The organism is Nocardia vinacea NBRC 16497 (assembly GCF_000308835.1).
GTDB classification, from domain to species: Bacteria; Actinomycetota; Actinomycetes; order Mycobacteriales; family Mycobacteriaceae; genus Nocardia; species Nocardia vinacea.
This window is the reverse complement of the sequence record NZ_BAGN01000421.1, coordinates 1-57,671: the sequence shown is the minus strand read 5'-3', so window position 1 is coordinate 57,671 and position 57,671 is coordinate 1. Positions and strand designations below refer to the sequence as shown.

At 65.2% G+C, this 57,671-nt stretch carries 49 protein-coding genes (1 of these 49 running past the window's edge); 22 read left to right on the top strand and 27 right to left on the bottom strand.

Features of this window, described 5'->3' with window-relative positions; all coding sequences use genetic code 11:
- Nucleotides 1-2,669, bottom strand: the 5' portion of a protein-coding gene (locus tag ON44_RS42965) for a serine/threonine-protein kinase (protein ID WP_040700892.1). 802 nt of this gene lie to the left of the window's left edge; the window shows 2,669 of its 3,471 coding nt (coding positions 1-2,669); its start codon is at nucleotides 2,667-2,669; the stop codon falls past the left edge of the window.
- A 342-nt stretch (nucleotides 2,670-3,011) separates the two neighbouring features.
- A complete protein-coding gene (locus tag ON44_RS42960) occupies nucleotides 3,012-3,467 on the bottom strand; it encodes an SRPBCC family protein (RefSeq protein WP_040700891.1) in 456 nt (151 codons plus the stop codon).
- Nucleotides 3,468-3,574: 107 nt separating this feature from the next.
- Between ON44_RS42960 and ON44_RS42955 the strand changes: the two genes are divergently transcribed.
- The gene (locus tag ON44_RS42955) at nucleotides 3,575-4,639 is read left to right on the top strand and encodes a cobalamin-independent methionine synthase II family protein (RefSeq protein WP_040700890.1); all 1,065 of its coding nucleotides are present in this window, start codon (nucleotides 3,575-3,577) and stop codon (nucleotides 4,637-4,639) included.
- A 6-nt stretch (nucleotides 4,640-4,645) separates the two neighbouring features.
- Here the strand turns inward: ON44_RS42955 and ON44_RS42950 are convergent, their stop codons facing one another.
- Entirely contained in the window at nucleotides 4,646-6,064 is a 1,419-nt protein-coding gene (locus ON44_RS42950; RefSeq protein WP_040700889.1) for an amidase, read from the bottom strand.
- A 306-nt stretch (nucleotides 6,065-6,370) separates the two neighbouring features.
- The gene (locus tag ON44_RS42945; RefSeq protein WP_040700926.1) at nucleotides 6,371-7,633 is read right to left on the bottom strand and encodes a cytochrome P450; all 1,263 of its coding nucleotides are present in this window, start codon (nucleotides 7,631-7,633) and stop codon (nucleotides 6,371-6,373) included.
- Between the two features lie 192 nt (nucleotides 7,634-7,825).
- Between ON44_RS42945 and ON44_RS42940 the strand changes: the two genes are divergently transcribed.
- From ON44_RS42940 to ON44_RS42930, 3 genes are all read left to right on the top strand, one after another.
- Nucleotides 7,826-9,118 carry a sigma-54-dependent transcriptional regulator family protein gene (locus tag ON44_RS42940; RefSeq protein WP_040700888.1) on the top strand — a complete coding sequence of 431 codons (1,293 nt, stop codon included), beginning with the start codon at nucleotides 7,826-7,828 and terminating at the stop codon, nucleotides 9,116-9,118.
- A gap of 89 nt (nucleotides 9,119-9,207) precedes the next feature.
- Nucleotides 9,208-10,731, top strand: a complete 1,524-nt coding sequence (adh, locus tag ON44_RS42935; protein WP_040700887.1) for an aldehyde dehydrogenase — start codon at nucleotides 9,208-9,210, stop codon at nucleotides 10,729-10,731.
- Nucleotides 10,731-11,279, top strand: a complete 549-nt coding sequence (locus tag ON44_RS42930; RefSeq protein ID WP_040700886.1) for a DUF779 domain-containing protein — start codon at nucleotides 10,731-10,733, stop codon at nucleotides 11,277-11,279. The genes adh and ON44_RS42930 overlap by 1 nt, the downstream gene beginning before the upstream one ends.
- 3 nt (nucleotides 11,280-11,282) lie before the next feature.
- On the opposite strand, the gene ON44_RS42925 is transcribed toward ON44_RS42930, so the two are convergent.
- On the bottom strand, nucleotides 11,283-11,510 hold the full coding sequence (locus ON44_RS42925; RefSeq protein WP_157187615.1) for a hypothetical protein: 228 nt from the start codon (nucleotides 11,508-11,510) through the stop codon (nucleotides 11,283-11,285).
- Nucleotides 11,511-11,602: 92 nt separating this feature from the next.
- Entirely contained in the window at nucleotides 11,603-13,315 is a 1,713-nt protein-coding gene (locus ON44_RS42920) for a phosphoenolpyruvate--protein phosphotransferase (protein WP_040700884.1), read from the bottom strand.
- Between the two features lie 146 nt (nucleotides 13,316-13,461).
- Here ON44_RS42920 and ON44_RS42915 point away from each other — a divergent pair, with 146 nt between their 5' ends.
- From ON44_RS42915 to ON44_RS42895, 5 genes are all read left to right on the top strand, one after another.
- Nucleotides 13,462-14,229 carry a DeoR/GlpR family DNA-binding transcription regulator gene (locus ON44_RS42915; RefSeq protein WP_040700883.1) on the top strand — a complete coding sequence of 256 codons (768 nt, stop codon included), beginning with the start codon at nucleotides 13,462-13,464 and terminating at the stop codon, nucleotides 14,227-14,229.
- Nucleotides 14,226-15,176 carry a 1-phosphofructokinase family hexose kinase gene (locus ON44_RS42910; protein ID WP_040700882.1) on the top strand — a complete coding sequence of 317 codons (951 nt, stop codon included), beginning with the start codon at nucleotides 14,226-14,228 and terminating at the stop codon, nucleotides 15,174-15,176. The genes ON44_RS42915 and ON44_RS42910 overlap by 4 nt, the downstream gene beginning before the upstream one ends.
- Nucleotides 15,177-15,187: 11 nt before the next feature.
- Nucleotides 15,188-17,476 (top strand): fructose-specific PTS transporter subunit EIIC, encoded by a 2,289-nt coding sequence (locus ON44_RS42905; RefSeq protein WP_040700881.1) that lies wholly within the window; start codon nucleotides 15,188-15,190, stop codon nucleotides 17,474-17,476.
- A gap of 27 nt (nucleotides 17,477-17,503) precedes the next feature.
- The gene (locus tag ON44_RS42900) at nucleotides 17,504-17,761 is read left to right on the top strand and encodes an HPr family phosphocarrier protein (RefSeq protein ID WP_040700880.1); all 258 of its coding nucleotides are present in this window, start codon (nucleotides 17,504-17,506) and stop codon (nucleotides 17,759-17,761) included.
- Nucleotides 17,762-18,170: 409 nt separating this feature from the next.
- Nucleotides 18,171-18,662 carry a hypothetical protein gene (locus tag ON44_RS42895; protein ID WP_085998730.1) on the top strand — a complete coding sequence of 164 codons (492 nt, stop codon included), beginning with the start codon at nucleotides 18,171-18,173 and terminating at the stop codon, nucleotides 18,660-18,662.
- Nucleotides 18,663-19,356: 694 nt separating this feature from the next.
- On the opposite strand, the gene ON44_RS42890 is transcribed toward ON44_RS42895, so the two are convergent.
- Complete coding sequence (locus tag ON44_RS42890; RefSeq protein ID WP_040700878.1) at nucleotides 19,357-19,809, bottom strand: VOC family protein; 453 nt, start codon at nucleotides 19,807-19,809, stop codon at nucleotides 19,357-19,359.
- 219 nt (nucleotides 19,810-20,028) lie between these two features.
- Here ON44_RS42890 and ON44_RS42885 point away from each other — a divergent pair, with 219 nt between their 5' ends.
- The 4 genes from ON44_RS42885 (at nucleotide 20,029) to ON44_RS42870 (ending at nucleotide 24,289) form a co-directional block, all read left to right on the top strand.
- Nucleotides 20,029-20,589 (top strand): ricin-type beta-trefoil lectin domain protein, encoded by a 561-nt coding sequence (locus ON44_RS42885; RefSeq protein WP_040700877.1) that lies wholly within the window; start codon nucleotides 20,029-20,031, stop codon nucleotides 20,587-20,589.
- Nucleotides 20,590-20,652: 63 nt separating this feature from the next.
- Nucleotides 20,653-21,540, top strand: a complete 888-nt coding sequence (locus ON44_RS42880; protein WP_040700876.1) for an aromatic prenyltransferase — start codon at nucleotides 20,653-20,655, stop codon at nucleotides 21,538-21,540.
- A gap of 234 nt (nucleotides 21,541-21,774) precedes the next feature.
- Nucleotides 21,775-21,987 carry a hypothetical protein gene (locus ON44_RS51160; protein WP_051183305.1) on the top strand — a complete coding sequence of 71 codons (213 nt, stop codon included), beginning with the start codon at nucleotides 21,775-21,777 and terminating at the stop codon, nucleotides 21,985-21,987.
- Between the two features lie 115 nt (nucleotides 21,988-22,102).
- The gene (locus ON44_RS42870; protein WP_083898526.1) at nucleotides 22,103-24,289 is read left to right on the top strand and encodes a hypothetical protein; all 2,187 of its coding nucleotides are present in this window, start codon (nucleotides 22,103-22,105) and stop codon (nucleotides 24,287-24,289) included.
- A 62-nt stretch (nucleotides 24,290-24,351) separates the two neighbouring features.
- Here ON44_RS42870 and ON44_RS42865 read toward each other — a convergent pair whose 3' ends face one another.
- The 5 genes from ON44_RS42865 to ON44_RS42845 form a co-directional block, all read right to left on the bottom strand.
- Nucleotides 24,352-24,873: a flavin reductase family protein gene (locus ON44_RS42865; protein ID WP_040700875.1), complete on the bottom strand. Its 522-nt coding sequence runs from the start codon at nucleotides 24,871-24,873 to the stop codon at nucleotides 24,352-24,354.
- Nucleotides 24,866-25,375, bottom strand: coding sequence for an NADPH-dependent FMN reductase (locus ON44_RS42860; RefSeq protein WP_040700874.1), 510 nt, complete (start codon nucleotides 25,373-25,375; stop codon nucleotides 24,866-24,868). Before ON44_RS42860 ends, ON44_RS42865 begins: the two co-directional genes overlap by 8 nt.
- A 23-nt stretch (nucleotides 25,376-25,398) precedes the next feature.
- Nucleotides 25,399-26,607 carry an SfnB family sulfur acquisition oxidoreductase gene (locus ON44_RS42855; RefSeq protein WP_040700873.1) on the bottom strand — a complete coding sequence of 403 codons (1,209 nt, stop codon included), beginning with the start codon at nucleotides 26,605-26,607 and terminating at the stop codon, nucleotides 25,399-25,401.
- Nucleotides 26,607-27,722 (bottom strand): dimethylsulfone monooxygenase SfnG, encoded by a 1,116-nt coding sequence (gene sfnG / locus ON44_RS42850; RefSeq protein WP_040700872.1) that lies wholly within the window; start codon nucleotides 27,720-27,722, stop codon nucleotides 26,607-26,609. Before sfnG ends, ON44_RS42855 begins: the two co-directional genes overlap by 1 nt.
- 128 nt (nucleotides 27,723-27,850) lie before the next feature.
- Nucleotides 27,851-29,224 carry a styrene monooxygenase/indole monooxygenase family protein gene (locus tag ON44_RS42845; RefSeq protein WP_040700924.1) on the bottom strand — a complete coding sequence of 458 codons (1,374 nt, stop codon included), beginning with the start codon at nucleotides 29,222-29,224 and terminating at the stop codon, nucleotides 27,851-27,853.
- A gap of 124 nt (nucleotides 29,225-29,348) precedes the next feature.
- Between ON44_RS42845 and msrC the strand changes: the two genes are divergently transcribed.
- On the top strand, nucleotides 29,349-29,834 hold the full coding sequence (gene msrC, locus ON44_RS42840) for a free L-methionine (R)-S-oxide reductase MsrC (RefSeq protein WP_040700871.1): 486 nt from the start codon (nucleotides 29,349-29,351) through the stop codon (nucleotides 29,832-29,834).
- On the opposite strand, the gene ON44_RS42835 is transcribed toward msrC, so the two are convergent.
- Nucleotides 29,831-31,261 (bottom strand): LLM class flavin-dependent oxidoreductase, encoded by a 1,431-nt coding sequence (locus tag ON44_RS42835; RefSeq protein WP_040700870.1) that lies wholly within the window; start codon nucleotides 31,259-31,261, stop codon nucleotides 29,831-29,833. The two genes, msrC and ON44_RS42835, sit on opposite strands and share 4 nt — an antisense overlap.
- Nucleotides 31,258-32,481, bottom strand: a complete 1,224-nt coding sequence (locus ON44_RS42830; RefSeq protein ID WP_040700923.1) for an acyl-CoA dehydrogenase family protein — start codon at nucleotides 32,479-32,481, stop codon at nucleotides 31,258-31,260. Before ON44_RS42830 ends, ON44_RS42835 begins: the two co-directional genes overlap by 4 nt.
- 179 nt (nucleotides 32,482-32,660) lie before the next feature.
- Here ON44_RS42830 and ON44_RS42825 point away from each other — a divergent pair, with 179 nt between their 5' ends.
- The gene (locus tag ON44_RS42825) at nucleotides 32,661-33,803 is read left to right on the top strand and encodes an LLM class flavin-dependent oxidoreductase (RefSeq protein WP_040700922.1); all 1,143 of its coding nucleotides are present in this window, start codon (nucleotides 32,661-32,663) and stop codon (nucleotides 33,801-33,803) included.
- 401 nt (nucleotides 33,804-34,204) lie between these two features.
- Here the strand turns inward: ON44_RS42825 and ON44_RS42815 are convergent, their stop codons facing one another.
- Nucleotides 34,205-35,587 (bottom strand): lipase family protein, encoded by a 1,383-nt coding sequence (locus tag ON44_RS42815; protein WP_040700868.1) that lies wholly within the window; start codon nucleotides 35,585-35,587, stop codon nucleotides 34,205-34,207.
- A 275-nt stretch (nucleotides 35,588-35,862) separates the two neighbouring features.
- Between ON44_RS42815 and ON44_RS47560 the strand changes: the two genes are divergently transcribed.
- Both ON44_RS47560 and ON44_RS42805 read left to right on the top strand, forming a co-directional pair.
- Nucleotides 35,863-36,339 (top strand): GNAT family N-acetyltransferase, encoded by a 477-nt coding sequence (locus ON44_RS47560; protein WP_051183303.1) that lies wholly within the window; start codon nucleotides 35,863-35,865, stop codon nucleotides 36,337-36,339.
- Between the two features lie 244 nt (nucleotides 36,340-36,583).
- On the top strand, nucleotides 36,584-38,224 hold the full coding sequence (locus ON44_RS42805; protein ID WP_083898525.1) for a GMC oxidoreductase: 1,641 nt from the start codon (nucleotides 36,584-36,586) through the stop codon (nucleotides 38,222-38,224).
- Nucleotides 38,225-38,250: 26 nt separating this feature from the next.
- Here ON44_RS42805 and ON44_RS42800 read toward each other — a convergent pair whose 3' ends face one another.
- The 7 genes from ON44_RS42800 to ON44_RS42770 form a co-directional block, all read right to left on the bottom strand.
- Nucleotides 38,251-38,571: a DUF3349 domain-containing protein gene (locus ON44_RS42800; RefSeq protein WP_040700867.1), complete on the bottom strand. Its 321-nt coding sequence runs from the start codon at nucleotides 38,569-38,571 to the stop codon at nucleotides 38,251-38,253.
- Nucleotides 38,572-38,579: 8 nt separating this feature from the next.
- A complete protein-coding gene (locus ON44_RS42795) occupies nucleotides 38,580-38,888 on the bottom strand; it encodes a DUF3349 domain-containing protein (protein WP_040700866.1) in 309 nt (102 codons plus the stop codon).
- 4 nt (nucleotides 38,889-38,892) lie between these two features.
- Nucleotides 38,893-39,183, bottom strand: coding sequence for a hypothetical protein (locus ON44_RS42790; protein WP_040700865.1), 291 nt, complete (start codon nucleotides 39,181-39,183; stop codon nucleotides 38,893-38,895).
- 13 nt (nucleotides 39,184-39,196) lie between these two features.
- Nucleotides 39,197-40,387, bottom strand: a complete 1,191-nt coding sequence (locus tag ON44_RS42785) for an inorganic phosphate transporter (RefSeq protein WP_040700917.1) — start codon at nucleotides 40,385-40,387, stop codon at nucleotides 39,197-39,199.
- A 250-nt stretch (nucleotides 40,388-40,637) separates the two neighbouring features.
- Entirely contained in the window at nucleotides 40,638-41,348 is a 711-nt protein-coding gene (locus tag ON44_RS42780) for a hypothetical protein (protein WP_040700864.1), read from the bottom strand.
- 14 nt (nucleotides 41,349-41,362) lie between these two features.
- Complete coding sequence (locus ON44_RS42775) at nucleotides 41,363-42,319, bottom strand: hypothetical protein (RefSeq protein ID WP_040700862.1); 957 nt, start codon at nucleotides 42,317-42,319, stop codon at nucleotides 41,363-41,365.
- Between the two features lie 31 nt (nucleotides 42,320-42,350).
- On the bottom strand, nucleotides 42,351-43,886 hold the full coding sequence (locus tag ON44_RS42770; protein WP_040700859.1) for an MFS transporter: 1,536 nt from the start codon (nucleotides 43,884-43,886) through the stop codon (nucleotides 42,351-42,353).
- A 175-nt stretch (nucleotides 43,887-44,061) separates the two neighbouring features.
- Here ON44_RS42770 and ON44_RS42765 point away from each other — a divergent pair, with 175 nt between their 5' ends.
- The gene (locus ON44_RS42765; RefSeq protein WP_157187614.1) at nucleotides 44,062-44,820 is read left to right on the top strand and encodes an LmeA family phospholipid-binding protein; all 759 of its coding nucleotides are present in this window, start codon (nucleotides 44,062-44,064) and stop codon (nucleotides 44,818-44,820) included.
- Nucleotides 44,821-44,850: 30 nt separating this feature from the next.
- Here ON44_RS42765 and ON44_RS42760 read toward each other — a convergent pair whose 3' ends face one another.
- The 3 genes from ON44_RS42760 to ON44_RS42750 all read right to left on the bottom strand — a co-directional run bounded on the left by ON44_RS42760 (nucleotide 44,851) and on the right by ON44_RS42750 (nucleotide 50,545).
- A complete protein-coding gene (locus ON44_RS42760) occupies nucleotides 44,851-47,451 on the bottom strand; it encodes a helix-turn-helix transcriptional regulator (RefSeq protein ID WP_040700857.1) in 2,601 nt (866 codons plus the stop codon).
- A gap of 104 nt (nucleotides 47,452-47,555) precedes the next feature.
- On the bottom strand, nucleotides 47,556-48,680 hold the full coding sequence (locus tag ON44_RS42755) for a catalase family protein (protein WP_040700854.1): 1,125 nt from the start codon (nucleotides 48,678-48,680) through the stop codon (nucleotides 47,556-47,558).
- The gene (locus ON44_RS42750) at nucleotides 48,677-50,545 is read right to left on the bottom strand and encodes a peroxidase family protein (protein ID WP_083898524.1); all 1,869 of its coding nucleotides are present in this window, start codon (nucleotides 50,543-50,545) and stop codon (nucleotides 48,677-48,679) included. The genes ON44_RS42755 and ON44_RS42750 overlap by 4 nt, the downstream gene beginning before the upstream one ends.
- Before the next feature lie 375 nt (nucleotides 50,546-50,920).
- Between ON44_RS42750 and ON44_RS42745 the strand changes: the two genes are divergently transcribed.
- Nucleotides 50,921-51,670, top strand: a complete 750-nt coding sequence (locus tag ON44_RS42745) for a hypothetical protein (RefSeq protein WP_040700851.1) — start codon at nucleotides 50,921-50,923, stop codon at nucleotides 51,668-51,670.
- Nucleotides 51,671-51,783: 113 nt separating this feature from the next.
- Here ON44_RS42745 and ON44_RS42740 read toward each other — a convergent pair whose 3' ends face one another.
- Nucleotides 51,784-53,025: a lipase family protein gene (locus tag ON44_RS42740; RefSeq protein ID WP_051183313.1), complete on the bottom strand. Its 1,242-nt coding sequence runs from the start codon at nucleotides 53,023-53,025 to the stop codon at nucleotides 51,784-51,786.
- 988 nt (nucleotides 53,026-54,013) lie between these two features.
- On the opposite strand from ON44_RS42740, the gene ON44_RS42730 reads away from it, so the two are divergent.
- Together ON44_RS42730 and ON44_RS42725 are read left to right on the top strand one after the other, a co-directional pair.
- Nucleotides 54,014-54,193 (top strand): hypothetical protein, encoded by a 180-nt coding sequence (locus ON44_RS42730; RefSeq protein ID WP_157187613.1) that lies wholly within the window; start codon nucleotides 54,014-54,016, stop codon nucleotides 54,191-54,193.
- Between the two features lie 92 nt (nucleotides 54,194-54,285).
- Nucleotides 54,286-54,894: a hypothetical protein gene (locus ON44_RS42725; protein WP_040700846.1), complete on the top strand. Its 609-nt coding sequence runs from the start codon at nucleotides 54,286-54,288 to the stop codon at nucleotides 54,892-54,894.
- A gap of 282 nt (nucleotides 54,895-55,176) precedes the next feature.
- On the opposite strand, the gene ON44_RS42720 is transcribed toward ON44_RS42725, so the two are convergent.
- Nucleotides 55,177-55,374: a hypothetical protein gene (locus ON44_RS42720; protein ID WP_245567551.1), complete on the bottom strand. Its 198-nt coding sequence runs from the start codon at nucleotides 55,372-55,374 to the stop codon at nucleotides 55,177-55,179.
- Between the two features lie 737 nt (nucleotides 55,375-56,111).
- Between ON44_RS42720 and ON44_RS42715 the strand changes: the two genes are divergently transcribed.
- Entirely contained in the window at nucleotides 56,112-57,602 is a 1,491-nt protein-coding gene (locus ON44_RS42715; protein ID WP_051183301.1) for a WS/DGAT/MGAT family O-acyltransferase, read from the top strand.
- Nucleotides 57,603-57,671 lie beyond the last annotated feature (69 nt).

Genomic DNA, 57,671 nt, shown 5'->3' with positions numbered 1-57,671 from the left:
GCCTTGCGGAAGTACTGTTCGGCACTGGCGATGTCGAGTTGCAGGCTCGCGGCCAGCCCGAGAAAACACAGGCCGTGAATATTGTTGTAGAAGCCCTTGTTCTGGCGCATATACGGTGCGGACCACTCCTGGATGCGCAGCGCCTCGTCGAAGTCGTAGCGATAGCCTGCGGTGAAGGTAGCGACATTTGCGCCGATCGCAACCACATACGGTGACAGTTCCTCGGCCCGGAAAAAGCAGGGTGCCAGCATGTCCTCGACTCCGGCCAGCTCATCCGCGCGCACCGCGACCACCGCATGAACCACACCGGCTTCGGCCCGCAGTCGCGCGGTGCCGCCGTAGTCGAGTTCACCGAGATCCAGCGTCGATTCCGCAAGGCGCAGTGCACGTTCGGCCGGTGCGGCTCGGTGCAGCAGGATATTCGCCCAGGCCAGATCCAGTTGCAGCCGTGGATGGGTTTCGATGATGGTGGCGGGCAGCTTGTTGACCAGACCGATGAGACTGGCGAACTGCCCGTATTCGAGCAACGACATACCGTCCCGCTCGACGATCTCGATGGCCCGCTGCTCGTCCCCGGCCAGCAGAGCGTGATCGACCGCCTCGCTGACATGCCGATGCTCGGCCAACCACCGCGAGGCCACCCGGTGCAGTTCGGTGATCCGTTCGGGCCGATCGCGTTCCAGCCGCTGCTGCAGGAAGTCCTGGAACAGATGGTGATAGCGGAACCAATTGCCGTCATCGAGCTTGCGCAGGAACAGATCCTGCTGTTCGATCTGCTCCAGCATCGCCTGCCCGTCCGGTACGCCGGTGAGCGCCGAGGCGAGTTCACCGCAGATTCGCGGCGTGATCGAGGTCGCCACCATGAAGTCGAGGATTCCGGGCTCGAGGGTGTCCAGGACGTTCTCGACCAGGAACTCGCTGATGGCGTGGTGTCGACCGGTCAGATGGCTGATCAGCTCGCCGGGATCGTCGCTGCCGCGCAATGACAGTGCCGCCAGTTGCAGTGCCGCTACCCAGCCTTCGGTGGATTCGGTGAGATCTTCGATATCGGCGCGATCCAGATCCAGTCCGCCCAGCTCGACCAGGAACGTATACGCCTCCGCGATGTCGAAACGCAATGCGGTGGGGCCGATTTCGACCAGTTCGTCGCGGGCTCGCATCGAACTCATCGGCAGCCCCGTCTGATTGCGGCTGGTGATCACCAGATGCAGTGTGGGACTGCAACCTTCGAGCAGAAAGCGCAATGCGCGGGTGGTGCCGGGATCGGTGGCGCAGTGCCAGTCGTCGATGACGACCACGAGTTCCTCACCGCGCCGGTCGATATCGTTGATCAGCGAGGTCAGCACATAGCGTTCGGATTCGTCGCCGTGCTCCTCGAGCAGTTCACCGAGCTCGCGCGCGAGCGAAGGTCGTGCGGCGCGAATGGCTTCGATCAGGTGCGAAAGGAACCAGACGACGTTGTTGTCGTCGTGATCGACGGTCAGCCAGGCCACCGCGACACCCTCAGCGGTCAGCGCCTCGCACCATTGGGCGGCGAGGGTGGTTTTGCCGAATCCGGTGGGGCCGTGGATGACCGCGAGCCTGCGGTTGCGTCCATCGCGCAGCAGTGCGATCAGGCGCTGACGATCGACCAGCGGACGGTTGGCCACCGGCGGCCGCAAGCGGGTGGCGGGTACGGGTGGGGTGATGGTCGATGACGTCGCCGAGGTGCGGCGGCGGCCGGAGGTCGGCGTCGGTGACAGCCGATGTACGACGGGTTCGGCGGCAGGTAGCGGGACCCGCATATCGTCGGGCGACAGACCGTGCCGCTCCTGGATCTCGCGCAGTTGTGCGCCGAATTCGGCTGCGCTGGAAGGCCGTTGCGCGCGCTCGCGGGACATTGCCTCTTCGATGGCGGCGGTCACGTCCGGGGGCAGGCCCGCCTCGCCGAGATCTGGTATCGGCTGTTTGGTGATGCGCAGGAACTGGGCGACCAACTGCTCGCCGTTGCGTCGCTCGAAGACCGCGTGACCGGTGCTGGCGCAGAACAGGGTCGAGGCCAGGCTGTAGATATCGGAGGTCACGTCCGGGACATGGCCCTGCAGCACCTCGGGCGCAGTGAAGGCGGGTGAACCGGTGATCGTGCCCGCGGTCGTCTCGAAGCCGCCGACCAATCGGGCGATACCGAAATCGGCCAGCTGCGGTTCACCGTATTCGGTGAGCAGGATATTGCCGGGTTTCACATCGCGGTGCAGCAGGCCGCGTCGGTGCGCGGTCTCCAGCGCGCCCGCGATTTTCACCCCGATGTGCAGTGCGTCCTGCCAGCCGATCGGACCGTGCTCCTGGATACGGGTGTCCAGTGAGCCGTGCGGGTGGTAGGGCATCACGATGTAGGGTCGTCCGGTCGCGGTGGAGCCCACCTCGAAAACGCTGACGATATTCGGATGACCCGACAGCTTGCCCATGGCGAGCTGTTCGCGGACGAAACGTTCGAGGTTCTCCGATTCCAGGTCGGCGGTGAGCACCTTGATCGCCACCATGCGCTCGAGGGCGGGCTGGGCACACCGATAGACAACGCCGAATCCGCCACGTCCGATCTCGGCGGCATCGGTGAACCCGGCGGCGGCCAGCTCTGCCGCGAACCCTGAGGTGAGGTCGCGTTGCGTGGAAAGCGGATCGATATGCGACACGACGACCCCGATTACAACTACCAGCTAGCTACTTCGAGCATATTCCCGTCGCGACGATTCCGCGCGTGCTCGGTAGGATGCCGCCGCATTTGCCTGCGGTGCAGGCGATCCTGGTCGCCGAATGTCCGGCCACCGAAACTATTCCCGGTCTGCACACCGGAAGGCTACCGGTCGGCGAACTGTGTCACGCCCAGCGGTAGCCGCCGACGTGGCGCAGCAGCTGTCCTAGATTCCGTCCCGGGCAGTCCGGCATCGCAAGCATCGGATCGACATCCTCGATGAGCGATGCGAGCATGCCGGTCTGCTTGGGGATTTCGGCACCGAGCGAAGTTCAGCAGACGCCTACCCTTCGGCGATGGCCGCGAGTCGGTCGATGGACGCTTGGAGTTTGTCGGAGGTGGTGGCACGGGCACGCGGGAGCCGATTCTCGTCGGTCAATCGCGACCAGTCGTAGGTATGCGTGACCCGAGTGTGCACCGCGTCCACCGGCTCGAGCTCCCAGCGCCACAGGTGGCCCGGCGGTTCGCTCGCCGGTTCCGCAGGCAGCCAGGCGATCCGGCGACCCTCTTCGAACTCCACGATGTGATTCTCGCGGATATGACCCCTGGTGGTCGTCATGGCGAAGACCTCGCCGACTTCCTTGACACGTTGGCCCGCCGGGGCTTCGGCCAGGTTGTCGTTGCCGTCCCACCGCGGCTGTTGCGCGGGATCGGCGATCAATTCGAAGATCTCATCCGCGCCGGCCGCGATCTCCCGGCTGGCGGAAACAATGCGTGGCACCTCGCTGTCATCGGTCATACCATGATCGAAACATCCGAACCCCGCCTCCCGCCAGACCTTTCGATTTCTGAACCGGGTCAATCAATTCGGGTCTTGCAAATCGAAGATCCACCTACACTCGCCGCGTGAGCATTCCCACCGAGCCCATCGGCAGTATTCCTCGTTCCCCCAACCTGCTGGCCGCCATGGTCGCCCACGACTCCGGCGAACTGGACGCGTCCGCACTCGCTGAACTCCAGGCGCGCGCGGTCACCGAAACCATCGACGAACTGGCCGCCCTCGGCTCACCGGTCGTCACCGACGGTGAGCAGACAAAACCGAGTTTCGCCACCTATCCCCTCACCGGAATGGCCGGGCTGGCACCCGACGGCGCGGTGATCCCCTTCGCCGATGGACATCAGCGGCAATTACCCAGGCTCACCACGGGACCGTTCCGCTACCAGACCTACGCGGAGCAGTATCTGCGTGCGGCGCAACAACATTCACCAGTCCCGGTGAAGCAGGCGGTGATCGCGCCGTCGGCGCTGAGTCTGCTCTATCCGGCCGACGGCATCGAAGGCTATGCCCGCGAGGCATTCCTGGCCGATCTGGCCGACGAGGCCGAAAAGGATATTCGCGGCTGCCTCGACGCGGGCGCGCACTCGGTGCAGCTGGATTTCACCGAGGGCCGACTCTCGCTCAAGCTCGATCCGAGCGGCGGCGTCCTCGACAGCTTCATCGAGCTGAACAACTCGGTGCTGGAACGCTTTTCGGATACTGAGCGCGCCCGGATCGGCGTGCACACCTGCCCCGGCGGCGATCAGGACTCCACCCACAGTCTCGACATCGACTACGCCGCACTGCTGCCGAAACTGTTGCAGCTCAGGGTCGGTGCGTTCTACGTGCAACTCGCCAGCGAGTCCGACCCCGACAAGATCCTGGCCCTCATCGCCGAATACCTGCCCGCCGACGCCCGAATCTTCATCGGCGTAACCGATCCCATCGACCCGCAGGTCGAAACCCCGGAGCAGGTCCGCGACCGCGTCCTCGACGCTGCCCGCTACCTGCCCGTCGACCGTCTCGGTACCTGCGACGACTGCGGCTTTTCCCCGTTCGCCGATGACACCTCCACCTCCCGCGATATCGCCTTCGCCAAGGTCCGCGCCCGCATCGAAGGGACGGCCCTGGCAGCCGCCGAACTCGGCGTCTGAATGCGATCAGTCGTGCGTAGTGGGCTCCGCGTCGATCCGTGGCAGCGGATTCTCTGCTTCCAGCAGGTACCCGATCTCCAGCAATGTGCGCTCGTCGCCGTAGGCCGCGCTGCACATGACACCGATCGGGACACCGCTGGAGCCGATGCGCATCGGCATCGATAGGGCGGGCGCCCCGGTCACATTGCCGATCGGGGTGTAGCCCACATATGTCCGCAGCCGCTCGATCAGCTCTTCGGAGGGCACCTTCGGATCGAGATAGCCCAGCGGCGGAACCACATGGGTGACCACCGGCGAAAGGACGAGCTCGTACCGCGTGAAGACCTCGGCGTAGATCCGGTTCGCCCGGCGCAGCCGGTAGAGCGCGGCCGGAGTGCGCAGGATGCGCTCACGGTGATAGCGGCCGAGACCGCGCGTGAGATCGTCGAGCGCATGGCGATCGAATGACCTGCCGTGCAGGATCTTGCCGCCGATCGCCGACATATGGGCCAGGAACGCCCAGTACAACAGGAAGTCGTCGGCGAGGTGGAGCGGGAAGGGGACCGCCATCGGCTCGATGTGATGTCCGAAGTGTTCGAGCAGCTTGGCCGCGAATTCGACCGTGCCGCGTGTTTCGGCATCGGGTTCGGCACCGGTACCGGAGGTGGTCAGCAGTCCGATACGCAGGCGGCGGTCGGCCGGGCCGTGCACTTCGCCGATCGGCACGAGATCCGGATTCCGCCAATACCGTTCGGCGGCGGCGGTATACGCGGCGGTATCGCGGACCGTCCTGGTCAACACGCCCTCGGAGATGAGTTTTATCGGCAGGTACTTGTCCAGTGCGTTGTCCAGGTGTCGATATCGGCTCGCCTTCAGTGCGACCAGTCCGGCGCATGCGGCCGGAATCCGCAACGATCCCCCGCCGTCATTGCCATGGGCGACCGGTACGACACCGGCCGCGACCATGGCGGCCGAACCGCCGGAGGATCCCCCGATCGAATACTCCGGATTCCACGGATTCCTGGTCGGCTCGGCGGCTTGGAATTCGGTCGTCGGGTTCAAGCCGAACTCCGGCATCCGTGATTTGCCGAGTACCGTCACCCCGGTGCTGAGGAGCTGCGCGGTGTAGGCGTCGTCGCGAGCGGCGGGACGGGCCACGAATGCGGCGCTGCCCTGGTTGGTCGGCATGCCAGCGACATCGGCATTGTCCTTGACGAACGTCGGAACGCCATACCAGGCGCCGGTGCGCTCCGACGCGTATCGCGGCCGCTCGACACTCGAGTACGCGATGGCATTGAGCTGCGGCTCCACCAGCGCCGCCCGGTCGATCGCCGCGCGGGCCAATTCCTTCGGACTCACCGCCCCCGACCGGACCATGGCCGCCAAAGCGACGGCATCATGGTCGGCCAGGACGTCATCGGAGAATGCGTGTATTCGATCGGCCATAACACTGTCCACAGCTGCGAATCGCGGGTCCGGGCGCGTCGAACCCTGTCCAGTGGACGTTCGTCCGGGTAGGAAAAATGATACGCGCCCGGTCTCCGAATCAGAAGTATTGACGTCGTCTCAGGCCTGTGCGGGTGTTTATTCTCCCCGCACGTACCGCCACGAGAATATTGTTGGCGGCGTTGCGGTCCCGGTCATGGACGCGAAATACCCTGGCACACCCGAATGCCCTTGCCGGACAAACGATCTGGCCTCACCAGCACAGCCCGACGCACCGACGCGATCTCCATCGCACCCGAGTGAGCGTCAGAAGACTTGCAGCGGAGGGGATTTGGGGAATCCAACGGGGAGGGCGACCACCGCACGGTGGAACGGCCCCGGTCGCCATTCCAATTCTTCGACGGGAATGGCCAGCCTCATTTCCGGTAGGGCGTCCAGCAGTTGATCGATCGCGTCCTGCGCGATCAGGGTCGCGATCGAGCGGGCGGGGCAGGCATGCGGACCGACACTCCACGCCAGGTGGGAGCTGTTGTCGGTGTACGCGCCGGTGGTGATCGCGGGATCGTTATTGCAGCCGGTCATGCTGATGACGACCGGCTGGTGCGCGGGCAGCCACGAGCCCTCGATCAGGACCGGCTGCTTCGGGAAGGTGATGCAGTAGTTCGATAGCGGTGGATCGGTGAACAGCACCTCGTCCAACGCGTCGCGCGTGGATAGGGTGCCGCCGAGAATGCCACCACCGAACCGGTCGTCGGTCAGCATCAGGCGCAGCGTATTGACGATCAGATTCTGCGTCGGTTCCATTCCGGCGCCGTACAGGCTGAGGACCTGGTGGATCATCTCGGCGTCGTCGAGGTTTGCCGGATGGGCGAGCAGCCCGGAGACGATATCGTCGGCCGGTTGGTCGCGCTTGAGGCAGACTAGTTCGAACATCGCATCGGCGACCATTTTGCCGCCCTCGACGGCCGCATCCGCACCCTCCATCATGGCCGCCATACCAGTCGCGGCACGCTGGCCGATCTCCTGCGGGCAACCGAGCATTGCGTTGATCACCGCGAACGACAGCGGTAATGCGTACTGCCCGACCAGATCCGCCGATCCGTCCTCACAGAACGTGTTGATCAGCGGAATCGCGATCTTCTCCACGGTGGAATGCAACGCGAACAGGTCGACGAGACCGAGACCGGCCACGGTCGCCTCCCGGTAGCGGGCGTGCTCGAGGCCGGTGGAACGAATCGCCGCCGGACGCCATTCGAGCATCGGCCGCACCGGGCATTCCTCGGGAACACCTTTCTGCCAGGTTCGCGAATCGTGCGGAAAATGGTCGGGATCATTGAGGATCTGCAGCGCGGTGTAGTAACCGATCACCAGGGTCGCAGGTACCCCGGGCGCCAACTCCACCGGCACCAGCGAACCGTATCTCTCGCGCATCTCGCGGTAGGCGTCATGCGGGTTCGCGGCGAATTCCGCTGAGAATAACGAGATTCGGGGGCCGTCGGTATCGATCGGCGATCCGTGCGCGACAGGGAACGGGCGGGTGGTGGTGGTTGCCGACTCTGGCGTGGTCAAGAGACGTGACTCCAGTCGTTGTGCAGAAGCGATGAGCATGGTGCGCGACCGCAGGCGCATCCGTGCCGCCTGCGCAGAGCAGAGTCAGACTACGTTGACTGCCCGGTCCGCGCGTACCGAGCGCCCCACCCTTGGCTATACGACATGTGACCGGCATTACAGTAGGTAGGGGCGACACACGAAGGACACCGATTGAGCACAGCAGCGCACGGCAACCCCTGGGTGGCCGTTCGACCGGAGGACGACCTCGCGCAATTGGCGCGACAGGTGTCCTGTGCGCATCGCTGCTTCATCGAAGGCGACGAGCAGCTGCCGATCGATCCGGTGCGCCCGGTGGTGCTGGATTCCTGGCGGCGCAGCCGCGGCAACGGCGTCGATCCGGATCGCTTCGGCGCCGGTGTCGACCTCGATGGTCTTGAACTGCAACGGTATCGGGCCACGCATCCGACCGCGCTCATCCGACCGGTAGTGCGCAAACTGCTGGTCGAGGATGCCGCCGAGGCCGGACTGCTCGTCGCGATCAGCGATGCCGAGGGCCGATTGCTGTGGGTGGAGGGCGATTCGAAGGTCAAGGACCGGGCGCTGGCCATGAATTTCGTCGAGGGTGCGGACTGGAGTGAGGACCGAGTCGGCACCAATGCACCCGGCACCGCACTCGCCCTCGATCACCATGTGCAGATCTTCGGGGCCGAACACTTCAGTCGCGTGGTGCACGAATGGAGTTGTTCCGCTGCGCCCGTACATGATCCGCGCAGCGGCCGGATCATCGGCGCCATCGATATCACGGGCGGACCCCGCGTGGCGGCACCCGAAGTGTTGTCACTGATCCGAGCGACGGTATCGGCCGCGGAATCCGAACTGCGGCTGCTCATGCTCGACGCGCCGAGACCGCTCGCGTCGACGACGGCACGCCTCGAGGCACTCGGCCCGGCCCGGCCGTCCCTGATCCGCGATGGTGAGCGCATCCGCTTATCGCAGCGCCATGCCGAAATCCTGTTGCTGCTGACCAATTACCCGGAGGGACTGAGCGCCGACCATCTCGCCATGCTGCTCGACGAATCCGAGCTTGATCCGGTTACGGTGCGCGCGGAGATGTCGCGAGTGCGAAAGATGTTGGGCGCCAATGGTCTCGGCTCCCGCCCGTATCGGCTGCTGATGGATCTCGATACCGATGTCGACGAGGTTCGGCGTGCACTCGCGCGCGGCGATACCTCGGCGGCCTTGCGCGCCTATCCCGGCCCGATCCTGCCCCGCTCGCTCGCACCGGGCATCGCCGAATTGCGCGTCGAATTGCGTGGACGCCTGCGCGCGGCCCTGCTGACGGCCGGTGATCGTCGCCTGCTCGCCCGCTGGACCGGTTCGGCCGACGGGCGCGAGGATGTTGCGGCGTGGACCGCCTACCTCTCCTCGCTGGATCGTCAATCCTCACTGTATGCCCAGGTAAAGACACAATTACGACTACTCGACCGTAAATTGGGCATCTGACCAGTTTCTTGCAACTGTCGTGCAACATGGACACTTCTAGTGTTCCGGATCACACCTGATGTGAAAGTCAGCAGATCGAGGAGCATTCGATGACCGTCTTCGCCCGCCCGGGCACACCCGGCGCCGCCATGTCGTTCCCGACCCGATACGACAACTGGATCGGCGGCGAATGGGTCGCGCCCGTCAAGGGGCAGTACTTCGAAAACCCGACTCCCGTAACGGGTCAGCCGTTCTGCGAGGTCGCGCGCGGCACTGCCGAAGACATCGAACTCGCCCTCGATGCCGCGCACGCCGCCGCACCCGCTTGGGGCAAGACCTCGGTCGCCGAGCGCGCCATCATCCTCAACAAGATCGCCGACCGCATCGAGGAGAACCTCGACGCGCTCGCCCTCGCGGAGGCCTGGGACAACGGCAAACCGATCCGGGAAACCCTGGCCGCCGATATCCCGCTGGCCATCGACCACTTCCGTTACTTCGCCGGTGCCATTCGCGCACAAGAGGGTTCGCTGTCGCAGATCGACGCCGACACCGTCGCCTACCACTTCCACGAGCCGCTCGGCGTGGTCGGCCAGATCATTCCGTGGAACTTCCCGATTCTGATGGCCACCTGGAAGCTCGCGCCCGCGCTCGCCGCCGGTAATGCGGTAGTGCTCAAGCCCGCCGAGCAGACCCCGGCCTCGATCATGTTCCTGATCGGTCTCATCGGTGATCTGCTGCCGCCCGGTGTGGTCAACATTGTCAACGGTTTCGGTGTCGAGGCGGGTAAGCCGCTGGCCTCCAGCCCGCGGATCAAGAAGATCGCCTTCACCGGTGAGACCACCACAGGCCGGCTGATCATGCAATACGCCTCGCAGAACCTGATCCCGGTCACGCTGGAACTCGGTGGTAAGAGCCCGAATATCTTCTTCAGCGATGTCCTCGCCGCCAATGACGACTTCCAGGACAAGGCGCTCGAGGGCTTCACCATGTTCGCGCTGAACCAGGGTGAGGTCTGCACCTGCCCGTCGCGCGCGCTCATCCAGGCCGATATCTACGACGAATTCCTGGCCGCGGCCGTCGTGCGCACCAAGGCGGTGCGGCAGGGCGATCCGCTCGATACCGAGACCATGATCGGCGCGCAGGCCAGCAACGATCAGCTCGAAAAGATCCTGTCCTACCTCGAAATCGGCAAGGGCGAGGGCGCGACGCTACTGACCGGTGGCGAGCGCGCCGACCTCGGCGGCGACCTGTCCGGCGGATACTACGTGCAGCCAACGGTTTTCGCGGGCAGCAATTCGATGCGCATCTTCCAGGAGGAGATCTTCGGACCTGTTGTATCGGTGACTTCGTTCGCGGATTACGACGAAGCCATCAGAATCGCCAACGACACCCTTTACGGACTCGGCGCAGGCGTATGGTCACGCGACGGTTCGGTGGCATACCGGGCCGGACGCGATATCCAGGCCGGACGGGTGTGGACCAACACCTACCACCAGTACCCGGCGCACGCGGCCTTCGGCGGCTACAAGCAGTCCGGCATCGGCCGCGAGAACCACCGCATGATGCTCGACCACTATCAGCAGACGAAGAACCTGCTGGTCGGCTACGCATCGAAGGCGCAAGGCTTCTTCTGATGGCCGCAGTTCCTCGGCGCGTGCGCGCCACCGCGGCGGCGATGGATCTGCTCCGTCGCCTCCGCGGGCAGCACGGCCCGCTGATGCTGCACCAGTCCGGTGGCTGCTGCGACGGATCGGCTCCGATGTGCTATCCCGCAGGCGAATTCGTGATCGGCGATCACGATGTGCTGCTCGGATTGCTCGATTTGCGAATGCGAGTCGGCGAGTTGCCGGCTACTGCGCCGGAGCCGGACGATATTGCACCGGTGTGGATCTCGGGACCACAGTTCGCTGCCTGGCAACACACCCAGCTCGTTCTCGATGTCGTGCCGGGTCGTGGGTCGGGCTTCAGCCTGGAATCGCCGGAAGGGTTCAGATTCCTCAGTCGTGGAAGGGTTTTCGATGACGGTGAGCTGGCCGTTCTGGCTGCGACCGAATCGGTGACGGGCGCGGGCTGGGAGCGTGGGGAACGTCCTGCGGTATCGAGCGAACCACAGGTAGTCGCCGAGGCAGCCGATGCCTGCCCGGTTCCCGGTAGCGGAGGCGGCCGTCGCCTTGACAGCTAACTTTTACTGCGGCCCTGTCGTTTCCGGCTCAGACCCGGTTCGCGGCTCGATCGCCACCAGGTCGAGCACCAGATCCTGGAGCACCCGGCGCGTGGTATGAGCCTGCGCGATCAACGGTTCGGACGCTTCCGTCTCGGCTAGCTCTACCAGCTTGTTGACTACGTGGCAGACCGCAACGAGTCGTCGGATCGCTTGACGTCGCTCGGCGAGATTCATGGTGTCGGTGGCCATATTCACCAGATCGCCGCAACGCCCCCGACCGTTTCGCCCGAGTTTGCTGGATCATGAAGTGGCACTTTCGGCAATCGTGACGCAACCGTCGATCATCCGGCGGACTGAAGGGCGGCGCGGGCGGCGGTGCGGGCGCTGTCCGGGTCGGAGGTCGACAGGACGGCGGCCGCGGCGCGGCGGCAGTCTTCGAGGGTGACGCCGGAGAGGGCCGCTCCGACGGCGGCTACCGCGACACCGGCGGCGGAGAGCGAACTGATGCCGAATCCGGTTAGGACACAGGCCAATAGGGGGTCGGCAGCGGCTTCGCCGCAGACACCGACGGGCTTGTGCGCGGTCGCGCCGGCAGCCGCGGTGCGGGCAACCAGCGCCAGGACGGCGGGTTGCCAGGGGTCGGTGAGTGCGGCGAGGTCGGCGGACATGCGATCGGCGGCCATAGTGTATTGAGCGAGGTCGTTGGTGCCGATCGAGAGGAAGTCGACGTGCTCCAGAATGGCCTCGGCCAGCAGGGCGGCCGCGGGGACCTCGATCATGACGCCGGGAATCAGTCCCCGCGCTCGCACCTCGGCGGCGAACGATTTCGCTTCGGCCGCAGTGGAAATCATCGGGGCCATGACCCACGGTGTGGGCGTGCGGTCGGTGGCGGCCTGGGCGATCGCGTCGAGTTGGCGGTCCAGGATTCCGCTGTTGTGGGCGGCGATGCGGATGCCGCGCACGCCGAGCGCCGGGTTCGCTTCGTCGGCATGGTCGGCGAAACGCAGTGGTTTGTCCGAACCGGCGTCGAGAGTGCGTATCACCACCTTCGCCCCGGCATACGCGTCGAAGACCTCGCGATAGATGCCCGCCTGTTCGGCGATGTTCGGCTCGGATTCGCGGTCCAGGAAACATAATTCGGTGCGGAACAGGCCGATGCCCTCGGCCGGTTGCGAGCGCGTCGTGCGGGCTCCGGCCGCGTCCTGGACGTTGGCGAGAATCTCGACCCGGTGTCCGTCGGCGGTCGCGCCCGGACCGGTCCAGGCCGCCGTGCGCGATTCCTGCGTGCGGTATTCGGCCACGGCGCGGGCGGCGGTTTCCGGATCCGGACCGATGGCGACCTGTCCGGCCGCCCCATCGATCAGCACGTGCACCCCGGCGGGCACATCGTCGAGTCCGGCGATCGCGACCACGCACGGGATACCGAGCTGGCGGGCGATGATCGCGGTGTGGCTGGTCGGACCGCCCCGCGAAGTAGCAAGGCCGACTATGAGATTCGGATCCAGTCCGGCGGTATCGGCCGGGGCCAGATCGTCGGCGAGCAGGATCGATGGCCGGGCGGGCGTGGGAATGCCCGGTTCGGGCACACCGGCCAGCTCGGCGACCACCCGGTCGCAGACATCGCGAAGGTCGGTGACGCGTTCGGCCATCAGCCCACCGAGCTTGGTGAACATCTCGGCGAACTGATCGGTGGCCACGGTCGCCGCGACGGCGGCGGGACTACCCGCAGCGATCAATTTCTCGGCGGCGCCGAGCCAGCCACGATCGGCCGCCATCGCGGCATTCGCGACGAGTACCTCCGCGGCCGCCCCACTTGCGTGGGTGGCGCGCTCGCGCAAGCGCCGTGCAACCACCGATGTCGCGGCAAGGAAGGCTTCGTGTTGCGATGCCCGATCGGGCTCGGCGACCGGTTCGGAACGCAGGTCCGCGCGAATCCGCGGCGCCGGCCGCACGGTCGGCGCGGCGGCGATTCCGGGCACCGCTGGGGTGCCACGCAATGTCATGGCGCTGCGCGCAACCTTCGCGGTACCTGTGGCCTGCGGTGATCCGGACATTCGATTCCTCCTCCACGCCGATGTCGAGTGAGTGCGACCGATTACTCAGCTCGGCTCGTTGTGATCCAGACTACTCAAATCTCTTGACAAAGCAACACAGACGGGCATAAAACAACATAAACACACATCGCCAATCGGAGGATCGGATGTACGCAGAGGAGCGCCAGCAGGCCATTGCCGCCCTGGTCGGGCAACGCGGGCGCGTATCGGTCGCCGATCTGTCCGAGCAGTACGGAGTCACCACCGAAACCGTGCGCCGAGATTTGGCGGTCCTCGATCGGATGGGGCTGATCCGCAGGGTGCACGGGGGTGCGGTGCCCGCGGCGGCGCTCACCGCGATCGAACTCGGCACCACCGAGCGCGAACACACGCACGCCGCCGAGAAGGACCGCATCGCCAAGGCGGCCCTCGACTATCTGCCACCGACCGGCGGCAGCGTGCTGTTCGATGCCGGGACCACCACCGCGCGGGTGGCCGCCGCCCTGCCCGCCGACCGGGAGCTCGTCGCCGTGACGAACTCGGTGCCCATCGCCGCCCGGCTCAGCGGATACGCCGGAGTGCGGCTGCATCTGATCGGCGGCCGGGTGCGGGGTGTCACGCAGGCCGCGGTCGGCGCGGAGGCCTTGCGGGTGCTCGGTGAGCTGCGGGTCGATGTGGCGTTCATCGGCACCAATGCCCTGACCATCGGCCACGGACTTTCCACCCCCGATCCCGACGAGGCGGCGGTGAAGCGCGCCATGATCGCCAGCGCCCACCGGGTCGTGGTGGTCGCCGATGCCACGAAGGTCGGGCGCGAGGATCTGCTGAGCTTCGGTTCGGTCGAGGAATTCGATGTGCTGGTCACCGACACCGGGCTACTGCCTTCGGTACACAACGAACTCACCGAGTACGGCATCGAGGTGGTCACGGCATGATCGTCACGCTCACCGCGAATCCCAGTATCGACCGCACCGTCAGCCTGCGGGAATCGTTGCGGCGCGGTGCCGTACTCCGTGCCGAGACCGTACTGTCGCAGCCGGGTGGCAAGGGAGTCAACGTTTCCCGGGTGATCGCCGCCGCCGGGGTCGAGACCATTGCGGTACTGCCCGGCAATGCCGGTGATCCGTTGCTGCGCATGCTCACCGATGCCGATATCGAACACCGCGCGGTGCCGTGCGCCACCCCCGCGCGCACCAATCTCACCGTCGCCGAACGCGACGGCACCACCACGAAGATCAATGAGCCCGGATCACCGCTGTCCGCCGAATGCCTTGCCGCACTGGCGAATCAGCTCGATGAACTCGCCGATACGGCGAGCTGGGTCGTGCTGTCCGGATCCCTCCCACCCGCCGTCCCCACCGACTGGTACGCGTACCTGCTGCACCGGCTGCGCGGTGTCCGGATCGCCGTCGATACCTCCGACGCTCCCCTGCTCGCACTGGCCGCCGAACTGGAATCAGCTGCGCCGCAACTACTCAAGCCGAATGCCGAGGAGCTGGCCCAGCTCACCCACGGCGACCCCGCCGAGTTGGAGGATCCGGTCGCCGCCGCGCGTGCCGCGAGCACACTGATCGCTCGCGGCGTCGGCGCCGTGCTCGCGACGCTCGGCGCGGCCGGGGCCGTACTCGTCACCGCGGACGGTGCGTGGCATGCCGCCGCACCCGCCATTACCCCACGCAGCACGGTGGGAGCAGGCGATTCCGCGCTGGCCGGATACCTGCTCGCCGATCTAGACGGACTGGACGCACCGGATCGGCTGCGCCGCGCCGTCGCCTACGGCAGCGCCGCCGCCGCGCTGCCGGGGACCGGGCTGCCCGGCCCACACCACACCGACCCCCGCGCCGTGGCCGTCACGACGTTGGAATCCCTGCACAGTCGCTGAAGGACACTGCGATGGCCCACTCCCCTGATTCGATCATCACCACCGAGCTGATCAGCCTCGATACCGACCTCGGCACCGCCAAGGAGACGGTGATCGCGACACTCGCACAGCGACTCACCGACAATGGGCGGGCTACCTCTGCCGAGACATTGCGTGATGCGGCGCTGGCGCGCGAAGCACAGTCCGCGACAGGGCTTCCCGGCGGGATTGCGATTCCACATTGCCGGAATGCGGCGGTGACCAGTGCGTCGCTCGGGTTCGCTCGGCTGGAACCCGCGGTGGATTTCGGTGCTGCTGACGGGCCCGCCGATCTCGTATTCCTCATTGCCGCGCCGGAAGGTGCCGGGGCCGAGCATATGAAGTTGTTGTCGAGTTTGGCTCGGGCGCTTGTTCGGCCGGAGTTCGTGGGTTCGTTGCGGGGTGCCGCGAGCGCTGATGAGGTGGTTTCGCTGATTACGGATGTGCTTGCGCAGAAGCCTGCGATGACGCCCAAAATCCGTGCAGTGGAGTCTGTTTCGAGTGACGCCGCTTCGAACGGTACCGCCGCGAACGGCGCCCTTACGCAGGCCCCATCCGGCAGCGCACCGACGCCCGACGCAGCTCCGAATGGCACTCCCCCGTCGGCAGCCGCTCCGATCGGCGCACCCGCACAGGAACCGGGTTCGAACCGTACTTCCACAGACGTGGCCGTTTCGAACGGCGCATCCGCGTCCCGAGCGGCTTCAAAGGGCACCACACCCGCACGCGAAGCGAATTCGAACAGCACACCTTCGGCAGCGGCCGGACTCGACAGCTCGACAACACCTGCGCCCGACGGCGTTTCGGCCGACGCACCGGCCGGGCAAACAATCGTCGCGGTCACGGCTTGTCCGACGGGTATCGCCCACACCTACATGGCCGCCGACTCGCTCGTCGCCGCCGGTGACCGTGCGGGCGTCACGGTGCACGTCGAGACCCAGGGTTCCAGCGGTAGCACCCCGCTGAGCTCCGAAACCATCGCCGCCGCGAGCGCGGTCATCTTCGCCACCGACGTGGGTGTGCGCGGCCGTGAACGGTTCGCGGGCAAGCCCGTAGTCGAGTCCGGGGTCAAGCGCGCGATCAACGAGCCCGACACCATGGTCGCCGACGCACTGCGCGCCGCGCTCGATCCCACGGCGGCGACGGTCGCGGGATCCGCACCCTCCGAGGGTGTTTCGGCACCGGCGGCACTCGGCTGGGGCACCCGGCTGCGCCAGATTCTGCTCACCGGCGTCAGCTATATGATCCCGTTCGTCGCTGCGGGCGGTCTGCTCATCGCGCTCGGATTCCTTTTCGGCGGCTACGAAATCGCCGACCACGCCAAGAAAATCGTGCTCGACAACTCGCTGACGGCGCTACCCGACGGCGGCCTGCCGACCTATCTCGGCGCGGTGCTGTTCCAATTGGGTTCGCTCGCATTCAGCTTCCTGGTACCGGCCCTCGCCGGATATATCGCCTTCGCCATCGCCGACCGACCGGGTCTCGCACCGGGATTCACCGCCGGTGCGGTGGCCGTATTCGTCGGTGCCGGATTCCTCGGCGGCCTCATCGGTGGTCTGATCGCCGGATTCGCCGCGCTCTGGGTGGCGAAACTGCCTGCCCCGCAATGGGCGCGCGGACTCATGCCGGTCGTGGTCATCCCGCTGGTCGCCTCGCTGATAGTCGGCGCGTCGATGTTCATCTTCCTCGGCAAACCGCTCGCCGCGATCACCAGCGGACTCACCAACTGGCTCAACAGCCTCACCGGCACCTCGGCCCTCGCCCTCGGCGCCATCCTCGGCCTGATGATGTGCTTCGACCTCGGCGGCCCGGTCAACAAAGCCGCGTATTCCTTCGCCGTAGCCGGACTGTCGGTCACCGATCCTGCCTCGCTGCGCATCATGGCCGCCGTCATGGCCGCGGGCATGGTCCCGCCGCTGGCCATGGCACTGGCCACGGTCCTGCGCCCCCGCCTGTTCACCACCGCCGAACGCGAAAATGGTAAGGCCGCATGGCTTCTCGGCGCCTCGTTCATCTCCGAAGGCGCGATCCCCTTCGCCGCCGCCGACCCGCTGCGCGTGATTCCGTCGATGATGGCCGGTGGCGCGGCCACCGGTGCGCTGATCATGGCCACCGGAACCACCCTGAGCGCACCGCACGGCGGCATCTTCGTCTTCTTCGCCGTCGGCCACATCGTCTGGTTCCTCGCCGCCCTCGTCGCGGGCACCGCCGTCGCCTCCCTCTGCGTCACCGCCGCCAAGGAATTCATCAAGCCACGCACCCCCGCCCTCGCCACCGCCTGACCCCGCTCACCCAAGGAGAATCACCCCATGGCCAGCACCACCGTCACCGTCGCCTCCGCCATCGGCCTGCACGCGCGCCCCGCCAACATCATCGCCGAAACCGTCACCGACTCCGGCGCCGAAGTCACCCTGTCCCTCGTCGACGGCGACCCGGTAGACGCCGGTTCGGCCCTCATGATCATGACCCTCGGCGCGGCCTGCGGCACCGACGTAGTCGTCACCAGCGACGACCCCAACGCCCTCGACCTCGTCGCGAAACTCGTCGCCACCGATCTCGACGCCTGAGCAGACAGGGCGTTCGTTCCGATCCCCTCACCCCAGCGAACCCGCAAGCAAGATCACGTAGCTGCCCCCGAAGTCCCGCTGCCCCACGCTGATCGGATCAAGATCAGGTGGAAGCTGTGGCGGCATCGCCCGAGTAGCAAGTTACCTCAGTTCCACCTGATCTTGATCGCTCCTCACGCATCGTCACCTCGGTCAGTGATCGTGTGGTGGGCTGTCCGATCCGGTCGTTGTGCCAGATGGCGGTGGTCAGGACGAGAATGCGCTACAGGACTTCGCCCGGGTGCATGCGGCACAGATGGTGCGGATTTGGATCTGCCACGGGTTGGTCTAGGGTGCTGATGTTCGCAATCAGGATGCCACTTCGCGCGGTCAATTGGAGCGCGTCATCAGGGGCAGAACGGAGTCTGCAATGCAAACGAGTGTGCTGCTCGGCAAACTCAACCAGATCTTGGGTCAGCCTGTGCGACAGGACGAGGCCGGCCAGGTGGCACAGATCGGTCGGGAATGGGGAGTCCGTTTTCCCTCAGACTTCGTTGAGGTGGCGGGAGCATATGGGCACACCATGATCGGAGAGTTCATCTTCCTTGCTGGAGCATCGAGCATCAGTTCCTACGCCGAAGAGATGGGAAAGCACATGGATGAGAACCCGACCGTCCCCTGCACGGTATTGCCGACCCCAGGTGGTGCACTCCTGTGGGGCAACACGATCGAAGGCGATCAGCTTTTCTTGCGGCACCAAGATGATGAACGCTGGACGGTGTCGGCCTTCCGCCGAAACCATCACGACTGGCTCGATACTGATCACGAGTTCGGTGAATGGTTCGTCGGCGTGCTGTCTGGCGAGTTGGAGACAACTTGGATGCCTGAGTGGCCGCCGTTCCCTTTGGATGTGGAGGTCTGAGGTTCACACCCACCCCCTTGATTAGTGGTCGTAGGCGGTCAGTGACCCCGGCGATGGTGCGCCCGCCGTGGCGTTCCGGATCGAGCTGGGCTTTGATGTCATTGCTCACAACCTTGATCTTTCGGCACCATCACCCACGTTCACCTCGAACACGGTTCCCCAGCAACAACTTTCACGCTGTACCGGACACAACGGCCATCCTCGCCGGCAACCAACCACCATGTGGTGCGCGGCGCAGCCGCGCACCACATCCCTCGGAATCAATCGTCTAGTTCGGTTCAAGTGTGCTTCGACGGCGGGAAGAGCTGATCTGATGGCACTGCGGATTCCATGCGGCGGTTGTGCACGGTCGGTCCGGCTATCGCGTCGATCATTTCGCCGTCGGTAGTTGCCGAATTCGCCAGCACGGCACCCGCGCTCGCGGCCAGAGCGCTCTGGAGGATTGTTTGCGGTTCACGTCCCGGTCATCCGAGAGTTGCCGATGACGGGTGAACCCCGGTTCGGCATCTGTCCCTACATTCAGAACCGCTCGAAGAGCCGCACGGTAGTGCTTTCGCGGCCACGTTGTTTCGCCTCGCTCCCAATGCCGACGTGCCGTTCGTCGACGGCACCTCGCTTTCTGGTCGCCCGGAAAACGTCCGTGCCGTTGTAGTACCAGTCCCTCGTCCAGCTCCGACGAGGGAGTTGTTCTGCCCTATGCGGCGCAGAATTCGTTGCCTTCCGGGTCGCGCATGATCCACCAGTGACCGGCGGGGCCCTTGTCGAATTCGCGGATGCGGGTTGCTCCCAGCGCTTCCAACCGGGCGACGAGTGCGTCGAGGGTACCGGGCTCGCTGTGCACGTCGATGTGCAGGCGGTTCTTGCCGGATTTGTCTTCGGGCACGTCTTGGAAGAGCAGACGCCTGCCTTGGCCGACACCGCTGGTCGGGTCGAACGGGTCGTCGGGGTGGCGGATGGCGGCGTAGCCGCGGAAGGTCTTGCGGCCGTGATGTTCGACGACCGCGTCAGCGGTGAGCTGACCGGCGGACAGTAGTTGCTCGACGAGGACGCTCGGGTCCTCTACCTCGTACTCCAGCGCCGCGGCCCAGAAGTCGGCGAGAGCGGGAGCGTTTCTGGTGTCGATGACCAGTTTCCAGTTCAAAGCCACGGGCGGAACCTACCGCAACCCGGCCCGGCCCGGCCCGGCCCGGTGAGATGCCGTTGAAAGTGCCGTGAAACGCGCGCGAGAAAGGATTCATGCCGTCCGCCACCGAGGTATTCGCAGCGGCAGTGAGGGATTCCGTCGAATCACTCGGCTCGACCGTGTTACCCGATCGGTGGTCGGAGATGAAGTGGCAACGAGGACAACGGAAGTACGGAGAAACAAATGAAGCGCTCGATCACCACTTTTGCCGCGGTACGGATGGCCGCGGTGGCCTTGGCCGCATCCGCCGTCACCAGCATGGTCGGTGCGGCCGGCTCCGCACACGCCGAGTTCGCCTACTGGCTGATGTACAACCGGGGTAACGGTCTGTGCATGACTACCCAGGACGACCCCAATAACGGGATCACCGGCACTGCTCGGTTCGCCCCGTGCGATGCCAATGATCGGCGCCAGTGGTGGCTGCGCGCGACGACCAGTCCGGACACAGTCGCCTTCAGCACCTACGAAGTGAACTCGAAGGGCCAACATCGGTGCATCGAAAACGCTTCGGGCGGATGGGGTTTGGCCTTCCTCGCCATCTGCGAAACCGGCAGCTACCGACAGGACTTCACCCTCGAATACGTCACTTTCCCCGATGGCACGGGCACCACGGTCTACAAGGCCGCGTACGACAGTCGTCGACTCAGTGTTCCCTACGCCGCGGGCACGTCCTACGTCACTATTCGCGACGATTTCGCAAACGAAGATCCGCGCATGCAGTGGGACCGGCTGCCCACGCCATGAGACCGGGCGCGAGATCATGCGAAGCGCTGCGATCGGGTGGACGTTTCCGGGACGATGAGAATCATGAGCGCAAGGACACTCGATCAACTCCGGAAGGACCTGCAAGAGTATGCGCGCCTGGCCGAGGTTCGCTACGACCCCGCGATCGCGGATCCGGTACTGGAAACGCTAGCTGAGCTGTGGACCAACTCTGTCGTGGGCGTGCGCACCATTACGCATCCGGTGCCCGAGCGCGAGGTCAACGCCAGGGTGATGCACCCGGGCGAGCCGACGGAGCTCATCGAGAAACTGCGTGGCGCAGGACTTCTCACCTACACCGGCCATCCGATGGAGCAGTTGCTCGCCGAGATCGCGGCCGAGGTGCCGGTCAGCTCGGGTGTCGACCTCGCACTCGCCGGTGGGGTGCAGAAGATCTGGCTGGTCTTTCCCGAATTGCTCAGCGTGGAGCGGATTCTCGGCTTCTCCGGAATTCCCGAGTCGGCACGTGCGCACGCCGACCACCTATCCCGCTATGGCGGCCGAATCGGGATTCTCGCAGTAGATTTCGACGCCCGCACGATGAACCTCTACTCGAATGTCTTCGAGCCCGGCCATCTCGCGCCCGCGGATATCACCGGGATCCTGGCCGAACTCGACTTCACCGCACCGACCGACACCGAACTGGCCTTACTCGCCCGCACCTTCAACCTCTACCGCACATTCTCCTGGACCTCATCGCACATGGAGCGCATCTGCTTCCCGGTGCGCTGCGAACCATCGAGCTTCCCAACCCATCTCGACCCGGTCCTGGCCCGTTTCGTCGCCGAAGCACCCTTCGCCGACCTCGACACCCGCGGCTTCGTCTTCTACGCCGCCTACGGCCCGACCAACCGCTACTACAAAGTCCAGGCCGAATACGCAGGTGTCCGCGTCGCCACCTTCCCAGGCGGAATTGCACCCCGCCCCACCTGACGACCGTCGCGGGAGTGTTGCGGGGGACCCACTCAGCCCGGTAAATCCAATGCACCGCGCGCACCGGCGGCGGCCGTCACGTCTGGGGGCACTGCAATGGAATTACTCATCGAACTCGTGCCCGGCCTGATCATCACCGTGGCGGTGTTCATGGCATTTGCGGCGGTTCGCCGCACGCTCGGACTCCCGCGCGCATGAACCAGCGGGCTGACGGCGAAGGGGCGCTGCCTGAAGGTGTTCACGAAGACCAGTGGCGGCCACGGGAACACGAGTGTGCACCATGTCTACGACTTCACCGCACGTGACAGTCGCGTGGTCCGCTTCGAGGAACAGGGCGGACCCGACCAGGCTCGAGGGCGATGTCGTGACCGTGTACTACAGTTCATCGCGGTCGTCATCGGTTTCTGTGTCGGCGTGATGGGCTACGTCCCGGTGGGCAACTTGTAGCCCCGCACTTCATCGGACGGCAGCTCGTCTTGCTCTGTTAACCCGATTCCGCTACGGTCCCGCGCTCGTGGGAACAAGCGCGGTAACCGATTCACGAAGAGACAGACTTGTTTGGGTGGCGGTGACCGCGATCGGGGTGATCGCCGGATATCTGGCGGTATTGCTGGCGAACGCCAGGCATTACTACACCGACGACACCGAAGCGCAGTACGCGCCCATGTGGGTCGAACTCGGAACGCGGCTGCGGGAGGGGCGTTTTCCCGCGCTCGTACCCACGGAATGGATGTCGGGCAATTACTCCCTGGAAGAGGCCGGGTTGTACAACCCGCCCCAGCTGCTGATCTATCTGCTCGCCCCATCGATGGATAACCTCGCGGTGTATGCAACGGCGGTCAAGCTGGTTTTCTCGATAATCGCGGCCCTCGGCGTATTTCGTATCTGCATGGCCTACGGCGCGAGGTCCCAGTGGGCGGCGGTCGCCGGTGTCGCGTTTCCATTGAGCGGCTGGTTCCTGTTCTTCGACCAAGCCAGCTGGATGACCTCGCATACCGGCACCGCATGGTTGGTGCACGCGTGGGCATCGGCGGTGCACTACGCGCGCGGCCGCAGCGGACCGATACCGGTCTTCATCTTCCTGTACCTGGCACTGACCATCCAATATGCCTTTCCCGCAGTCGAATCCGGATTGATGATCGCGATGGTCGCAATCGGCGAGATCATCTATCAACGACGCTGGGTGCCCTCGGCGCGACTCGCACTGGCGGCCGGTTGCGCTGTACTCGCCGCCGCGGCGGCCAACCTGCCCGGAATTCTGTCCTCGCAGGCGACCTGGCGTGGCAGCGCACACATCCACAATGATCCATTCCTGACGGTGCCGTGGTCCGAGTCGTTGAACGCCAGCCTGCCCAGCACCACACCGGCATTCACCGCGTGGTGGGGGCACGTCCAGCCGTTGCCGATGGTCTACATCGCGTGGTTCCTGATTCCGGCGCTGGCCTTCATCGACTGGAAGGCAGCCGCGCAGGCGGCACGGGAACTCAGCGGCGTCGCGTTGTTCGCGACCGCGGTGCTGATGTGGACCGCGGGACCCGGCGCGATCGGCCCGCTGCGCTGGCCCGCCAGGGTGCTGCCGATGCTCGCCATCGCGCTGCTCGTGCTGGTGTGTGTACTGCTCAGTCGCTACGGCAGTTTCGCGTCGTGGCAGCGTCGTGGCACCGCCGCCGCCGTCTTGTTCGGGCTGCTGTTCGCGCGGTCCGTCTCGGCCGCGCCCGCGCTGGTGGTGCGGCATCTGCTCGCCGTCGTAGTAGTCGCCGCGATCGGCGCGGTGGTGGTGTGGCTCGCCTACACCAGGCACACCGCGCTGGCCTGCGGGCTGTCCATCGCGGCGATGTTCCCGATCGCCTACGCCCAGGTGCGTGGCGCGCCGCCGACCCCGATGTCCTACGACTTCCCGGAGCGACGTTCGGCGATGGCCGCCGCCTTCCCCGACTTCGACGGCGTCACACTGCAACTCGCCGATCGGGTGCTGGTGCGGCCGGAGGACCGAAGCCTGTCCGGCGCGTATGGATCGCTGGCCATCGGCAGCTACGCCAAGAACGTCGGCCTCGACTACGTCACCGGCTACACCCCTATCGGCCACGCCGCGTTCAGCGCGCTGCTGTGCCTCGCCTGGGACGGCAGCACCTGTCCGGACGCCTACCGCCGCGCCTTCGCCATCGAACCGTCAACGGGCAGAATGATTGTCGACCTGATGAAGGTGGATCGGGTTGTGCTGCAACGCGCGCAGTATCCCGACGAGCGCGACCGGCCCGCGCCATCCGGCTGGAAGTGGGTCGACTACCCGGGCCACGAACGCTTCATCTGGGTGCTCGAGCGGGAAAACGGTCTGCTGTCCACGCGCAATGGCGTGGTCGCCGACGCCAGAGGCGTCTTTGCCTCGTCCGCAACGAGAGACGATCTGACAAACCATATCCGGGTCACCTCGGTCGAGGGCGGCCGAGTGGTCTTCGCCCGGCTCGCCTGGCCCGGTTATCGAATCACGCTGAACGGCAGCGAAATACCGGCGCGCGAGGTCGCGGGCAGCTTCCTTGCCGCCGACATCCCCGCGGGCACCATAGCTGCCGACCTCACCGTCAGCTGGCGCCCGCCGGGTTGGGAAATCAGCACCGCGACTACGGCGGGCGGCCTCGCCGGAATCGGTCTGCTCCAGTTGACCCATCAGCGCCTGCGCCGCCGCGACGCGGTCACCGCGACCGACCGGTCCGCAGCCGAGGACCGACAACTGGTCACAGCCAGCGTGTGACCTTACGTCATCGGCATCCACGAACACAGACCTGCTCCCGAATCGGTCGCAGTTCTCGGCCCTCAGCTCGCGATCTCGGTGATCTCGCGGTGCGGGTGCAGGCTGCGGAACTTGCTGCCGTGGAAGATCAGTGGTTCGGCGTCGGCGCGGGCGGCGAGGCGGTTGATACGCAGGATGACCACCGTATGGTCGCCCGCGGGGACGCGGGCTTCGATCGCACCCTCGATCCACGCCGTCGCACCATCGATGAAGATCGCGTCGGCCGCGCCACGGTGCACATCCACATTGTGGAAGCGGTTGCCGTTGCGGTTGCTCAGTGCCCGAGCCGCGGGCTCCTGATCGGTGCCGAGCAGGCTCAGACCGAGGTGTGTCGCGGTATCCAGTTTCGGCCAGGTCGCCGAGCTGTTCTGCACGCAGAACGATACCAGCGGCGGGTCCAGCGAGACCGGAACGAAAGTGCTCACCGCCAAACCGTGTGGCGTACCCTCGATTTCGGCACATACCGCGACGACACCGCTGGGAAAGCTGGCGAAGACACGACGTAGGCCGGAGCCGTCGGACGGAAATTCGAAGAGCTCATGCATGATCGGCCGCTTTCGAGGCGAGAGCCGCGGCGACCGGGCGCCAGCGTTCCGTGTAGCGCTCGATGGCGCCGTCTTCCTGAAATGTGCTGTCCGACAGGTAGAGACCGGGCAGCGCCGCCGTCGCGCCGAGTTCGACCAGTACCGGCTTGAGCAGCAGATCCGGGGCGAGCGCGTGTGCCGGGCCCGCGCCGAGCATGAGCGGGACCACCACCACATCGGCCAGTCCGGTACCGCCCTCGAACTGTTCGAGGAACAGCTTCAACAGACCGGTGTAGGTGGCTTTGTAGGTGGGACTCGCGAAGACCACCAGATCCGAATCAACCACTGTGCGAACGGCGGCCGCGACCTCGGGATCACCCCAGGACAGCAGGCTTGCGCCGAAGGAGACCAGATCGATCACCTCCGGTTCCACGTCCGGACGGAATCCCGCGGCGACCAACCGCGCCGCGGTCAGGGTACGAGAGGCGGGCTTCGGATTCCCGACGACGACCGTAACTGTCACTTCCGTATCCTCTTCTCGCTCGATCAGATCACGCCGTGCAACGGTGGCGCGGTGTCGTGCAGTAAGGCCCGGCCGATGTGTTGATATTTCCACCGGACCGGGTCGTGCAACGTGTGGGTTCGGGCATTGCGCCAGAAGTGGTGCAGGTTCAGATCCGCTGCGGCACTGCGTGTTCCGCCGACCTCGAACAATGCGGCCGAAACCTCGTTGGCCGCGCGATCGGCGAGCACCTTGGCGGTGGCCACGGCAAGCGATGCGGGAGCGACGGATTCGGCGTCACGGATCGCGGCGTCGACGGCCACACCGGCGGCGGTGAGCGTGGCCTCGGCGGAAGTCACCGTTACCGACAGCTCACCGAAACGCTGGATCAGCAGCGGATCATCGATAGCCCTGTCGACACCGGCTTCGAACCACGGCCGACTCGACGTGCGCACGAATTCCGTTGCCGCACCGAGTGCACCACGGGCGATGCCGGTGTCGATCGCGGCATGCAGCAGTTGCGCGAAGGCGCCGTATCCGGTTGGCGCATGCACCGCCGCCGAGCGGGCGATCAATTGATCCGGTTCGACGGCGACCTCAGCGAATTCTACGGTCCCGCTGCCGGTGGTGCGCTGGCCGATGCCGTTCCAGTCGTCGATGATTCGCACGCCCGGAGTATCAGCCGGTAGATACGCGATGTACTCCCCCGCAGGCCGTCCACTGCGTCCCTCCGGATCGTCGAGCCGGGTGAGCACCGCGAGCAGATCCGCGAAAAGTGAACCTGTACAGTAGAACTTGACGCCATCGATGCGGAAGCGATCGCCCACCGGCCGCACCGTCGTCGCGATATCGGCGACAGTCGCAGTGCCTCGTTCGGACTGCGCATTGGCAATCCGAGCACCCGCCGATATCTGCCCGAAGTAGCGCGCCTGCTGATCAACGGCACCCGCCAACCGCAACAGGTTCAGGTACACGAAGTGGCTGTGTGGAATCTGCGCGATATTCGGATCGGCGGCCGCCAGAATCCGCACCACCTCCGCCACCGCACTCGGCGGCAGATCCGCGCCCCCGAATTCGGCGGGCACGGTGATCGCGAGCAATCCACTCGACGCGAGTCGATCCACCTCGGCGAAGGGCAGCTCACGGCCGCGATCACGCGCCGCCGCCCCGACGGCGAACTCCGAAGCGAGCTGTGCCGCAACTGAATACGCGTGTGCTGCGGATTCGATCCGGTCGGCGACGACGGCGGTCATCAGTTCCCCACAGCGGCGGGTGTGCGTGCGGCTTCCAGTTCGCGGACCAGCGGCAGCACCTTCGCGCCGAAGTATTCGACCTCCTCCTGGAAATGCAGGAAACCGGCCAGAATCAGGTCGACACCGAGTTCCTTGTAGGCGACGATGCGCTCGGCGACCTGTTCGGGTGTGCCGATCAGCTTGGTGCGGAATCCGTCGTTGTACTGCACGAGATCTTCGAACGTCGAATCCGCCCACATCCCCTTGCGGTCCTTCGTGGACGCACCGGCCTGTTGCACCGCGTCCCGGAAACCTTCCACCGCGGGCTTATTCGCCTTCTCGATGATTTCGCGCAGCGTATCGTGCGCTTCCTTCTCGGTGTCGCGGGCGATGATGAAGCCGTTCAGACCGAATTTGACCTCACGCTGGTTCGCCTGGGCGATGCTGCGCAGCTCATCCAATTGTTCGGTGACACCGTTGAAATCCTTGCCGTTGGAGAAGTACCAGTCGGCGTAGCGACCACCATTGCGGCGCGCCGCCGTCGAGTTCCCACCCTGGAACAGTTCGGGATTCGGACGCTCGGGGGTGTTCAGCGGCTTGGGCTTCAGCGTGAAATCGCGGATACGGTAGAAATCGCCGCCGTAGTTGACATCATCCTCTGTCCAGATCTTGCGGATCACCTCGAGGAATTCGGCGCTGCGCCGGTACCGTTCGTCGTGCTCGAGCCACGGCTCGCCGAGTGCGGTGAATTCCCCTGCGAACCAACCGGATACGACGTTGATGGCGAAGCGGCCATTGGAGAGATGGTCGGCGGTGGCGCCGAATTTGGCCAGCACGGCCGGATGCCAGAGTCCGGGATGGATCGCGGCGATCACCTTCAGCCGCTCGGTGGCACCGAGCAGCGCGAGGCTGAACGAAGTCGACTCGTGCTGGTATTCCGCACCGTAGGAGGCGGTGTAGCGGACCTGGGACAGCGCGTAATCGAAACCGTTGTTCTCCGCGGTTTGCGCCAACTTCTTGTTGTATTCGAAGTCCCAACTGGTGCGCTGTTCGATATCGCTGGTGACCAGCCCCCCGCTGACATTCGGCACCCAGTAGGCGAACCGGATCTGATCGGCGATGTGCTCTGTGGTCATGCTTACTCCATTGGTGTCGGGGAACCGTCTATCGCCAGGAAGGGGCGCACCATGCGCCCCTTCCACTCCAGCACCGCAAGCCCACCGGCAGGAGGGTTTGAATCTGTGCGATCGGATGGGTGTAGCGATCAGACCTCGGCGAGGCTGTATCCGGATCGACTGAACCGACCGGCCGGCGAGAACCGTCCGAGCAGTGCCGGCGCATCCTCGCCGGTGACCTGGGTGATGAATTCGGCGGCCGCGTCGAGCGAATCGACACCGAGGAACGGTTGCGGGCGGTGCAGCAGCCCGACGAGCGCACTCGCGAAGCGCGAATCGACCGCGGCGGCGGCGAAGAGTTGATTACCGATATCCGCAAATTCCGGATCGCCGAGGAACAATCGGGTGACCCTATTCGCCGCATCACCGCGCGCGGCCAGGAATGCCGCGTACTGCGCGTTGATCCAGTCCTCGTCGAACGGACCCTCGTGCACGGCGGCCGCCGCGACCAGGCGCTGCGCCTGGATCAGACCGCTCTGCGCACCCTGGCCCGCGATCGGGTCGTAGGCAGCCGAGGTGTCGCCGAGCGAGGCAACCACATGGCCACCTGCGGTGCGCCCGACACCGGACCGGACCACCGGCCGGACCGCGCCCTTGAGCCAGGAATGCGGATCCTCGGCGATCACCCGGGTTTCGAGCACCTCGGGCAGATCCCAATCGATGAAATCGCGGTACAAATCCTGCACGATCCGATGCGCCGATTCGGCCGAATCCGCTGCGGCGAACCGACTTTCCCATTCGCTGCCCGGCCGCGCCCAGCCGAGGAACGCCCAGCTCGGGCCCGCATCCTTGTGCAGGTACGGTCCCCACCAGCCCTCGCCCTGGTCGGCGAAGATGGAGAAGCCGCTGTGCGCGCCACCGGCCCGGCTGCGGTGCGCGAAAACGCTTTCGTCGTGGCCGATTCCGGTCACGGTGACGGTGAGCAGCGACCGTTGGGGTGCGTCATAAGGGGTGCGCGCCTGATCGACCGCGAACAGGTCGGACAGGCCGCCGCGTCCGGTGGCGACCAGGGTGAGATCGGCAGCCGCGGCAATGGCGTCGAGTTTGTCGGGCGTCACCTGCTCGACGACGAAACGTCCGCCGCGTTCCAGAAATGCGGTCAGCCGTTCGTCGGCCTTCAAACGGGTATCGACCGCAACCCCGACATATCCGTCGAAATGACCGTCGAATTGGATCAATTCCTCGCGCTCGGGGCCGGCGATGCGCACGCTGAGCCCGGTATGCCGGGGTGCGCGGCCGGTGTAAGTATCCAGACCGAGTGCGGATTCGGCTTGTTGGGTCTCCCCGAATTCGAGTGCGGTACCGGTGGCCGGTACGTCGTCGCGCAACGATCGCTGATCGCGGTCGCTGTAGAGCGTGACGTCGAATCCGGCGTCGAGTAATCCTAGTGCCGCAGTGACGCCGGTTTGACCGGCGCCGATAACCGCGGCCGAACGTGTGGAGCGGGAATTCTGCGATGTCATGCCAATCATCGTCCGTCCACGGACGCGATGGTTGCAGTGTTGCGATCATCGAGAATCAATGGGGTGACCAGGAATTCACGATCGCGCCGAACGCGACCGATCGTGGCTGTCCTAGTATCCAGCCATGTCGTTCACTGTTTCCCAACTGACCGGTGACCGGTCCGAACAGTACCGTCAACTCGTCGCACAGGCCGAGGCGCTGGTCGCGGGCGAGACCGACCGGATCGCGAATGCCGCGAATCTGGCCGCGCTCGTCTTCCACGCGCTCACCGAGGTGAATTGGGTCGGATTCTATTTCTACGACGGACAGGAATTGGTGGTCGGCCCGTTCCAGGGCAAACCGGCCTGCGTACGCATTGCCATCGGTAAGGGTGTCTGCGGTACCGCCGCCGATACCCGGGAAACGCAACTGGTGCCCGATGTGCAGGCATTTCCCGGCCATATCGCCTGCGATGCCGACACCCGCTCGGAAATCGTAGTTCCGCTGGTGCGTGACGATATCCTCGTCGGCGTCTTCGATCTCGACAGCCCGCAACCGAACCGCTTCGACGATATCGACAGGAAAGGCCTGGAGTCGATCGCCCAGGCCTTCCTGAATTCGCTCGATTAAGTGACTGTGACGGTGGCGCCCGGCCGCGATACGTCATCGGGCAAAGCCGTCGACAACGACCCACCGAGGCGATACCGCGCACCGCGGTGCTCCAGCGGCAGCCGATCTCCCTTGTCGAACAAGGCGTTTCGCAGGGTACCCGGTGTGTATTCCGTGGTGTAGGCGCCGCGTTCGGTAAGCACCGGAACCACATGGCGCACAATATCTTCGAAGCTGCCGGGAGTTATGGCATAGGCCAGGTTGAAGCCGTCCAGGTCGGTTTCGGCGACCCAGTCCTGCAGTTGGTCGGCGACAGTGACACCGGAGCCGACGAATACCGGGCCCATACCACCGATCCCGGCCCAGCGGCCGATATCGCGGACGGTCCATTCCCGGCCGTCGTCGTCGAATTCCTGGAAGGCGGCCACGGCGGACTGAATGGCATTGCTCTGCACTTGGCCGATGGGATCATCCAGGTCGTAGTTCGACAGATCGATGCCCATCCAGCCGGACATGAAGACCAGCCCGCCCTCGACGCTGGCATAGGACAGGTACTCCTCGTGTTTGGCGTGCGCCGCCTCGTCGGTGGAGTCGGTGATGATCGTGGCCAATGCGTATATGCGGGCCGAATACCGATCCCGGCCCGCTGCTTCGAGTGCATCACGAATGCGGGAAACAGTCTGTGCCAGAATCCGTTTCGAAGGCCCGGCGACGAAGATCGCCTCCGCGTTCTCGGCGGCGAAGCGCACACCGCGCGGCGACGCGCCCGCCTGGTAGATCACCGGCGTCCGCTGCGGCGACGGCTCCGAGAGATGGATGCCGGGCACTTGATAGTGCGTACCCCGATGGCCGATGTGATGCACCTTCGCCGGGTCGACGTAGATGCCTTGCGCGGCATCGCGAACCACCGCGTCGTCCTCCCAGGAGCCCTCCCACAGCTTGTACAGGACCTCCAGGTATTCGTCGGCCTGGTTGTAGCGCTCATCGTGGTCGAGCTGGTCGTCGGCCCCGAAATTGCGTGCGGCCGAAGGCAAATAGCCGGTCACCACATTCCAGCCGATGCGCCCGTTGGTGAGGTGATCGAGCGTGGAGAGCCGGCGCGCGAATGGATAGGGGTGCTCGAAGCCGGTGCCGGTGGTGATGCCGAAGCCCAGATGTTCGGTGACCGCGGCCATTGCCGAGACCAGCAGCAGCGGATCGGCCACCGGAATCTGAGCGCCCTGACGCAGCGCGGCAACATCGTTGCCACCGTATACGTCGTAGGTGCCGAGCACGTCGGCAATGAAGATGCCGTCGAAACGTCCCTGCTCCAACAGCTTTGCCAGTTCAGTCCAGTAGCTCAGTTCCTTGTACCGATGCGATTGGTCATCGGGATGTCGCCACAGACCGGGTGATTGGTGGGCGACGCAGTTCATGTCGAAGGCGTTGAAGCGAATGCGGCGCGTCACTGCTGGTCTCCCGTCGCGGGCTTGCGCTCGCCCGCACTCCAGGCGAACGGCAATTGGGTGCCGTTCAGCAGATAATCACCAATCGACCTGGCCTTTTGGATGGCCGGATTGTGCACCGAGATGGTGCGGGCGTTGCGCCAGTGCCGGTCCAGCCGCAGCCGCTCGGAGACAACCGATGCGCCGCCGACCTCGAACAGCAGTGTGGTGGCCGGCAATACGAGATCGATGACCGCGAGCTGTGCCTGTGCGGCGGCGAGTTCCGCTGCCACGATGGCGTCTTCGTCCTGCGCACCGCCCGCGAGCACCTTGTCGAGCACATCGGCGACGGCGAGCACGGTGGCCTCGGCGGCGAATGCGGCGGCGGAGAGCCGCCCGATCACCTGCTGCACCAACGGATCCTGGCGTGGCAGATCGGCGGCCGAATGGGTGTAGCCGCGGGTGCGCGCCGCTACCCACTCGCGGGCATCGCGCTCAGCTCGCTTCGCGATTCCGGCAAGTACCGACAGCTGGACCAACTGCAGGTAAGAGGTCGCGTAGGTCGGTCCCGGCGCGCCGTAGCCGGGTCCGAGAATGCGCTCGGGCTCGACCTTGACATCGGCGAATTCCGTTGTGCCGCTTGCGGTCAGCCGCTGGCCGAAGCCGTCCCAGTCGTCATGCTGGCGGACTCCGTCGGCATTCGCGTCGACGAGTACGCCCACCCGCTCACCGTCGCGATCGGCCGCCGCGAGGATGTAGTCCGCATAGAGCGAACCGGTGCTGTAGTACTTGGTGCCGTTGAGCAGCCACCGATCACCATCCTTCGTCAGCCGCGTGCGATAGTGGTCGACCGCGCCGATGCCCGGCTCGGTGATCGCATTGCCGACGAGCGTGCCCCCGGCCGCGGCGCGCAGCCAATGCGTACGATGCTCCCCCGGTTCGGCGAGCAACTGGTCCTCGACAAAGGAGAAGTGCACCCGCAGCGCCTGCGGCAGATTCGATTCGGCGGCGGCCAATTCGATGAGCAACCGGAACAGCTGTCGCACCGTGACGCCGTAGCCGCCGAATTCGACCGGCACCCGCAACGCACCGAATTTGGCCTCGCGCAGCCAGGCCACTTCCTCGAAAGGCAGCCGACGATCGATCTCGCGCTCGACCGCGCCCTGCGCGATGCGCTCGAAGATCGGCCCGAAGATCGCATCCAGGTCGGAGTCTGTGGTGGATTTCGCGTCGATGGATGTCATCACCCCACGATCGCGCGGTCCGACCGTCAGCTCACCAGTTAGATGCATCGCGATCGAAACACGCTGGTAGGGGTAAGAACCACACAGATTCCAACCGATGACAGAGCTCGGCGACGCTGGCAGCATCGCGATTGTCCATGCCTGAAAACGGCATCCGAACCGGCGAGGAGCAGTTGTCGATGTCACTGTCGTTCCATTGGTTTCTGCCCACCTACGGCGATTCGCGTGGCCTGATCGCCGGTGGTCACGGCACTTCGATGTCCGGTGACCGGCCGGCATCGCTGCGCTACCTCAACCAAATCGGCGCGGCAGCCGAGGACAACGGTTTCGAGGCGGTCCTCACCCCGACCGGCGCGTGGTGCGAGGATGCCTGGCTGACCACCGCCATGCTCGTCGAAACCACCGAAACGCTGAAGTTCCTGGTGGCGTTTCGCCCCGGACTGGTCAGCCCGACGCTGGCCGCGCAGATGGCCGGGACCTACCAGCGTCACTCCCGCGGCCGCCTGCTGCTGAATGTGGTGACCGGCGGCGAACCACACGAACAACAGGCCTACGGCGACTTCCTCGATAAAGAACAGCGCTACGCCCGCACCGCCGAATTCCTGCACGTGGTGCGCGAACTGTGGGAGTCCCGCGAGCCGATCAGCTTCGAGGGCACCCACATTCAGATCCGCGACGCCCTGCTCAACAACCATCCGGACCCGATCCCACCGGTCTTCTTCGGTGGCTCCTCCGGACCCGCCGGACCCGTCGCGGCCCGCTATGCCGACACCTACCTCACATGGGGCGAACCACCCGCCGCGGTGGGCAAGAAACTCGATTGGATCCGCGGACTCGCCGTCGCCGAAGGCCGAGAGCTCAGCTACGGCCTACGCATTCACGTCATCAGCCGCGACACCTCCGAAGCGGCCTGGGCCGTGGCCGATCGGCTGCTGTCCGGCCTCGACCCGGCCGAAATAGCCCGCGTGCAAGCCAGTCTCGCGCGCAGCGAATCCGAAGGCCAGCGCCGAATGCTGGACCTGCACGGTGGCCGCACCGATCGTCTGGAGATCGCGCCGAACCTGTGGGCGGGCGTCGGTTTGGTCCGCGGCGGGGCCGGCACCGCACTGGTCGGCTCACACGAAGAGGTCGCCGACCGCTTGATCGAGTACGCCGACCTCGGCATCACCCACTTCATCCTCTCCGGCTACCCACACATCGAAGAGGCCTACTGGTTCGGCGAGGGCGTGCTACCCATCCTGGAACGCCGCGGCCGATGGGCGCACCCCCACCGCACCGAATCCACCCCTGTAGCAACGCCTTTCGCAACTGCTACGCACTAGTGGCCCGTCCAGATAGGCTGCTTCGCCATCAGGTCCGGCTGTGCGCCGAGCGCAGTCGAAATGCGGTCCGCCACGCCGTCCGACACCACAATTCGACTGCGCTCGACGGGGAGAATGCCAGACCCGGTTACCGCAGAAGGTAATTGGACGAGGCACTCGTCACCCCGGGGGGTGCTGCCGTCGGTGATTGCCGCGGCGGAGCGGTATGCGACGCCGAGGACGAGGCCCAGTCGGCCGAAGAACTGGTCCGACCAGGGCAGGTCGACATCGGGTCTCGGCTGCGACCCCGGCGGGCTGGCTGGCGCACCAGCGGTCGGGATCGGCGTCGAATACGACCGCGGTGCCATCACCCGATGCGCCCGGCCCGGCGGTTTCTCTGGAGTCTCACCACTGATCCGAACTCACCGGCGCGGAGGGCATTCGCTCGGGGCGGGTTCGCCGCGCAAGCGCCCGTCGATCCAGCCGATCTCCCCGGGGAAGCCGGTGATCAGGGCGATGACGTGCTCACCGGGTTCGGTGCGGTGCACCGCGGGGACGCCGCGCGCGCATTGGGCGCGGTAGAGATCGTCGCCGTTTTGCTGCGGGATCCAGATGTCGCTGGCGGCGTGATAGATGTAGAGCGGCGCACCCGACTTACGGTCGGTCAGGCTGAGCTGCCCGAAGATCCGATCGGCGATTTCGCTGGTCAGCGGGTTGCTGACATTGGCAGCGGCATCGATGGGAACGCCGACCACGCCGAGCGGGCCATTGCTGTCACCGCAGGTGTCCTTGATGGGTGAGGTCGCCGCCCACTGCGCCAGATGATTCATATAGCCGAGAGTCGCCGGATGCTCCCGGCCCATCGCCAGCGCGACTACCAGCAGAATGCCGGATGCGGAGTTGCCGTTGAAGCGGCCGGCGACCATTCGATAGTCGGTCACGAGCCCACCCATGGCCGCCCCGACCAGCACACCCGACAATTCCGGCGCGTACTCGTCGAGCAGCATTGCGGCCGCATACGATGCGATCGCGCCACCGGAATACCCGGTTAGCGTGAAACGGCTGCCCGTGAACTCCGTCGGCAGCACGTTGCGCACCGCGCGAATGGAATCCAGCACCACATGCCCGGCGACCTTCGGTTCGGCGTAGGCCATCCATGGCCCCTCGTGATCGGGAATCAGCACCGCGTAGCCGCGGCTGAGGCCCCAGGCCGTGTTCGGCGGAAACAGATCCCCCGCGTTGAACTTGCTGTGCAATCCGTGCGCCATCGCGTAGCTCGGCGTGCAGCTGAGCCCGAGCGAATTGATCGGCACGGCGTTCACCAATACCGGCCGATCCCCCGGACCCGTCCATGCGGCGGCGGGAATCACCAAGGTCGCGGTGCCGAAGGATGGCACGCCGGAGGCGTCCGTCGTCCGGAACTTCAGCAGGATCGCACGCTGAATCGGCACGATCGCCAGCAGCGCAGAAGTCGCTGTCACATCTCGCCACTCGACGATATCGCCGGGCGCGAGACGATCGAGCCCATCCGGCCACTCGTCGAACATCCGATCCCCCGACGGCGCGGACCGCACCGCTTGCCACAACGCCGCCAAGTCCGCGGGCAACGCACCGGATGGCGGTGATGCGGCGGGCCGGAGCGATGGCGCCGGGATGTGGGCATCGATCCACCGCTGCAGGTCGGACGGGCCGGGCGACACCGGCGCGGCCGGGCCTTCGGTCGGGTCGGCATGCGCGGGCGCCGGCCCCACCAGCAGCGAGCAACCCACCATGCTCGCGACGACGACAGCTCGGAAAATCGACATCTGCCACCTCCCGGATTCGACACCGCCCGACGAAGGCCAGACTATGTCGCAGCGGAACAACACCTGGGATCTATTCGAACTTGTCACGACTGAGCCGGCCCGACACGCTGGTCGCACCCAAAATTCCGAAAATCACTGGTGCACAAGCAGGCTCGAACGAACAACGACGCTGCCGCCGCCTCCGATCCCCTGCAGTTCTCACAGACAAGGGTCAGCCGCGTATCGTTCTTGGTGCAGTGGTCCGCGATGACCTATGCCCCGGCACTAGGAAGCTCATGGACATCGTAAGAGCGCCGCAGCCGCAATACCGGCAGGCACGCCTCGCCGACATCGAAGATATCGCGGCCATCGAGGCCGCGGTGTTCGCCGAGCCGTACCTGTATCTGATGCTGCGACAGCTGTACGACCTGCACGGATCCGACTGGCTGGTTGCCGAGCTGGACGGCAGGGTGATCGGTTATGCGCTGACGCTCCACAAGGCGGGCCGCGCCCTCCTGTTCACGTTCGCGGTGGTCGAGCAGTACCAGGGCAAAGGCTACGGTCGTGCCCTGCTCGACCACATGCTGCAGCAATGTCGTACAGATGGGGCCGACGTGGTTTACCTGACCGTGCGCCCCGACAACCAGCCTGCGGCGGCCTTGTTCAAGCAGGCCGGGTTCGAATTCGTCGAACATGACGACCAGTATTTCGGGCCAGGTGAACCGCGAGGCATATTCGAGTACCGATTGCGGAGCCGACACCTGGACTCGTGAGCCGCGGAATCAGCTGTCGTGCCATTGTTCGGCGGCACCTCCGACGCCATCGGGATGGCGGTCATCGATGCTGTGATCGACATTTGTTGCGACCCAATGTCATTGAGCCGTCGATGCCGCCTCGAAAGTACTCCGTCCAGGATTGACACATCAACATCAGAATTTGCTCAAATCTCAACTAGAACCTGTTACAGTCTGCCGATTCGAGGCACTCTCCTACGCCTCACATCGGAAGGTTTCGCTCATGTACGACCGACGCCCCTCGGCCAACACCGGCGTTCGCCAAGGGATGAATCGCCGGAAATTCTTGGCGGGCACTGCAATTGCCGCCGGGGCGATGACGCTCAGCCCGGCCGCGTGGACCGCCAAGGCGTCGGCGGCACCCATCGGCAACGGGGATCACGTGCCGAATCTGATCATCGGCAGCGGCTACGGCGGCGCGGTCGCCGCGCTGCGCTTGTGTCAGGCGGGCAAGCAGGTGGCGATGATCGAGATGGGCCAGAACTGGACCACACCCGGTTCGGACGGAAAAGTCTTCTGCACCATGCTCGATCCGGACGAGCGCTCGTATTGGTTCCGAACCAGGACCGAGCAGCCGGTCAGCCATTTCGTCGGGGCGGATATCAACCGAGACATCAGCCCGAGTGACGCCGGTGTGCTCGATTCGGAGCATTTCGCGGCGACGCGGGTGTATCAGGGTCGCGGCGTGGGCGGCGGCTCGCTGGTCAACGGCGGTATGGCTCCGCTGCCGAAACAGGACTATTTCCAACAGATCCTGCCATCGGTCGACGCGACGACGATGTACTCCACCTACTTTCCGCGCGCGCAGGCCGCGCTCGGCGTCAACAATGTCGATTCGGCCTGGTTCGAATCCGCCGAATGCTACAAATACGCGCGGGTCAGTCGCACAACCGCCAATAACGCAGGCTACACAACAACATTCGTGCCCAATGTCTACGACTTCAGCTACATGCAGAAGGAGCAGGCGAATACCGTCACTCGCTCGGCGCTGGCCGGTGAAGTCATCTACGGCAACAACTACGGAAAGCGCTCACTCGACAAGACCTATCTGGCGGTGGCCGCCGCGACCGGCAAACTGAGCATCTCCCCGCTGCACAAGGTCACCAGCGTGGCACCGGCCGCGAGCGGTTACACGGTGGTCATCACGCAGATCGACGTGCTCGGCAATACGGTGGCGACCAAGACGGTCACTGCGGACAAGGTCTTCTTCGCGGCGGGCAGCGTCGGCACAAGCAAGCTGCTCGTCACCATGAAGGCGCTGGGCAAGCTGCCCAACCTCGCCGATTCGGTCGGCGGGGGCTGGGGCAATAACGGCAATGTGATGGTCGGCCGGGCCGGACTGGATTTGACCGGCGCGCTCCAATCCGCGATTCCCTGCATGGGCATCGACAACTGGGCCGATGCGAACGGTCCGGTATTCGCCGAAATCGCCCCGTTCCCAACGAGTACCGAGAACGGCGTGAACCTCTATCTGGCGATCACCAAGAACCCCAACCGCGCCAAGTTCACCTACAACTCGTCCACCGGCGGGGTAGATCTGTCCTGGCAGGCGTCGTACACCCAACCCTCGATCGATGCGGCGAAACGCGTATTCGATGCCATCAATTCCAAGGCGGGCACGATTTATCGGTCCGATCTGTTCGGCGTCTACAAGGTCTGGGGCGACGACTTCGTCTACCACCCCCTCGGCGGCTGCCTGCTCGGACAGGCCACCGATAACTACGGCCGCCTCAACGGATACTCCGGGCTGTATGTCATCGATGGCTCGCTGATTCCGGGCAACACCGGCGTCAACCCATTCCTGACGATTACCGGCCTCGCGGAACGCAATATCGAAAAGATCATCGCCACCGACCTGGCATGACACTGGGCCGGTCCATGCAGGGTCGGTCAGCCTCTTTCCCCGTCCGGATCGGGCCATGCGTCATCGATCGGCCAGCCCGCGGCCTGCAAATGCGCTCGGACGCGGGCGATATCGGATTCGAGTGGCATCTCATTGGTCAGTTTGGTGATGAGCACGCCGATATCGACCCGGTCGGCCGGTATGGCGCCCTGCTCGATCAGCGCGTCCGCCACCTGCCGCACATCCGCTTCGGGCAGTCGCCGCGAGAGCAGGGCCAGCAGCGGCACATAGTCCGGATCCGGCACGCCGTGCGGATATCCGGCCCGCAACCACGCGACGATTCTGGTGAGGAGATCGGATAGGGCCATAGGAGGTATCAGGCGTCGGAGGGGTGTGCCAGCGGCCACCCCACGGCGGCGAGCCGGGCAGCGACCCGATTCACATCATCCTCGCCCGGCTTCTCGTGCGCGAGCTTGCCGATTGCGTCCTGGACCTGACCACGGTCGATCACGCCATCGGTATCCGCTGCGATCAACTGTTCGACAACCTCACCGACCTCGTCCTCGGTCAGCTTGCGGTGCAGCACGGCGAACAACGCGACGTAGTCCTCGGGTGGGACGCCGTGCGGATACCCGGCACGCAGCCAGTTCAGGACCGATCCGAGTATGGATGCTTTGGATGTCATGGGTTCACTTCTTGGGAGGTTTGGCGCCGAACAGCTGGATGTCGAAGGTGTGGCTGAGGAAATCCTTTGCGATATAAAGGATTCCGAGGACCACCGCGACGATGACAATCGCGAAGCAGAGGTACGCGACGACTTGCGCGGCTTGGTTGCGCGCACCGGCACCGTCGGCGGTGGCGGGCTCCATCGACCAGAGCCGAATCCCGGTCGCGAAGATCACCGGTAACCCGGTCCCGAGCAGGACGGCGATCAGAGTCACCTCGCCCAGCGACTTGGCGATAGCGGTGATTGTATCCATGAATCCAACCTCCTCAGACCGACGCGCCGGCCTTGGCCTCGACGTTGGACGCAGGCGTGTGCCCACCCTCCCATTCGTCATTGACATTGCTGGTGTCGACCGGATTGCGTCGCGACCGCAGGTACATGTAGGCCGACATCGCGATCAGGATCGCGAAGTCGATCAGCACGCCGCCAAGGCCGCCGACCAGATCGGCGATCCACCAGCACACCGCGCCGACCAGACCCGCGAGCGGGAGCGTGAACAGCCACGCGACAACCATCCGGCCCATAACACCCCAGCGCACCTCCGCGCCCGGCTTGCCGAGCCCGGTACCGAGGATCGAACCGGTCGCGGTCTGCGTCGTCGAGAGCGGAAGTCCGAACTGCGCGGACGTGAGAATAATTGCAGCCGAGGATGATTCGGCCGCGAACCCCTGCGGCGGATCGAGCTCGACCAAACCCTTGCCGAGGGTGCGGATTATGCGCCAGCCGCCGAGGTAGGTGCCCGCGGCGATCGCCACCGCACAACAGATCTTGACCCACAATGGAATCGCGTCGCTATTGGTGAATGTGCCGTGCGCGACAAGCGCCATGAAGATGACGCCCATCGTCTTCTGCGCATCATTCGTACCGTGCGCGAGCGAGACGAGCGCGGCGGATCCGATCTGCCCCCAACGGAACCCGTCGTTCACCTTCTTCTCGACCGATCGACGCGTAAGCCGATAGACCAGGAACGTGCCGAGCCCGGCCACGAGTGCGGCAACGAACGGCGCCAACAGCGCGGGCACCAGGATCTTGCTGATCAGACCCGTCTTCTCATTCCCGGTCCAGATCACCCCGCCGGTCCCCAGCGCAGCCACCGCCGCACCGATGAGACCACCGAACAGCGCATGCGAGGAACTCGACGGAAGGCCGAACAGCCAGGTGAACAGATTCCATAGAATCCCACCGACCAGACCCGCGAACACGATGTGCAGCAACTCCATATGGTGCACATTGTTGATATTCAGCAGCCCACCCGACACGGTCTTGGCAACCTCGACCGATAGGAAGGCTCCGATCAGATTGAGTACGGCAGACATACCAACCGCTACCCGCGGGCTGAGCGCACCGGTAGCGATCGAGGTCGCCATGGCATTGGCGGTATCGTGAAAACCGTTGGTGAAATCGAACGCCAACGCGGTCACTATCACGATCAAAAGCACGATCAGTTCAGCGCTCACCCAGCCATTTTCATGCGCGCGCATCCCGGCTGCTACAGCTGAGCGATCTGTTCACCCATTATTTAGCCGACCAAAAGAAGCCGGACAGGTGGCACCACCCATCGGGCCATCAGCGGGTGCCGCGATCACGACGACGGGTTTACCGGCCTCGGCGTGCCGGACGACAGGTGCCGTGCGCCATCCTCCACCGTTCCGCCGCTGTCCGAACAAAACTTCACCGCGGCGGCTCGGCTGTCGGATACGACGTGGATCACGTTGCGTCGCGGACCTTTTGCACAGCGGAATCGAAGAGGCTTTCGAAGGTCTCGTCGTCCGACTTTTCGGTCAGGTTCTCCGCGTGCATGGCGATCGTCATGCCACCGATGACGGCGTACGCGGTGTAGGAGCTGGTCGTGACCGGGTTGCCGACGACATCGGAGTGGGAGCTCGTATGGTAGGCGATGGCGCCGATTCCGTTGAGTTCACCTGGCAGCGGCAGAGTTTCGATGGTCACCGTGGTGTTGGTGAGCCGTTTGCCCACCACCGAGGTGGTCAGAGTCATCTGCTGGCAGCGGTTGGTGACATCGGAGATCTTGCCGAGATCGGCGGCGGTGTCGGAAATGATCTCGGTGAAAACGGTGCCGTCGGCCGTCTGCGCGCCGGTGAAGGACGCATTGCGCATCAGCTCTTGCAACTGCGCGGCCAGATCCTGCTGTACGCCAGCGCATTCCGCCGGTGTCACGGTGACCGGGCCGTTGTTGTTCGCGGTGCCGTTCACATTGCCGAACCCCGCTGCCACCTTGTCCCGCGGTAGCTCGACATGCATTGCACCGGAAGGGAATTCCTGCGAACCGAGCAGCAGACTGTTGCCTGCGCTCGTCGTAGCCGAGCGGCCGCCATCGCTTGCGCATCCGGCGCTCAGCAATACCGCACACGCGGCTGCGACCGTCCACCACAGGTGCTTCGAATGTGTCTTGATCATGACAATGAGCTCCCTCAGCGGTTCGGGTCGAATGGTTCGGTGCCGAGCACGAGCGCGAGTCCGGCAATGCCGGAATGTGTTCGGGCGTAAGTGAGTTCGTGACTGATATCGCCGATGTTGTTGACGACGGGCAGCGCGAACCCCAGCGTCGACAGGGTGCCGAGGGCGCGGCCTGCACGATCGAGGAAGGCGCTGCCGCTGTCGCCCGGAATCCCGGGAGTCGGGGAATTCAGCGCGTGGCTCCAGCCTTCGTCGGCCGGAACGGCGGCCCGGCTGATGCCGGTCTGCGGGGACAGTCCGGCAAGCCCGCCGCGCAGGCTCGAGTTGCCGTAGCTGTAAACACGCTCCCCGGCGTTCGCACCGGTGGTGTTGATATCGACTGGGCCACCCCAATACGGCAGGCTCGGGTTGACCTCGGCCGCATCCTCGGGAGCGAGCTTCACCAACGCGAAGTCGTTGTAGGCGCAGGTATTTCGATCCTTTTCGCCTGCTGCCTGCATCGTCAGCCAACTGCTGTAGACGAGTTCACCCGTGGCGATGACCTCACCGTTGGACATCGGTGTCCCCGCGCGGTTGATGGTCACCGGTGTGCCGAGCGGCAGGCTGGCGGCGCTGCAGCCGTTGGTCTCGTTGCTTTCCCCGGTACTCGCGCAGTGCGCGGCCTGGCCGAGATAGACATTGCCGGAATCGTCGACGAATACGTAGTTCGCGGTGCACTGCCCCGAGCCCTGCGTGTAGGTCTGCACTCCGGGCTTGATGGCGGCCGATGTGGCCGACGCCCATGGGTGCCCCGCCTTGTCAGCGGGGACGGTTATCCCGGCGGCACCGCCAGCAGATGGCTGCGTCGACACCGGTGATGCGTTGTCACCCCCGGATCCGCTGCCACATCCGGCGACCAGAAGGGCGCCGGTGGCGACCAGAGCAACGGATGCGGGAATTGCGAATGCGCGGCGAATACTGAACGGTTGCATAGGGATACGGCTCCTTTGTGTCGCGGTGGGGTTACTGCGCGGGTGTCTGGGTGTGTGGCGCGCGCAGCAAGGCGCCGAGGGCAGCGACGGCAACGATGACTGCGACCGCGATCAGCGAGGCGGACAGACCGTCGATGAACGCCGACCGAACCGCCCCCGCCAGCACCTCCCCTTGCGGACCGAGACGGGCCGCGACCTGCAACCCTGCGGCCGCCGAGGATTCGACCGCATGCGCGGCCTCGGGCGGAACCTGGTCGAGCGCGGGCAGCGACGATTTGTAGTGGCTGCTGAACACCGAACCCATCAAGGCGATTCCGACCGCTGCGCCGACTTCGCGCGTGGCATCGTTCATCGCCGAGGCAACTCCCTGCTGGTCGGCGCGCAACGACCCGACGATGACCGCGGTACCGGCCGCACTCGTCAGTCCGATGCCGAGACCGGCGACGACCAGGCCGCCGAGGAAGGGCAAGTACCCGGAGTCGGTGTGCAGGAACGACAGCGCGAACAGACCGCCCGCGAGCAGCAACAGCCCGACGCTCAGCACGGCCTTGATGCCGACGCTCTTGGTCAACCTGGGCGTGAGAGCACTGACCGGCATGACCACAACGGCGATCGGGATCAGCGCAACCGCACTCTTCAGAGCGCTGTAGCCGAGAATCAACTGCAGGTACTGCAAGCCGACGAAGAAGAACCCGAATACCGCCATGAACTGGACCAGGATGGTGACCGCTCCGGCCCGGAAGCCGCGGATGCCGAACAGTCGTGGGTCCAGCAGCGCATGGTGGTTGCGGAATCCGAGGAATGCGTAGCCGGCCAGCGCGACGGCGGAGACGACGAAGCTGCAGATCACCTTGCCGCTGGTCCAGCCGGCCTCGCTGCCCTCGATGATCCCGTATACCAGCGCGCCGATCGCGACCGCGCTGGTCCACGCGCCCGGATGGTCGAGTTGGCGGCGTTCTTCGTCACGCGTGTTGGGCGCCAACGCCATTGCCAGCAGACCACCGAGCACCGCGACGGCGGCGCTGGCGACGAAAATCGAACGCCAACTCCATATTTCGAGCAGTCCACCGGCTGCGAGGAGCCCGATAATGGCACCGGCCGCAGCGAAACCGGACCACACCGCAACTCCACGATCGCGCTGGGTAGGCGGAAAAGCCGCGGTGATCGTCGACAGTGTGCCCGGCATGATCATCGCCGCACCGATGCCCATGACGACGCGCCAGGCGATGAGTGTGCTGGTCGTATCGGCGAATGCCGCGGCAACCGAGCCGACGGCGAAGACCACGGCGCCTGCGATCAGGACATTGCGGCGGCCGAGCCGATCGCCGAGCGCACCGATCGGCAGCACCAACGCGGCCAGCGCGACGGTGTAGCCGTCGGCGATCCACGTCAGCGCGGTCGTCGAGGCCGACAGGTCCATTGCCAGATCCGGCATGGCCAAGTTGACCGCCGAGACCGACGCGACGACGAGCACCAGGCACGTGCACATCGCCACGAGAATCCCGCCGGTTCCGGCGCGACCGGCCGCGATCGCGGCCGATTCGCTGTCCAATGCTGATCCACTCATCGTTACTCCTGGTAAACCGACCTTTCGGGGCCGGTAATCGGGTCGGTCGAAACTCTGACTCTGCGTCGGCGCAGTGCGGCAGTTACTGCGCGAAGGTGTGCCGCAACACTTCTATTGACGATATCGTCAGTCATGAGCACACTGTCAGTCAAGAGTGATGACTAAAACGTCATCAATGACCGTCACCACACTGGAGTCCCGAATGTTCCGTCGACGATCGACAGAAATCACCCAATCCGATCGACCGACCGCGCCACGCTCACGGAAGCTGCGAACCGTCCTCGTGAGCCTGGGCGTCGTCACCGCGCTCGCCGCGGCAGGCGTCGGGTCGGCCGAGATCTATTACCGGCACGAAACGCAACGCTGTGTCGCCGCACAGGTGGAAAACGATCTCGGATCCGACGTCGCCGTGCATTTCGGCCCGAAACCACTGCTGATCACCCGGTTCGACAACCGGATCCCCTACGTCATCGTCGGCAGCGACGACGCCCGCTTCGGCCCCGCAGTGGATATGCGGGTGCACGCGCGATTGAACGACATCGAACTCAGCGACGGCGGCCGCAGCGCCGCCGTCGGCAACAGCACCGCCGATGCCACCTGGAGCAATGACGGCATCGCGAAAACGTTGCGCGGCTTGGTATCCGGAGTCACCTCGGACCCGAGCACCGGCACCATCGACGTCACCGCGCTCGGCGGTCTGGCCCACCTCCAGCTGCGTCCATACGTCGTCGATCACAAGATCCGCATCGACACCGTCTCCACCCGCGGCATTCCAACCGACCTGACCGGAAACGTCATCGACATCATCACCGAAAGCCTGCAGAGCTACCCGCTGAATCTGCAGGCCGAGGAACTGAAAGTCACCGGAACCGGCATCACGGTCCACCTCACCGGCGGCCACACCACCTTGGAAGCGAACTCGGACAGCTGCTGATCATGCCCCGAACAACCCGAGCACATGTGGCTATCGTGTGACCTCGCCCCAGATCAGTTTGGCGAGTTGGTCGCGGTCGGCGGCGTCGAGTTTGGTGCAGGCCCGGTAGATGTGGCCTTCGACGGTGCGTACCGAAACGAACAGCCGCTCGGCGATCTCGCGGTTGGACAGCCCACGCGCGATGAGGGCGGTGATCTCGCGTTCGCGGTCGGTGATCGGCAAGGGGCGGGCAGCGGATGCGATGGCGGGGGTGGTCGCTCCGTCGCACCGGGCGGCGAGGTCGAGGGCGCGGGCCGCGGCTTGGGCGCTGAGTCGGCGTTGGCCTGCATGGTCATGGATCGGTACCGCTTGCGCGGCTGCGTCGGCAGCTGCCAGTAGTAGTCCGGCGCTTTCGAATTCGACACTGACCGCGGAAAGCGCTTGTGTGTCGGAGCTTTCGAAGGCGGCGGCGTGGCGAGCGTAGATCGCCACTACCGGCCCTTGCACGCGGTCGGCTAGTGCGGCCAGCCGTGCGGCGAGGGTCCGGTCGCCGAATCGGGTGGCGTGGTGCATCGCTTCGGCTTCCAATGCGTACTGGCCCGCGGTGTGGGCGATGGCTGCTGCCTGGCGGGCGAGTTCGACCGCGGAATGCTGACTGCCGGAGCCCGCCGCCAGCCATGCGCGGGCGATCATGCGTTGCGGTTCGTGCAGGGCCAGGTGCGGTCCGGTGTATTCTTCGGCCTCGCCGAGGACACGTTCGGCTTGTTGGGAGTCGCCAAGCGCCGCATAGGCGCGGGCCAGAATCAGCTGCGCCGGTAGTTTCCACGGGAGTGAGGTTTCGGCGTTGAGTGCGGCCAGGGCTTGCTCGAATGAGGTGATCGCCTCGCGGAAGCGGCCACGGTAGGTAGCTACGACACCGCCCGCGATTTTGGCGATTGCCCAGCCGAGAAACTGTGCGGCGGAGGAGAACTCGCTGTATTCGGTGGCCCGCTGCTCGGCGAGGTCGAGTTCGCCGATGATTGTCAGTGACAGCACGTCGCCGTAGCGCACCATGACCCGGATCATGCCGTCGGTGGTTTTCTGCTGCGCCCGGCTGCGGGCCGCGATCGGTGCGAAGTCGGCGCCGCGCCCGGCGACCGGCATCGCCAGGCCGAGAGCGAACGCGGCCCAGTCGACGGCTTGTTTCGGGGAGCTCGCGTCGGCGAGCACAGATTCGGCGCCCTGGATGCCGACAGCGATTTTGTTCTCGTGTATCGCCATGGTCGCGTTCACGGCATCGATGATGAGGCGCAGAGCGGGATGCTCGACGCGGTCGCCCAGCAGATCCATTATCTCGTGGCCGCGTTCGACATCGCCCACACACCAGAACAAAAGGCTGGCGCGCGGAACACCCCATTGGACGAGTTGCAGTTGATCGAGGTGGTCGGGATCGAAGTCGGCGAGAATCTTGTCGGCTTCCTGCGGTCGGCCCTGCCACAGCAGGGCGCGGGAGAGTACTTCGGCCGCGGGCAGCCCGCCGCCGCGCTCGCATGCCGCGTGCGCGAGGCGTTCGCCCAGCGGCAGATTGGACAGGGCGACAGCGTCTTTGGCGGCGGTGATCAACAGGTCGTTGTCGATGGGCTGGGCGCTGTCGACGCACAGTTGTGCCAGTCTGATGCGGTGTGCAGCGGTATTCATCTCCTGCTCGCGCAGCCGCTCGACGATACGGCCCCGCCGCTTGCGGGCAGCGGCGGTGCCGATTCGGCGGCGCACCACGTCACCGAGCAGCGGGTGGCTGAAGCAGGCGCTGACAGACCAGCCGTCGCGGCTGGTTCGTATCAGGCCGGAGACCTCGGCGGCGTCCACGGCGTCCTCGCCCACGAGGTCGGTGAGGACGTCGATGTCGAGTGGCTCATAGAGGGCCAGCATCTTCAAGGTCTCCAGGACCGGCTCGCCCACCCGGGCGAGCCGGCCGTCGAGCAGATCCACCAGCCCGGCGGGCACCGCGGCGGGTCCTCGTAGTTGCCAGACCCCGTTGACTTCGGTCAGGGTGCCCGCCTCGACGGCGCCTTCGACCATATTGCGCAGGAAGAGGGGGTTTCCGCCCGATGACTCCCACATGACATCGGCGCTGAGGCCTTCCAGGGTGCCGCGCAGGACGGTCTCGACGAGAGCGACGCACTGCCGTTTGGTCAGTGGTTCCAGTTCGACGCGTTGGAGGTAGCCGTCTTTCCACAGGGAAGTGACCGCATCGGGGACGGGTTCGCCGGTGCGGACGGTGGCCACGATAGGAGCAGCGCGGTCGACGGCGATCTGGTGCAGCAGGGTCGCGGAGAGCTGGTCGAGCAGGTACGCGTCGTCGACGCCGATCACGGTGTCTTGCTGGATGAGTAGGTTTTCCCTGGCCGAGCAGAGCAGAGCGATGGGATCGCGAGACGCAGTCGGGGCGACCCACGGCGCGAACACACCCAAGGGAATCGCCTGGGACGACTCGGTACAGGCCGCCCACCGGACGGGGGTGCCCAGTGCCGAGGTCACGAGCCGGGCGAGGGTGGTCTTGCCGACTCCGGCGGCACCGACGAGTACCACACCGCCGACATCGCCGCTCGTCAACGCCGTGCGAACGGCCTCGTATTCGACGGGACGATCGAGCAGTTGCCAGCGCTCCCCCATGAGCAACAATTCTAGATCTTGCCCGCCCGTGCTGCGATGGGTTTTCGCTGGCGAGCGCCCTGCCTCGGTACCGCCCCGGACTCCTGCCACCGATGGCGCGGCGGTCATTGTGGAAGTTGGTCGGGGGTGGGTTCGAGGCGGGGGGCGTTGTTGACGTTGTGCCGGTAGTTGCTCGATGCTTCGTAGACGCGCTGCTTGAGCCGGTTGATCGAGCCCAGTGGCCGGTGGGCATCCAGACCGCGCCAGGAATTGAACGACAACACGTCGTCACCGAAGGCGCGCCGTTGCGGGGTGAAGGGGTCCTGGCGGTCGAAGCGGATGGTCGCCACCGTCCGGTGCGGTGATTCGGCTTCGGGCCAGTCGACGGTGGCGTCCTCGATCGGCATGGTGTCGAGGTCGGTGCACAGCTGCACGCGCAGCTCGTATTCGGCGCTGTGGCAGGCGAAAAAGTCGACGACCATGTCCTGATGGGCGTTGATGCCGGCGTCGTGGCCCACCGATTGCCCTGTCAAGGCACTGACTTCCGGTGAAACCGGCGTGTACAGGATCTTGGCGATGTAGTCGCCATAGCGCAGGGGCGCCGAGGAATAGAACGTTTCGCCCAGGATGTGGGTGTTGGGCCGGACGAACACGCCCAGGTTGGGGGGCAGGGGACGTCCGATACGCCGCAACACGTGCGCGTCGAGCGCGGAAAGGACGGTACTGCCCGTGTGCAGGACGGGATCGGGCAACCGGGCCAGCACCCACGCGGTGGGCATTCCCGTGGTGTAGTAGGCGTGGGCGTCGGCGAACAGGAATTCACGGTGGGTGACCATGATGAAGTCCTGGGTGGTGGCCTCGTCGCCGGGCAGTGCGCGTGGCCCGTCCACGCCGAGCACCTTGATTCCCAGCCCACGCACGCCGCGCAGCTGGTCGCTGCGGATTACGCCGGAGGTACTCGACAGCCGGGCGACGACCGGATAGGAGGCCGGGGTGGCGAACAAGCCCTGGGCCAGTTCCGGTGGCAGGCCGGGGTGAACGGTGAGTTCGCCGCGCAGGATGCCGTGACTCTTGGCGTGCGCGTCGCGCAGCCCGTGCTTGTGCTTGCGATAGGCGCGTTCGTTGTTGCTGCGCAGCACCGCGATGATCTTGTCGATGTCGCGTTCTTCGTCGGGCCGTGGCCGTTCCAGGTCATCGCGGTAGCGAAGATAGGAGCGGGTGGTCGTGCGCGGTGCAGTCAGGTCGGTCATCGCGGTCGTTTCCTTTCCGGCTCACGCAGCGGGCCGACGCTGCGCCACGGAGCGAACGGGTTGGCGACACCGTCGAGCGCGGGCGCCAAAGTGGGAAAGTGACGCAGCAGCACGCTGCGCATGGTGTTGTCGCGTACCCACGCCATGCCGGACTCGGTGTAGATCTCGGGACGGAAGTCGGTGGTGAAGAACCGGTCACCCGACAACCGCCGCGAGGCCATCAGTACGAACACGCGGAATGCGGTGTCGCTGAAACCGAATCCGGGCGGTTTGGGCTCGGCGTAGAGCCCGACCATGAGATCGACATCTTCCACATCGCCGTAGACCCGCTCGAGTTCACGCGCCCACACCGCGTTGTCGGTCAACTCGTCGAACGAGGTGGCAGGTCGCAGGCGCAGTTGGCGGCGGAACTCGTTGTAGCGCGGTACTCCTCGTTCACGCACCCGCAGGATGTCCACGGTCGCGAGATCCATCAGCGGGTGGCCGGGGCGGGCGAGTTGCTGCAGGTGGACCGGATAGTTGTGCAGGGTCAGCGCACCGGGGTTGGCGCGGCCGAACGAGTAGAACAACGTGTCCATCGTTGTCTCGGCCAGACGCTCGCGGATGTGGGCGACCCCCAGATCGGGTAACTGATGCTCGGCGACGACACTGTCGTCGGCCAGGCTGCGGACCACGAAGTCGTCGGGGATGAGGGGATGCATCCGGTACACGGCGACGAATTCCTCGGTCAGCGAATACGGGACGCCGTGGTCATCGGTGGCGGATCCGGGTATGCCACACAACACTTCGTTGCCGCTGAGGCGACCGAACCGGCGAGCGATCCCCTCCCCGAGGACGCCGAACCAGTTGGCGCGCATTGCGGCGACGGTGGTGGGGTGGGCGATGATGGCCGGTGTCCAGTCGATGGTGTGGATCTTGGCGATCAATGCCGCGTTGACCAGACGGGCGGTGTCGTAGAGCTGCTCGTCGCTCATATCGGGGTAGCGGCGGGCCAGGCGCTCGCAGATCGCGTTGTGTTCGCGCATGAACAGCGAATGCAACAGAGCGAGTCCGACCCAGGCGTTGGCGGCTGGGCCGGACAGGTCCAGCAGGCCCTCCACATCCAGCGGCGGTAGTCCCGATTCGTCGATCTGGAGGCGCCCTTTCTCCCCGGTCCGTAGCGCTGCGGCGAATTTCGGTGTGCTGCCATAGATCTGGGAGGCATCCCACCAATGGGATTCCTGGGTCGTGTAAGTCGGGGGGTCGTCGGGTTCGGGACTGGGGACGGTGGGGGTGCGCGGAATCGTCATGGGCGGCACCGGCCACGGATCCAGATCGGTCAGCGGAATCGTCCAGGGCTCGGTATCGCTATCACCGTGGCTGAGCCAATCGTGGACCTCGAACTGAATCCAGGCCGCCGCCAGCAGATTCAACGTGGTAGCCGGCTGAAATCGGTCGCGGGTCAACAGATCTCGGCTGATCAGCCGCGGGTTGGGTTCCATTATCCGGTCGGAAGCTTCCGGGTAGGTGTATTCCAGCGGGATGTTGCGACCGAACCGGCAGCCGACCGAACCCGTGCGGGGCTCGGCGAGAGTGTTGTAGGTCCCGTCGACGGTTCGTGCGCGCAGGTGTTCGCCGGCAGCAGACTCGTCGGTGGGCAACGGTCCGTCCGGATGAGGACCGGTGTCGAAGAGATTCTCGGCGCGCAGGCGGCTGCGCAAGCCGACGAGGACGGCCAATCCCAGCGGCGAGGGCAACCTGAACCACCCGACACCGCGATCGAGCGCCTCGGCGACCGCGACCAACAGCCGGGTGACAGGCGGCAGGCGCCGCGACGACGGTGGATTGGTCACCGGCGGTGGAATTGTCGACTTTTCGCTGACCATGACGAACCTCCACGTGGCTGGCGCGAGCTGTGACGCGCCAAGATCGAATTCGAATGCCAGTCTCCGGGGCGACCGGACACCAGTCGCGAGTAGTCGACTACGCCAAACCCGGTCGTCGCGGCAGAAGTGCCGATCCCTCGGGACCGCGACACTGTTCTGCAGCGACGACCCAACCGCACGGGCGAGCCGTTCGGTTCCGAGCAATCCGGGCTCTTACTCCCCGTATGCCGACGACGTCGCGCGGCAGCGGGTGCCGACGCCCTCAATCGGGTAGCGCGGTACGCGCGCTGACCGGCCGCAGTTGGACAACGCTGTCTTCGATGGTGCTGCCGGACAGCGGGAGGATCCCGGCAACTGCGAGAAAGGGGAGCTCGGGTGATCACTCCGATTGAAATCAAGGTCAACCTCGACGGCGACGTCGCGGCGGCACTGACCCGGCTGGAGTGCACGGGCCGGCCGGCGATCGACCGTCGCATCTGGTTCGCGGAGCCCCGTCCCACCGGTCTCCACACAGCGCCGACACTGCTGTCGAGCCGAATCGTCATTCGGTTACGCAGCGGTGAGAACGACGACCTGACCGTCAAACTGCGCCCCTGCCTGCCATCGCAATTGGTCGGCAGATGGACCACCTCCTTCACCGACGACGCACTGCGGTACCGCATCGAAGAAGACTGGAACGCGGAACGCCGCGTCCTGTCCGCCTCGGCAGTCAGTGACCGACCGGCCGGATCCCTGCACGACGCGACGATGCTCGGCGCCGATGTCACCACCGTCCTGGACACCGCCCAGCGCCAACTCCTGGTGAGCTGCACACCTCCGGGGGTAGCAGTCGACCGCCTCGTGGCCATGGGCCCCATCGCGTCGACGAAGTGGACGAAGGTGCGCGTGGGGGATCTGCACGTCGATGCCGAACGCTGGACCATCGCCGACCTCGATCTGCTCGAGCTGTCCCTGAGAATCACTCCCGAACACGGTGAGTCACACACCGAGGTGCGAAACCGCGCCCTCCGCCGACAACGCAAATTCGAGGCCGCGGTACGTCGACGTGGTCTGCACATCGCGACCGGTGATACCAAGACGCAGCAGGTGCTCGCCGCGTTGACAGCGCGTTCGATCCGCCGGTGATCCTTGGCCGGGCAACCCATTGGAGCCACTCCCGCAGCTATCGGATGCCGACCAGCCTTGGTGACGGCGTCGAGTTGGGGCGGTCCGTCGAGTATCGCGCTGCTTCGGTTCCGTCAGCAGGTGGCGGGTGCGGGCTCGCCGAGAATCCGGGCGTTCAGCCAGGGCAGCACCTCGGGGGCACCGATCACCGCGGCCGACAGATGCTCGAACGCGGGCACTTGCAGCGTCTGCAGCCGCACCCCGGCCGCACACCAGCGGCTGTCGACATGGTCGATCGCTTCGATCGGAATCAGGGGGTCGGTCGGCGAATGCCATTCGAACATCGGTATTTCCGGCACCCCATCGTAGAATTCCAGACTGTTCTCCCGCAACACCGCCCGAGCTTCCGGGAGGGCAGCAGTCGGGGAGCTGGCGAGGTATTCGCGGGCGCTGCCGCCGACACCGGTGACGAGGATCTGGTTGGTGCAGCTGTTGGCCATGGCGTCCCGGACTGCCAAGCCGCGCTTGTTGAGATACGCGCTGACCGGCATCCGCTGCGGATACTCCCGCTCCAGGCCGATCGCCGCCGCCATGGCCAGCCCGAAGGCCGGATGCGTCTCCATGCCCACCGCCTCCGCCATTATCTCCATGTTCATCGGCGCGCCGCCGATGGCCGCGCCCGCAAGATCCAGTTCCGGCGCGTACGACGGCTGCAGCGCAGCTGCCCATCCGGTAGCCATGCCGCCGCCGGAGTAACCGGCCAGCACCACCCGGCTGTGCTGCACGGCGAGGTCGGGCAGCTGTTTCACCGCGCGGACACCGTCCAATACGATCTGGCCACCCAAACGTGCAGCGCCGAAAGCGAAGTTCGGGCCGAGATGATCCGGCAGCGCGACACTCCAGCCCTGCGCCAGCGCCATGTTCAAAATCGACGCCGTCGTCACCAGATTCGGATCGCCGGCGTACAGCTGGTGCGATATTGCGCAGGCGGTGCCGAGCGCATTGATGAAGTGCTGATAAGACAGCAGCGGCCCGTCGGGCTGATGGCCGATGGGGGTAAGGACCGTGGTGGTCGCCGCGATCGGCGCGCCCTGCGAGTTGGTGGACCGGAATTCGACCAGCGTGACGGTGGCGCCGGGGAAGAGGATCGCGGGCGGCAGCGCCCGCACGTCGAGCACATCACCAGGCCGGTGCGCCGCCAGATCCGCCGGGGCGGCGAAGAACGGGTCCGGATCGGGCTGCGGATACAACGGCTCTGCGGTTGCCGTCGTCGCCAGCAGCAGCCCGAGTGCCACGCTACCGAGCGCACTCAGGACCCGTCCTGAACCACTGCGCCTGCTGCGGAGAAAGCGATGAAACCGACGAGTCACGACCATGACCTCCATGGGTAGTTCACGGCATTCGTTTGACCAGCAAGTCCGAGCTCACGTGCGACCTTATCGGCAAACATTCAGCGATACGCCGAAAATAGCCGATGCGCTGGGAAAATAGCACTGCGTACTGGATAGAGGCAAACTTCAGCGTCGGAGCGGCGAGCTCGTCGAGATCGTGTGCCTGCGACAGCCATTCGGACAGCTGGGACCTTTGCGATCGGTCCATCGCCGCCAGCTCACGACGGAAGTTGGGGCATCGCCGGGCTGACGGCTCGGGCGCGATCGCGGTCGAGGACCATCGAAGTCGCGCTGAAAAAGCTTGGGGTGCGCATGATCTCGGTCGAAGCGACTTCGGCGATGGCCGCCGAGCACCGCCGACGACCAATCCCGAGCAGCCGGATGTGGTCAGAAGCCGCCTGAACAGCAGGAGGCCTCGCAATGCTCACACTGATGACGACTGCCTTGCCCTCGCCAGTGCGGTCACCGGTTCGAGTAAGGCCAGGGCCAGGTTTACCGGTACCTGAAACAGTGGGAAACCGGGCCGGCTCGGAAAGGTCATAGCCGGCCAAGATCGAGGCTGCACTGCCTCGGCAGCCGGGGAAGGCCGGTCGCAGCACCGTTCAACCGCGACGGCTGAATGGGCGACTGTCAGGCGAGGCCATCACCGAGTTGGTAGATGCCTACTGCACTGGTAGCTCCACAATCCAATGCGCGCGCAGTACGGCCTGCCCAAGGGCGGGAAGATCTCCGGAAACATGACGGACAGATGCGGTGCCGGCCGAACTCGGTTTCCGGATCGTTTTCACCATCGGTGGGAAGGGCCGGGCGATGGTCCTGAACGAGTATTGGAATACCGCCTCACCAAGAACTAGCTGCTCGAAATTTGCGTGAACCGATGATCTGGAATCCCGTACCAGGGGCGACCATGCAGACAAATGCCCGCACATCCCCGGGAGATGCGACGAGCGCCGGAGCATCCTATGAGCCGGACGTGCACCTCCGAGTCAACCTGCGCGGAGTGATCCTGGACTTCATAGCACTGGCCAGCGCCGCCGAGCAGTTCATCGAGGACCACAAGACCCACCACTATGTCGACGATGTTTCGGTAGTCCCGGGCAACGGGCGTGGCCTCCCGCGGCTCCCCAACGAGGAGTTATATGTCGGGCCGTAGAACTGAGTAGCCTGCGGGTCCCTGTTCGGTATGGTTGCCGGACCGACCTGATCGATTGCACGTCGGCCCCGGGGGTCAGCAAGGAGTTCGCCGTGGTTACGCCACATCAGCCCGAATCGTTTCCGCCGCAAGGGAATTACCCTAATCCGCAGGGGTACCCGTATCCGCAGCAGCGTCCGGAGTATCCGCCGCCCGGGTTCGGTGCACCGCCTCGGGCGGGTGCCGCACCGCTGGACTGGGTCACCGCGGGGCTGCTCGTACTGTGCGCGATTCTGACGGGAATCTGGCAATTCACCAACAGCTACCTCGATTTCGGTGACCACATCCCCTTCCTGCTCATCGCCGCGATCGCCGTGGTGGCGGCCATCATCCTGGTGACCGGCGCCGGTGCCAAGAACGGGGCTTTCCGTGCACTTGCCGCCCTCGCCGCGGGCGCGCTCTTCGCCCCGGCTCTCTCGTTAGTGATCGGTATCGCGTGGCACGCGGAATACGCCGAGGCCAAAGATTTCGCCCTCGCCATTCCGGCCGCGCTATTCGCCCTGGTCGCGTCGGTGACGGCAATCATCGCGTCGGCCCGGTCGTCCGCGCCACGCACCCCGACCCCGCCGAATCCACCGCAGTGGCAGCAACCAACCCAACAACCACCGGGCCAATACCCGCAGCACCAGTACCCACCGCACTCCTCCTGGCCGCCCAGGTAATCCTTCCCGGACGCCGATTCGGTACCCACCCTCCGGAGTCGGTTCCGATAACGAGATTCACCAACATGCCGAATGCTCGCACATCCTCAGCGATTGCCATAGCACGCGAACCCGCTGACGCGCCAGCGTACGACGCTCACGCATTCGCACACGCGAACGCTCTACTCGTTCAATAACTTCCGGGCGCTGTCCGGATTCGCTGGTTGGGGATTGCGCTGTCCGCCCGGTGTCCGTCGAATGAGGCCTGCCGGTCAGCCAGTCCCTGATCAGAGTCGCGGTCGTTCATCTGTTCTGCTTCTTCGACTTGATCGGCTTCTTCTTTGTCTTCGGCTTGTCATGGTCGGGCTCCCACTCGTAGCCCGCCAGATTCTGCTCACAGTGCCAGTTTTCGACTACGACATCGCCTTGGTCTCGTTCGCACCAGCGTTCCGTCTTGCCGCACGCGGTGAGGCCGAGTCCGGCGGCTACTGCGATTGCCACGGTGATCACAGTGCCGCGGAATCGGGTGTTATGCATTGGGGTTTCTCCGATTTCGGTCGTTGCGTGCAGGTACTGGTCCTCGCCGGCGATCTCGGCGACAGCCGGCCAGGTCGCACGGTTCGACGAAGGAATCGTGGTTGCCCTCATCAGAGTCTGAGCGCATATGAAATCCATTGATCGATCGCCAGTTCGGGCCCCTATCCTCGCCAGTCGGCCTTGTAGGAACCTTAACGATTGGTACGTTGAGAACCGCACGCGCGGGCAAACCGGCCGTGACGGCCGCGATCCGGCCTACCAATTCCGGCACCAGTTGCGATCTGGCCGTGCAACTTTCGTCAGCAGGGCATGCCGGTGAGCCAATTCCCACCCGGCACGCAGATTCGCCTCCATCGGTCCACCGACTCACCGAGCAGAATTGTGTGCCGCCCCTGATGCGCAGCGCTGGTTCGCCAAAACTAACGCAGTACCGACACACCCGCGAGTAAAAGCGGGTAGTCGCAGGTTTGCACAGAATTAACGTAGAGAGCACACGATCGCGACCGACAGCACTCCGTCGGCCACTAAGCTCAATGACACGTCTTCGACACGGACGTCGGCGTCACCGCAAGAGCGGAGCGGCTCGAACGGTTCTCAGCGCCCACAGATACCGATAGACCTTAAGTGCGGCGGGGCACCATCTCCGCCCATCGAGCTGAATCGGAAGTCTGTCCTGAACCCAGCGACAACGCGGAGACCCCATGTCCCACGCCGATCTGAAACCCGCCCGCCACCTGGACGTCCGCATCATGACACCAGGCCAACTCGCCTCCGGCACATCCGCTGAACCAGCGAAACGGTCGCAAAGAATTCCATTATCGGGTGAGAACGAGCCGTCCCGGCAACTCAGCTCGCTCGACGTCCTACTCCTCAATGCCGAATCACCCACCATGCTGCTCCACGTCGGGTCGGTCACGCTGCTGGAACCACCCACCGCAGGTAGCGCACTGGATGTCACGGTACTGCGGCGATTGATCGCGAGCCGACTCCATCTGACCGCACCCCTGAGGTGGCGATTGCGCACCGTCCCGTTCGGTCTGGACCTCCCCTATTGGGAAGACTGCGACGCCATCGACCTCGGATATCACGTGCGCGATACGCGCCTGCCCGAAGATTCCACCGACCAGGCGCTCGCCGAACTCGCCGCCCGCCTGCACGCGCAGCCACTCGACCGAAGTCGACCACTGTGGGAATGCCACCTGATCTCGGGGTTGGCCGATGGCCGTCAAGCCATCTACACCAAGGTGCACCATGCACTGATCGATGGCGTATCCGGCGCGGAGGTCATGGCCGCGCTCTTCGACATCGTGCCCGAGCCCCAGCCGGTGCCGCCACCGCCCGACGGCCTCCGATTGGCACGAACGCCGAAGCCCGCCGAAATACTCGGCCGCGGCATCGCACACACGATGACCCGCCAAGCCGATCGGGTGCGCCTGCCGCTGCGCCTTGGCCCCATGCTGCCGAACGCACTCACCGACATGCCCAAAGTGAATCCCACGCTGCCGGGCAACGGCCCCAATGGCACCGACCGGTCCTTCGCCTTCGTCTCGCTACCGCTCGACACAGTCAAACAGGTCAAGAACAGCTTCGGCGGCACTGTCAACGACGTGGTGATGACATTGTGCACCACCGCATTTCGCCGCTGGCTACTCGACCACGACGCACCGGCCGACGACCCGGTCGTGGCCGCCATCCCGGTATCGGTGCGCACCCAGGAGCAACTCGGCACCGCGGGCAACCAGTTCTCCATCATGCTGTGCGAACTTCCCATCGGCGAACACGACCCACAACACCGCATGAAACTCACCCACGCCGCAATGCTCGCCGCCAAGGACCGCTTCCAAACCACCCCACCAGCCCTGCTGCACTACGCCACCGCGGCCCTACCCCAGATCCTGCACGGCCTGGCCACCCGCCTGCTCCTGCGCGTCGCCGCCCCCGCACTCCCACTGGCAAACATGATCGTCTCCAACGTGCCCGGACCGCAGATGCCCTTGTACGCCGGAGGAATTCAGGTGGCCGGGACCTACCCCATCTCCGTACTCACCGACCTATCGGGCCCACTCAATATCACCGTCATGTCGTACAACGGCCACCTCGACTTCGGCATCCTCGCGTGCACCGACTCCATCCCCGACGTCTGGAACATCGCCACCTACCTCCGAGACGCACTCGCCGAACTAGTTCAATAGCCGCTGCTACCGTCTCCGCAGGTCGACCTCGTGGTCAGCACATGTGTCCTTCCCCGGCCCACGAACGAA

Bases quoted from the DNA above. Each gene is read 5' to 3' on its own strand.
- ON44_RS42960 (WP_040700891.1), bottom strand. From the start codon at position 3,467: ATGACCGATGACAGCGAGGTGCCACGCATTGTTTCCGCCAGCCGGGAG.
- ON44_RS42950 (WP_040700889.1), bottom strand. From the start codon at position 6,064: ATGGCCGATCGAATACACGCATTCTCCGATGACGTCCTGGCCGACCAT.
- adh (WP_040700887.1), top strand. From the start codon at position 9,208: ATGACCGTCTTCGCCCGCCCGGGCACACCCGGCGCCGCCATGTCGTTC.
- ON44_RS42930 (WP_040700886.1), top strand. From the start codon at position 10,731: ATGGCCGCAGTTCCTCGGCGCGTGCGCGCCACCGCGGCGGCGATGGAT.
- ON44_RS42925 (WP_157187615.1), bottom strand. From the start codon at position 11,510: ATGGCCACCGACACCATGAATCTCGCCGAGCGACGTCAAGCGATCCGA.
- ON44_RS42920 (WP_040700884.1), bottom strand. From the start codon at position 13,315: ATGTCCGGATCACCGCAGGCCACAGGTACCGCGAAGGTTGCGCGCAGC.
- ON44_RS42915 (WP_040700883.1), top strand. From the start codon at position 13,462: ATGTACGCAGAGGAGCGCCAGCAGGCCATTGCCGCCCTGGTCGGGCAA.
- ON44_RS42910 (WP_040700882.1), top strand. From the start codon at position 14,226: ATGATCGTCACGCTCACCGCGAATCCCAGTATCGACCGCACCGTCAGC.
- ON44_RS42905 (WP_040700881.1), top strand. From the start codon at position 15,188: ATGGCCCACTCCCCTGATTCGATCATCACCACCGAGCTGATCAGCCTC.
- ON44_RS42900 (WP_040700880.1), top strand. From the start codon at position 17,504: ATGGCCAGCACCACCGTCACCGTCGCCTCCGCCATCGGCCTGCACGCG.
- ON44_RS42895 (WP_085998730.1), top strand. From the start codon at position 18,171: ATGCAAACGAGTGTGCTGCTCGGCAAACTCAACCAGATCTTGGGTCAG.
- ON44_RS42885 (WP_040700877.1), top strand. From the start codon at position 20,029: ATGAAGCGCTCGATCACCACTTTTGCCGCGGTACGGATGGCCGCGGTG.
- ON44_RS42880 (WP_040700876.1), top strand. From the start codon at position 20,653: ATGAGCGCAAGGACACTCGATCAACTCCGGAAGGACCTGCAAGAGTAT.
- ON44_RS42865 (WP_040700875.1), bottom strand. From the start codon at position 24,873: ATGCATGAGCTCTTCGAATTTCCGTCCGACGGCTCCGGCCTACGTCGT.
- ON44_RS42855 (WP_040700873.1), bottom strand. From the start codon at position 26,607: ATGACCGCCGTCGTCGCCGACCGGATCGAATCCGCAGCACACGCGTAT.
- sfnG (WP_040700872.1), bottom strand. From the start codon at position 27,722: ATGACCACAGAGCACATCGCCGATCAGATCCGGTTCGCCTACTGGGTG.
- ON44_RS42845 (WP_040700924.1), bottom strand. From the start codon at position 29,224: ATGACATCGCAGAATTCCCGCTCCACACGTTCGGCCGCGGTTATCGGC.
- msrC (WP_040700871.1), top strand. From the start codon at position 29,349: ATGTCGTTCACTGTTTCCCAACTGACCGGTGACCGGTCCGAACAGTAC.
- ON44_RS42830 (WP_040700923.1), bottom strand. From the start codon at position 32,481: ATGACATCCATCGACGCGAAATCCACCACAGACTCCGACCTGGATGCG.
- ON44_RS42825 (WP_040700922.1), top strand. From the start codon at position 32,661: ATGTCACTGTCGTTCCATTGGTTTCTGCCCACCTACGGCGATTCGCGT.
- ON44_RS42815 (WP_040700868.1), bottom strand. From the start codon at position 35,587: ATGTCGATTTTCCGAGCTGTCGTCGTCGCGAGCATGGTGGGTTGCTCG.
- ON44_RS47560 (WP_051183303.1), top strand. From the start codon at position 35,863: ATGGACATCGTAAGAGCGCCGCAGCCGCAATACCGGCAGGCACGCCTC.
- ON44_RS42805 (WP_083898525.1), top strand. From the start codon at position 36,584: ATGTACGACCGACGCCCCTCGGCCAACACCGGCGTTCGCCAAGGGATG.
- ON44_RS42800 (WP_040700867.1), bottom strand. From the start codon at position 38,571: ATGGCCCTATCCGATCTCCTCACCAGAATCGTCGCGTGGTTGCGGGCC.
- ON44_RS42795 (WP_040700866.1), bottom strand. From the start codon at position 38,888: ATGACATCCAAAGCATCCATACTCGGATCGGTCCTGAACTGGCTGCGT.
- ON44_RS42790 (WP_040700865.1), bottom strand. From the start codon at position 39,183: ATGGATACAATCACCGCTATCGCCAAGTCGCTGGGCGAGGTGACTCTG.
- ON44_RS42780 (WP_040700864.1), bottom strand. From the start codon at position 41,348: ATGATCAAGACACATTCGAAGCACCTGTGGTGGACGGTCGCAGCCGCG.
- ON44_RS42775 (WP_040700862.1), bottom strand. From the start codon at position 42,319: ATGCAACCGTTCAGTATTCGCCGCGCATTCGCAATTCCCGCATCCGTT.
- ON44_RS42770 (WP_040700859.1), bottom strand. From the start codon at position 43,886: ATGAGTGGATCAGCATTGGACAGCGAATCGGCCGCGATCGCGGCCGGT.
- ON44_RS42765 (WP_157187614.1), top strand. From the start codon at position 44,062: ATGACCGTCACCACACTGGAGTCCCGAATGTTCCGTCGACGATCGACA.
- ON44_RS42760 (WP_040700857.1), bottom strand. From the start codon at position 47,451: ATGGGGGAGCGCTGGCAACTGCTCGATCGTCCCGTCGAATACGAGGCC.
- ON44_RS42755 (WP_040700854.1), bottom strand. From the start codon at position 48,680: ATGACCGACCTGACTGCACCGCGCACGACCACCCGCTCCTATCTTCGC.
- ON44_RS42750 (WP_083898524.1), bottom strand. From the start codon at position 50,545: ATGGTCAGCGAAAAGTCGACAATTCCACCGCCGGTGACCAATCCACCG.
- ON44_RS42740 (WP_051183313.1), bottom strand. From the start codon at position 53,025: ATGGTCGTGACTCGTCGGTTTCATCGCTTTCTCCGCAGCAGGCGCAGT.
- ON44_RS42715 (WP_051183301.1), top strand. From the start codon at position 56,112: ATGTCCCACGCCGATCTGAAACCCGCCCGCCACCTGGACGTCCGCATC.